The organism is Rothia sp. HMSC065D02, from assembly GCF_001815285.1.
GTDB classification, from domain to species: domain Bacteria; phylum Actinomycetota; class Actinomycetes; order Actinomycetales; family Micrococcaceae; genus Rothia; species Rothia dentocariosa.
Map to the genome: position 1 here is coordinate 111,681 of NZ_KV820091.1, position 45,002 is coordinate 156,682.

Consider the following 45,002-nt stretch of genomic DNA (forward strand, 5'->3'; position numbering starts at 1 on the left):
GGAATTTAGGGTATGCCGTCGTCACGGCTATGGAAGCCTCCGTTTGATTCGCAGCTCTCGGATGCGCATACTGACCCGGTACCGTCGAATCTTGAAAGCCGGAAGGATGCGACGCCGCCCAGGGTTTTACTGCATCCTGCGGATTCTGTTCGACAAAGTTCTCTCTCGATGATTGCTCACTCATAAATTCAAAACTATCACGCATATCGTTCACATCCCGCTATTTTTCTGCCTCTTCGTCACTGAGGCTGTTGTTTGAACTTTCCTTACTATCGAGGTTTGCGATATTTAGGGGTCGGGCGGCAGGTTTAGTTTTTGTCGTCTCTGAACCCATCATTTTCACGAAAACAATGCTCACCCCAAGGTCAAAAAGAACCATAAGACACCCAAAGGGGTTATCGTATGTGACGGTAATCATGGTCATTACGAAAGAGAATACAAGACCATAGTTATTCACCTTTTCAACCCAGGGGTAATCTTTGTGCCGTATAAATTTTGCGCAGGCGCGGGTCTGTACAGCCGTAATATATACTGCATAAGGAATCATCAGAAACCCAAGAATTGCTATATGGGATAATGGCCGTTCAACCGATAACAGATTTACAGAAGTTTCTTCGCGATATGAAGTTGAATACCGCGCCATAGAGTTTATCCACGAATAAGCTATAACTACTATCGGAATATACGCCAGAGCTATACGAAGAACATAGAATATCTTGAGATTCTCAAGCCCTAGGGGTTTTGCCGCAGAGACTTCCACTGAATCGTGCGCTTTCTCTGGCGATTTTGTAGGGCTTCCTGAACTTGTGGGTTTTTCCGACTTTTCGGCATCATTTTCCGGCTCTCCACTAGGGCGGATCACGAGTTCCTCATCCCCCAGCTGGCCGTAAAGTGCCGTATACGCAGGAAGTTCATGACCTGCCGAGGCGCTATCGACCATACCCGACCAAGGAACCTTGCGGCTGCTTTGAGCGGCAGGCGCATCGTGAGCAGAATTTTGGGGTGAAAAATCATGATCTGTACTCATATTTTTACCCTATGATTACACCCTGGATATTCTATGAAAACCCCCTGAACATTCTCAATGAATATACTCCTTACATATTTCCTCATACTAAAAAGGCTCTTTATTCCAATAAAGTATTAGAAAATCTGCCCGACATAAGTAAGTGCGGCTGCTAGAGCGCGCATTTCCACACGGGTAGCGTCCGTTCCCAAATGTTTATATGAGAGTGCCCCGGACTCCTTGAAAAAGTTCGGGGCACTCATGTATTTCACAACCTACGGAGTATAGAGACTAGATTAAGGGCGGCTCCGGCGGATTCTGAGTCTGTGCAGTCGGTGCCTGTGCTGGCGCTTCAGGGTTGTGCGGCATGACGGTCGGCGGTACAGAAGTATGTGGAGTCGCCGCGTAAACGGGCTGAGCTTGAGCCGTCTTCATTCTCTGGCGGCGAGAATATTCGCGAATTGTAATGACGATAAAGAATATGCACAGGGCTACGTCAATAATGTACAGTCCCCAATCTAAGTACGTTGAAGCTTTGGCATATTCAAAGAAAATATCTAAGCGCAGAAGATTCTCAATAAGTTTAGGTAGCGAGGGCAACTGGACGATTAAACCGAGGATATTCACGCCCAGAATATAGCCAAGCCCTTTGGACCGCAGGTATAGTACTACCGCGATAATCTGCATGATTTCGTAGACCGGATATCCAATAACCTGCGCCACTTCGATAAAATTTTTGAAAGCAAACCACATATAATCATCAAGCATTATGGTAATAAGGATGTAGAAACTCCGTACACTAAACCATAAACTCGCCGCCATGATTATGATGCGCACCCCATACAGCCAACGGAACGGGAATTTAGGGTATGCCGTCGTCACGGCTATGGACGCCTCCGTTTGGCTCGCAGCTCCCGGGTGCGCATACTGCCCCGGTACCGTCGAAGCCTGATCGTCGGAAGGCTGCGACGCCGCCCAGGGTTTTACCGCATCCCGCGGACTCTGTTCGACAAAGTTTTCTCTCGATGATTGCTCGCTCATAAATATAAAACTACCATGCACACCGTTCACGACGGCGACTATTTTCGCCGGATTCGCCCGGAGAGCCTCTCGAACACGTACTAAAAAGGCTCTTTATTCCAATAAAGCGGTGGAAAACCCGCTTTATTGGAATAAAGAGCCTTCTGATGCCGGGGCAAACCGGCTAAGCATTACCTACTTGTTCAGCGAGGTGCCTGCCGAGCCGAGCTGCTGGCAAGCCTCAACCACGCGAGCTGCCATGCCCTCTTCAGCCTTAGCGCCCCACACGCGGGGGTCGTATGCCTTCTTGTTGCCGACCTCGCCGTCAACCTTGAGCACGCCGTCATAGTTGGTGAACATGTGACCGGCGACCGGGCGGGTGAAAGCGTACTGGGTATCGGTATCAATGTTCATCTTGATCACACCGTAGGAAACCGCATCCGCAATCTCCTGAGCGGTCGAACCGGAACCACCGTGGAACACGAGCGAGAACGGCTTCTCCTTACCGTACTTAGCGCCGATCTCGTCCTGAATCTGCTTGAGCAGTTCGGGGCGCAGGTGCACGTTACCGGGCTTGTACACGCCGTGCACGTTACCGAAGGTCAGCGCCGCAATGTAGCGACCCTTCTCGCCCAGACCCAGAGCCTCAACGGTCTTCACCGCGTCATCAACAGTGGTGTACAGGGTGTCGTCAATAGCGCCTTCAACGCCGTCTTCCTCGCCGCCGACGGCACCAATCTCAACCTCAAGCACAATCTTTGCCTTGTTGGTGCGCTCCAGAAGCTCAGCCGCAATTTTGAGGTTCTCGTCAAGATCAATAGCGGAACCATCCCACATATGGGAGTTAAAGATGGGGTCTTCGCCGCGCGCCACAGCCTTTTCAGACTCGGCGAGCAGGGGAAGAACAAAACCATCCAGCTTGTCCTTGGGGCAGTGGTCAGTGTGCAGCGCGATGTTCACGTCGTACTGCTTGGCGATCTCACGAGCGTATGCCGCGAATGCCAGGGAACCAGCGACCATATCCTTCTTCGATGCTCCCGACCAGTACGCTGCGCCACCAGTGGATGCCTGAACAATACCGTCAGAACCAGCCTCAGCGAAACCGCGAAGAGCGGCGTTGAGGGTCTGCGAGGAGGTGACGTTTACTGCCGGGTAGGCGAAGCCTTTTGCTTTCGCATTCTCCAGCATCTCTGCGTAGACTTCGGGGGTTGCAATAGCCATGCTGACTCCTTGACTAGGGTGCGGGAAAACGTAAATTCCCGTGGTTTTGTTGGCGTGTCTGAACGCCATCTACAGAGACTATTTTACCAAGGGGGTTAGGGTTTTCTGTAGACTGAAAGCGCCGGTTTTTCGGCTTATTTCGGGCTTTGATGAGGCATTTTAGCCCGTACTTGAGAGTCATTGTCATCATAATGAGGGGAACGCCGAATGGGTGAAAATAACCCTAAGAACACACGGCTGGCACGCCTGCAAGAACGCCGCGCGGCGATTCAAGCCCGCATGGATGCACACGTCATTGGAGGTGGACCCGTCGCCAAATCCCTCGCCCTCATTGAACGGATGCGCGCCGAAGGTGCCACCGACCTTGAGATCGATACCGCTCTCGCCAAGAAGAAGCTCCCCTCCGTCATCGAGGTGGGGCGCAAATCTGCACTTCACGTGCCCGGCTGGTGGCTGCTGACCCGCCGCAAGAAGCGCCTCGACCGAAAGATTCACGCACTGGGCGGCAGCTAAACCCACGAAAAGCGAGCGCCGTCTCCTCGTATCCTGTACACCCTGCCTGTATAAATACACACATATTTTTCTGTGAGCCAGGGATAATTTTATGTTCCCTGCTACAGCAAGGAATAAACTGTATTTATTAAATTTCAATAACAATTTTCGGAATATTCCCGACATCACAGTAGTACGTGCATTATGCATTGACACGCATATTATCGGGGTGTGCTCCCCGTAACATTCTTATACTTGGTCTGCTATAGTCTTAAAAAACTCCATGCGGCTTCCGGAATTTACTATATATCCGCGTGGAACAACACCGTATTGTGGCGCTCTGAGAAGGTACACCATCGTTCCCGCTGGGCGCTGCAGGTCATAAGGAAAAATATGAGTCTCGATTCACCTAAAAAACCTATGACGCGACCAGACCACGAAGATGCCTTCGCTCATGAGCAGGAAGGTCTGCACAAGGGGCTAGGCGCTCGACAACTTCAGATGATTGCGATCGGTTCCGCTATCGGTACCGGTCTATTCTTGGGGACAGGCGGGCGCCTCGAAAAGGCCGGCCCTATGCTTGCGATCATTTTCGCCGTCTGCGGGTTCTTCGGCTACCTGATCCTGCGCGCACTGGGCGAGCTGATCCTGCACCGCCCCTCCTCTGGTTCGTTCGTTTCGTACACCCGTGAATTCTACGGCGAAAAGGCGGCGTTCGTCTCCGGCTGGCTGTACTGGCTCAACTGGGCTATGACGGCGGTAGCGGATGCGACCGCAATTGCTATCTACATCTCCTGGTTTGGGCGATATAACCAATTCTTTGCCGACCTACCGCAATGGCTCACCGCCTTCATCGTGGTGATTGTGACCGTGTCCCTGAACCTGGTCTCGGTTAAGCTCTTCGGCGAGCTGGAGTTCTGGTTTGCGCTCATCAAGATTCTGGCGCTGCTGACCTTCATGGCGGTTGGTATTTGGTACCTCATCTTCGGACAGCCCATCAACGGCGTGCAACCCGGTATTCCGCTGATTATGTCACATGAGGGGCTCTTCCCGCAGGGTGTTCTTCCGGCATTAATCGTCGTGCAGGGCGTTGTGTTCGCATACGCCGGTATCGAGTTGGTGGGCACCACCTCCGGCGAAACAAAGGACGTCAAGAAGATTATTCCGCGCGCTATCAACGCTGTGGTGTGGCGCATTGCTATCTTCTACGTGGGCGCCGTAGTGCTGCTGTGCCTGCTCATGCCGTACACCGTCTACAGCGATGACGAGTCGCCCTTCGTGACCTTTTTCGACAATATTGGCGTGACCGCGAGCGCCCCGATCATGCAGCTGGTCGTGATTACCGCCGCCGCATCGTCGCTGAACGCGGGCCTGTATTCGACCGGTCGTATTCTGCATTCGATGGGTGTTGCCGGGTCTGCGCCGAAGTTCGCAACTAAGGTTTCTAAGTCGGGCGTTCCGGTGGCGGGTATTCTGCTGACCGGCGTGGTGGGGCTTTTCGGTGTGGTTCTGAATTTCATTGTTCCCGAACAGGCGTTTGAGGTCGTCCTCAATATTGCGGCCTTCGGTACGATGGCATCCTGGGTTGCTATTTCGCTCTCGCACCAGAAGTTCCTCAAGCTGGCTAAGGAAGGAAAGTACACACGCCCCGAGTACCGTGCTCCCGGCGGGCGCTTTGCCGACTGGTCGGTTCTGACCTTCATGGCTATTGTTATTGTGCTGATGGCACTCGACTACCCCGTGGGCACATGGACTCTTATCTCGCTTCTTTTCGTGATTCCGCTGCTCATCATTGGTTGGTTTGTGGTGCGCGATCGCGTGAATGAGGTTGCGCGTGTTCGTGAGGGCTTCACAGGCGCTGTTCCGGTGATTGCGGCTCCTCCGATGGCGCGTAAGCTCTCGAATGAGGGCGTGTACAAGAATTACTTCACGGAACTTGCCGAACACGACGATGATTCGGATGAGGATCGGAAGTAGCTTTTTACACACATTATTTTCCGGATATTGCACACACTACGCTGACATAATGTCATGCATATTGTCAGCGTATTCCGGGGAATATTATATACATCACAGTAATAATCTATACATTTGACCGCTGGTATACTGATTCAGTATTTCATGTCAGCCTCTCACGACTAAGGAGATTTATCGTGACCGACCACAGGGTTGAATTTGTTGATGTTGCATCCATGGCACAGTGGATTCAGCGTGACGGTGTTGGGAATATTATTGCCGGTATGGTGAATTTCTTGGAAGAAGATTTCAAGAAATGGCAGAGCTTCGATAAGATTCCGCGCGTGGCATCCCACACCCCCTTCGGCGTGATTGAGTTAATGCCGACCTCAGATAACATCATCTATTCCTTCAAGTACGTGAACGGGCACCCCTCGAACCCTGCACGCGGATACCAGACCGTGACCGCGTTCGGTCTGCTGGCTGATGTGGATAACGGATACCCCGTCTTCCTCGCGGAGATGACCCTGCTGACCGCCCTTCGTACCGCCGCTGTTTCTGCCATGGTGGCTAAACATCTAGCACGCAAGGATTCGCGGAAGATGGCGATGATCGGCGCCGGTTCACAGTCCGAGTTCCAGGCTCTTGGGATGCGCGCCGTCCTCGGCATCGAAGACCTTGTGGTGTACGATGTTGATCCCGCCGCTATCGAGAAGTTCCGCCGTAATTTGGAGCCTCTGGGGTTCAGGATTCATGCCGCATCCAGCGTGGACGAGGCCGTTGCAGACGCCGATATTATTACCACCTGTACCGCCGATAAACAGCAGGCAAAGGTGCTTCTAAATTCGCAGGTAAAGCCCGGTGTGCATCTGAATGCTATTGGAGGCGACTGCCCCGGCAAAACCGAGCTGGAGAGCGAGATTTTGGATCGTTCGACCGTGTTCGTGGAGTTCCCGCCGCAGACCCGCATCGAGGGTGAAATTCAGCAGAAGGACCCGGATTTCCCCGTGGTGGAGTTCTGGAAGGTTCTGACCGGCGAGGAGCCCGGGCGTACCTCGGATGAGCAGATTACTCTCTTCGATTCGGTGGGCTTTGCGATCGCCGACTTCTCGGCACTGCGCTATGCACGCGAGGCAACCCGGGGCACCGATCTGCAGCAGTTCATTGACCTGGTGGCAAATCCGGACGATCCGAAGGATCTTTTCTCGCTCGTGAACGTGAACGTTCCGGTGGGCTAGGGGTTCACTCCCCTACACAACACCGCGAGCAGGTGGTTTTTGGTTCGAGCAGGTAGGATTTTCCTACCTTTTCGGCAAAATCCTACCTGCTCGCGGTGTATTTGTTTTAAGGTTTCTGTCCGAAAACGTGGCGGCGCACCCAGGCGTGCATCGCGATCCCAGCGGCGGTTGCCGCGTTCATCGAGCGGGTTGAACCGAATTGCTCGATCGAGAGCGTATCGCGCGCGGCGGCGTGAATTTCCTCCGATAACCCTGGGCCTTCCTGCCCAAAGACCAGCACACAGTTCTTCGGCAAATCATAGGTTTCAAGCGGCACCGAATCCGGAAAAATATCGATGCCGATAATGTCCAGCCCCTCGCCCTGCGCCCACGCCACAAAGTCCTCAATCGTGGGGTGATGCCGCACATGCTGATACCGGTCGGTCACCATCGCACCGCGTCGGTTCCAGCGTTTCTTACCAATAATATGCACTTCCTTCGCCAAAAAGGCGTTCGCAGTGCGCACCACGGTACCGATATTCAGATCGTGCTGCCAGTTCTCGATCGCGACGTGAAAATCATGGCGGCGCGTGTCAAGGTCGGCGATAATCGCCTCCATGCTCCAGTAACGGTACTTATCCACCACATTGCGGCGGTCGCCCTCGCGCAGAAGCTGTTCATCCCAATGCTCGCCTTCGGGCCGCTCGCCCTCCCAAGGACCGACGCCAACCTCAAACCGGGGCGTTCCGAAAGTCTCGCTTTCGGGGTACTCTTGCGGTGTACCCTGCGGCTCTGCAGATTCGTTCACACAGGAATCCTGCCCGGGATCTGAGGGGTCAAGGGGGGTCTGATGGCTTGGGGAACTCATGGTTTCTTTCTGATGGCGCGTACATATAGTGCCGGATGCGCGGCGAAGGAATCTGGGGTGGGCGGTGCGGCGATGCCCGCACGCCACTGGTTGCCAGCACGCGCGGGCATCTACAAAGTCCCTAGTCGAGCCCTAAATCATCCTTGGAGTAGGCGTAGAAGCAGGGAACCCCGGCAATCTCTTCGATATGTTCTTTCGCCCCGGTTGCACGGTCTACGATGACGGCGACGGCGACGACCTCGGCGCCCGCTGTGCGCAGCGCATCCACGGCGGTTAACGCGGACCCGCCGGTGGTGGAAGTATCTTCGACAGCAACCACGCGGCGACCCTCAACGCTGGGCCCCTCAACCTGGCGACCCATGCCGTAGGACTTTTGCGCCTTACGCACCACAAACGAATCGATAGCACGATCTTGATCGCCCGCCGCGCGCATAATTGCGGAACCAACGGGGTCGGCGCCCATCGTTAGACCACCGGCGGCCTCAAACTCGATACCGTTGCGGTCGAGCAGATCGAGCATCACCTGACCGACCAGGCGCGACGCTTCGTGATGCAGGGTAATACGGCGCAAGTCGACGTAGTAGTCGGCTTCTTTCCCGGAAGCAAGAGTCACTTTACCGCGCACCACGGCAAGCTCGGAGATGAGCTGGCGCAGACGTTCGCGGGCTTCTTCGATGGGCAGGGTTTCGGATAGTTTAGTCATATTTCAAGTTTAGCGGGTTACCCCGGGTACGGGCTGGCGGTGGGTGTCCAGGGCTATACCTTAGGTGCCTTAGGGGTGCGTCCCGGCTCTCTGCCGCGTAAAAAAGGCTCTTTATTCACATAAAGAGCCTTTTTAGCACCTACTGCCCTAAATATGCAGGTTAGTTCTGGTACGGCGCCTGGGGCTGAACGGGCTGCGCCTGTACGACTGTGGGCTGGGCCATCGGATTCTGTGCCAGACGGTACGCCTTGGAGTCACGCATAAACCTGTTGGTCCCGGGCAGCCACAAGAAAACAATCAGGGCAACGTTAGCAATAAACAACACCACGTAGATCACAATGAGCGTAGAAAGGGAAGACGTAAAACCGGGCGCGAGCGATGACCTCTCTTCATTCATGCCGCTCAAAGCCGCCGATGTGATAAACGTGTGCAAAACAATACCGGCAAGAGCCAAAACAGCAATAACGGTCATGACGATACGCGACCAGTTGTATCCTCGATAGATGAAAACACCGAACAGGACGTACAGAATAATACTGAGGAACAGCGGAAGAGAAATAAAGGACACAAACGATTCTAGAGTATTGTAGTTTCTGAGTGACTGCCCGCCATTCATCACAGCCACAGTCTGCAGAGAGCTCATGGCAGACCTCATGGTACCGAACTCAACGAGGCGTAAGAGCGCGCACGCCAGACTGACTATAAAAGCGGTCATAGCCAACGCCGTAATTTTGGGGCGAGTGGCTGGTATTGAAGCTGCAGCGGCGTAAGCTGTCGGTGCGGGCTGCATCATAGGCTGCTGAGAAGAAGTTTGCTGAACAGACGGGGAATTCTGCGGTTTTTCTTGACCGGACGTAATGTTCTCACTCATCGGTAATGCTCCTTCAAATATTGTGTGCGGAAAGATGGTTTTGTAAAACCACCTCTAGAGCATAGCCGAAATTATGTGAAATAGGGGTATTCTGCGATGATTCGTCGGATTTCAAACTGCACCGAACATGCCGCATAAAAAGAGCCTTGATAGTGAATAAAGCGTTAAAACCCGCTTTATATAAATAAAGAGCCTTTTTACAAGGCGGACGAGGAAGCGAGTACGCGGATGGCGGCGGCGACCGCATCCGGATGCGGGTCCACCGTCAGATCTGCGAGCGGCAGCAGGGCCTCATGCGAGCCCACCGCGACCGCATATTGAGCACCCTCAAGCAGCCCTGCATCGTTCATATCGTTGCCAAACGCGATATAAGGGTCGGGTTTTTCGCCCGGACGCGTGCCAAGCGCCTGCGGGAGAGCCGAAACTTTATGCACTCCCCCGGGCGCCAGGTCAATACTCGTGGTGGCATCCTGGTGCTTAGTCACATGCAGGTTTAGGCTCGCAATAGTCTCTTCAAGCTCGGCGTAAAGATGCGGATTATTGATGTCAAGCAGAATTATTTTGACCGGATTCTCCAGGTCTTTCAAGGAAACTAGGCGGTCCGTTCCCTCGGGGTTTAGCCGTTCCACGAGCACATGCGCATCAGGCAAATCAAAGGCGTAAGAATCCAGGGAGTCCACGATATAGTGCAGTCCGTGACGTTCGATAAGGTCCCGAATTTTCGCATAACTATGCGCATCTAGGTGTTCCCGCGCCCGCAGCTGCCCGTCCCGGTACAGCAGCGAACCGTTCGCGCCGATCAGCACCAACCCGCTATGCGCGCGCACATCATCAGAGAGCATGGGCAGAATATCTCGCACCGGTCGGGCAGAAGCAAAAACCACGTGGTGTCCTGCCTGCAGCAACGCATAAATTTCGCGCTCAATGGCGGGTTCGATCACCATGCCGTTAAAGCTGGTGGTGCCGTCGATATCGAAGACAAAATTCATGATACCCCTGAGTTTTCTCGGTCGGTCGCGGCGACGCTCTGCTTACTCACACCTTTTTCAACGATGCGCCCCACACTCGGCGGAAGCGCCGCACGCAGTTTCGTCAGCATCTCTTCGTACTCGGCGTTCGGGTCTGAATCGGCGACAATCGCGCCGCCGGCGGCGAGGGTTATAAGCCCGTTATCGTGTGCAACCAAGGTACGTATGACAATAGAGAGATTGGCACCGCCATCCGCCGAGAAGAATCCGAGAGCACCCGAGTATACGCCGCGGGGGCGCGCCTCCAGATCCTCAATAATATTCATTGTTGAGGGCTTAGGCGCGCCGGTCATAGATCCGCCAGGGAAGCAGGCCGCGCTGGCATGCACCGCCGAAATTTCGGGTTTAAGGCGCGCAGTGACGGTCGAAACAAGCTGATGCACCGTTGCATAACTTTCCACACCCATGAGTACAGGAACCTGCACACTCGCGGGGTCACTCACCGTCGAGAGGTCGTTGCGCAAAAGATCGACGATCATCAGGTTCTCGGCGCGGGTTTTCGCATCGTGCTGCAGCCAGTGAGCCGCGGCGGCGTCATCCTGAGGATTCGCACCGCGCGGGCACGTCCCTTTAATCGGCTTCGTTTCGGCGTTTCCGTGCGTATCAACCATCAGAAAACGCTCAGGAGACGAAGAAAGCACAGAGAAATCGCCGCACCGCAAATAGGCGGCATAGGGTGCGGGATTGTGCCTGCGCTGAGTGCGGTACAGCTCAAAAAGCTGATCTGGCGTGAGAGGATGTTCTACCCGCGCGGTACTTTCGGCGCTCAGGCACACCTCATAACTATTCCCCTCGTAAATATGCCATTGTGCGCGCTCAATATCTGCGCAATAGCTTTCACAATCCGGGGCTTCAAAAAGCAGATGCTCCACATGCTGGATCAATGGTTTATCGCCGTCATGTGCGTTATCACCCGGTATCTCACGCCAAGAATCCCGCGCCAATTCGCGCAAACGCGGCTCGATTTCCTCAATCCAGGGTTCGTCGCCAAGCAGCCACGCGCGGCGAGTTTCATGTTCATAGACCAGGTACCGCACGGCGGGCATCCAGAGAGAATCCGGGGTTTGTGCCGTGTGCCGGGGTGTGTATCCGATGCGCCCGGGGTGCAGGGCGGCGCGCGCCTCGTACCCGAAATAACCCACGTAACCACCGCGCAAACCTTCGGGCAGCTCGGCAATGTCATCGGGTTCAGGCATACTGGCAAGCGCAGTATCGAGAGCATCCCAGGGAGTCGGGTTTGTTGCCTCGCATGCGTTTTCGATGCGCAGCACAGCCGCCCAATGCGGGACGACGCCCACATACGAGACGCGAGACATAGGCGATTCTTCTCGTGCGGAATCAAGCCAATAGGCGTACCGAGCGTCCGCAGCGATCACGGGGTATGCAGCCTCGGGCATGATCTCAAAGTCGAGGGCGCGCACGTGCAGCGTTGGGTATTGATCGGGCTGAAGAATCACGTTTCCTATTGTAGAGTGCATTGCCGTCGGTCTTGAGCAGTGTGGCTTCGACCCGAATACAAAGGATGCGGCACCAGCAGCCATTTCGGGGGCTGGGGTGCCGCATCCTTATATGTTGTTTTGGCTATATACACTAGTCAAACCGGATATATTCCAAAGTTTTAGGGTATAGCGTCATTAGTGAACGACGGCAGGTTCCTGCCCGTTTTCGCTTTCCATGGGCAGCTTTGCGGTGAACCAAGCACTTGTTCCGCCAGCAATATTTTTCGCCTGGTATCCGTTCTGGCGCAGGTATTCAGCCGCACGGTTTGAACGCCCGCCGCCGTGGCAGATTACATAGAATTCTTCATCTTTGCCGGGCAGCTCTGCAAGTCGTTCGGTCAGCGTTCCTAGGGTGATGTGCTGGGCACCAGCAACGTGGCCGCCTTCCCATTCGTAGTCTTCGCGCACATCAATAATCTTGGCACCGGCAGGAACATCGGCAGGGGTTACCTGGGGTACGTTATTCATGGATTCTCCTCTATAGTCTCGTGAGATACATTATCAACTCTACAAAATTTTGAGGCCATAAGGCACGCGCGCGTGCACGCAATACACCCCAGCCCCACCATTCGATATGAGATTTCATGCAGAGTAAATACGGAATTTATGCCTAATTTCTGCACAAGCTTCTGTATACATATGCACTTCACAGGTATACACTGAGGAAATATAACCTAGAACACTTCCGGTCTGTGTATTCTTGGGAGGCTTTATGGTAGCCACACAACCAGCGGCGCAGAAGCCGCGAACATTCTTTGGGCATCCAAAGATGCTTGCCAATCTTTTCACCGTGGAAATGTGGGAACGGTTCTCATTCTATGGGATGCAAGCTCTTGCCCTCTATTACCTGTACTACGCTATCGAAGACGGCGGATTAGGGATCCCCAAAGAAGCAGCCACCGGCGCTATGGGAGCGTATGGTGCAACCGTTTATCTCATGGCGATCCTCGGCGGTATTTTGGGCGACCGCGTCCTAGGCCCCGAACGCACCCTCTTTTATTCCGCTATCGGTATTATGGCGGGGCACATTGTCCTTGCGGTCATGCCCGGCGCAGCTGGCGTGATCACCGGTCTGCTTCTGGTCGCGATCGGTTCAGGGTGTCTCAAAAGCAGCGCATCGGTTCTGGTCGGTTCGCTCTACAGCAAAGACGACTCCAAACGCGAAGCGGGGTTCACGCTTTTCTATATCGGCATCAACATCGGCGCGCTTTTAGGTCCGGCGCTAACCGGCTGGGGATGGGGTTGGCTAGGCTTCCATTTCGGCTTCGGAATCGCGGCTATCGGCATGGCGGCCGGGCTTATTCAGTATGTGCTCACTCGCAAGAACCTGCCCGAGTCGGTGCACGAGGTAACCGTTCCTTTCACCCCACGTCAGAACGGTATTCTAGCCGGTGTTCTGGCAGGTATAGCTCTCATAACATTCCTGCTGGTCATGATGGGCTGGATGACTACAGGCAACCTCGCCACGTGGGTGGTAAGCGCCGTCGGCATCGGGGCCATAGCTCTTTTCATACAGTTGCTCACCGCCAAGAACGTAACCAACACCGAACGCTCGCGGGTGTGGGCGTTTATTCCCCTCTGGATTGCCAACGCTATTTTCTGGGCGCTCTACCAGCAGCAGTTCACGGTCATTCCCATCTATTCTGATGAGCGACTCGACTGGCATATTCTGGGCATGGATCTTCCTCCGACCCTCGTCAATTCCCTTGCCCCTATTTTCGTGATTCTTCTGGGGGCGGGGTTCGCCGCCATGTGGACGAAATTGGGCGATCGGCAGCCGCGCACAACCACCAAGTTCTCACTCGCGCTCGTGATTATCGGCCCGGCATACTGGGTTTTCCTCACGCAGGTGGGTGTCTCTCGCGTGGCGGTCTACTGGATGGTTATCATCATGTTTATCTTCACTGTTGCCGAGCTTACGATTTCGCCCACGGGCATGGCGCTGACCACCAGGCTCGCGCCCGAAGCGTATAAGGTGAACATGATGGCGCTTTACTGGACCTCGCTGGCGATGGGTACCGCATTCGCGGGCTGGTGCGCGCAGTTCTACAGCCAAGACACTGAGGCTTCTTACTTTATGTGGGTGGGTGCCGTCTCGGTTATTGCTGGTATCGTCCTCTTCCTCTGCCGTGCGCCCATCCAGAAACTTATGCGCGATGTGAAGTAGTATTCCGTTTTAGGCATATATAGCGGTGGGTGTATCTTCAACGCTTGAAGATGCACCCACTAGTTTTAACGTCTTAGGTTTGACTTGGGTATATGCCGCCTACGTTATATTCCAGGAGGGGCATAGAGCCTTTCACAACATGATTATTAAGCCTGGATGCGCCGCCCGGCACGCGCCGCAAATGCGTCAAGCGCATCGTTAAGGTGAGGAACCGTCCATACGCGCTGACCCGCAACAAAGGTTTTCTCACGGCGTATCACCCCCGCTTTCTCAAGGGTTGCGATGATGCGGTATATCGTTGCCGGTGCCACAGACGTATTCTGCTCCACCATCTGTACCGTAAAAGCCGGTTCGGTGCAGCAAAAATCGGCGACCGCCTTCAAAGCGGATGTTGTTCGACGTGCTGTTCCCAGAATTTTATCGCGCAATCCGGAGATGTCCTCTGCCAAGATACGAGCGTTCTTGACGGCAGCGTTTGAAGCTTGAATAAAGCACCGGATCATAGGCTCTATATCTCCAGCGCGGTATGCGGTAAGCGCCGCAATATAGTCTGCGACGTCATGCAGAAGCCCCGAAGAAATTGGCAGCACAACATGTTCGGTGACTCCACGTGCCATGAGCAAAGCCGAAATAAGCGCCCGACCGGTACGCCCATTCCCATCAGTAAAAGGGTGAATAGTCTCAAATTGTGCATGAGCGATGGCAGCCTGCACCAGCGGGTCAAGATCACGACGCGCCATAAATTCAACGAGGTCATTCATGGCGGCGGGTACTAGCTTCCAGTGTGGTGCCACATAATCTGCTGTTACAGGCGACTGCCCGCCAACCCACACCCACTGTTGGCGGAACTTCCCGGCGTCATCTAGGGTGCCAGCCGTCAATTCATGGTGCATATGCACGATAGATTCAATGGTCAGGCTCTCTGCCGCCTCTAAAGCTGCCTGCATGGCGCGAACATTGCGTGCCACCAACTCGGCATTATGCCCCACAGTGGAACCGGAAGCGCCCACCACCGCCAACGATAACCTACGTGCTGAAACCGTCAGGTTTTCAATCTGCGAACTTGATGCCGATTCACCCCGCAAAAGCACCGCCGCAAATGGCACGCCACCTAACGCCGCATGCTGCTCGTCGAAGCGAGTAATCGTGCGCGTGCAGTCCTGCACCAGAGTATGTAACTGCGGGGAAAGCTGAGGTGTTTGCTCGGCGATGCGCGGTGTAACGGCACTTTTAAACTCGCCAGTGTTCCGCTGACGAGCACGACGGGATGCGAGTGGGTCACGATGCTGCCACAGAGGCTGCTGTTCCCAATCGAGAGAAGCCCATGAGATGGCTGGCATACCCCACACTCCTTTCTGCTACATGATAGGGAATGCCCTAAAAAATGAGGGAAGTACAGGCAGTTAATGAGAATTTGGAGCTCTATTTTCTCATTAAGAATACTATTGAGAAAATAGAGCTCTCATTTCTCGCTAGGGCAAGCTACTGCACGCTATTCAACCAGCAGGGGCATAGGGGCAGAATAAGCCCCTCGTCAGCAGATCTGACAAAACACGTATTTTCACTAGTCAGATAGTAAATAGAGGCATTCTGTGCTACCAAAAGTCAGGTTTTGCTCGCTGCGCATCCTAACCGTCAGCATCTTAAACCCACCCCAAACATTAGACGCCGTATAAATATTCCCGTCACCGCTGTAACATGACGTTTTGTGTCTCCGCATTACTTCATGTGACGGGTGAAGGGTTCTTAAATCTTCGTTTTAGGACTCATAGCGAAAAACATTATGCGCCGCGCCCGCGACCGGTTTAGGGTATATGCCAGACCCGCCGCACAGGCAGGTAAAAGACAACGTTCTATCTAAGGAGAAAACAGACATGGCACTGTACCTGATCGAGCTGACCCCAGCAACCGCATCCAAGGACGAGGCAACTGCGCTCATCGAAACCGTTTCCAACTCCCTGAGCGAAGGCGCGGAGCTCATCGAAACCCAGGTTTCCGCCGATCACAAGCTGATCTTCGCCATCATTGAGTCTGAAAACACCGCGTTCGCACCCGCCCTCACTGCGGCTATTGGCGAGCGCGCATCCGTGGTTGGCCCCGACGAGGTTCGCTTGGTGGGCGCAGAACTCGACGACATCAAGAAGCTCAAGAAAGATGCAGACTACCTGGTCGAGTGGGATATTCCCGCCGAAATCACAATGGAGCAGTACCTGACTCGCAAGAAGGCGAACGCACCCAAGTACGCCGAGGTGCCCGAGGTTTCCTTCCTGCGAACCTATGTGCGTGAGGATACCGCCAAGTGCCTGTGCTTCTATGACGCACCCGATGAGGATGCGGTACTTCGCGCCCGCAAAGCCGTGAGCACCCCCATCGACCGTCTCTTCAAGCTACACGCATAAGCACATCTGCACATTGCACCAAGGAGCTCTCTACCATGTCTGAATTCACTCTTGAACCTCTTGAGGATTACCCTCAGCGCGAGCGCGTGCTTGCGCTTGCCGCCGAACACGCAGATGCCGTCGATGCCGGTGAGCGTTCCCCGTTTGAGAATCTGCGCGAGATTGCGAAGGATGGTCTGCTGACTCTGGGGCGTACCGGGTCTTTGCTTCCGCAGGTTTCGGTTGCTTTTGACCTTGCTTCGCAGGATGCGACAACCGGGTTCTCGCTGTGGGCGCATCGTTCTACGATTGCGTTCTTTGATGCGGTGAACCGTGAGCTGCCCGAGGGTTTGGCTGAGGCTACGACGAGCGGTACGAGCGCGATGGCGGCGGCGTATAAGGAGGCTTCGGGGCTTGCGCCGATCAAGGTTTTGGGCACTTTGGTAGAGGGCGGTGTGAAGCTCAACGGCACGGTGTCGTGGGCTTCTAACCTGTACCCGGGCGGTGTGATTGTGCTGCCGGTAGCTGTGCAGAATGCGCAGGAGGGGCATCCGAACCGGTATATTGTGACGGTTCGCCAGGATGTTCCGGGGTTGAAGGTTGTATATCACCGTAACCTGCTGGCGCTCAACGGAACCGAGTCTGGCACGATCATTTTTGAGGATGTTTTTGTGCCGACCGAGGATATTCTGACCGATAATTTTGAGGGCTTCCTTAACGATGTAACCGCGCCGTTCTTGCTGGTGCAGTCCGCATTCTGCTTGGGTCTTGCTGCCGGTGCGCTGGTGGAGGCTTCGAAGCATCTTGAGGCTTCGCAGGGTATTTTCAGTTCTGAGTTCCCGCTGATTGTGGGCGAGTACGAGAGCTTGCGCGATGAGCTGGTGCGTTTGGCGCGTGAGCCGCAGCGTGCCGAGCGTCGCGATTTGTTGAGCTTGCGCCTAGGTGTTTCGCATCTGGCGACGATTGCTACGCATTTTGAATTGCAGGTTGTTGGAGGCGCCGGTTACGTTGCTTCCTCGCCGACTGCGCGGCGTTTGCGTGAGGCTTCGTTCCTGCCGGTGCAGTCGCCGACTGAGGGACATCTGCGTTTCGAGCTCTCGAAGTATGACCACTTAGAGGATTTGCAGGCGGCGCTGTAGCGACTCCCCCTGCTAAATAGGCTCTTGGTGTGAATAAAGCGGTGAAAATCCGTTTATTCACACCAAGAGCCTTTTTACAATGCGCGTGCAGGAGCCAACAGGTGTAGAATTACTGGGAATTTTGTCCTCACTTTCACCTGGAGATCGCATCCCATGAGCACACAGAAATCCGGTTTCGGTTGGCGTCTGCACGGCGACGGCAGAAGCATTAAACCCGGCTCGGTCGTGGCGCCGAGCGAACGCCTCGCCTGGCCTATTACGATCGGCATCGGCGCCCAGCATGTGGTGGCGATGTTCGGCGCAACCTTCCTCGTGCCGCTGCTGACCGGGTTCCCGCCCGCAACCACGCTGTTCTTCTCGGGTGTGGGCACTGTCTTATTCCTGCTGATCACGCGCGGGCGTGTGCCTTCGTATCTGGGCTCTTCCTTCGCATTTATCGCACCCCTGGCGGCGGCGACAAACCAGCACGGCCCGGCGGGTGCGCTCGGCGGCATCGTCATGGCGGGCCTGTCGCTCTTCCTGGTGGGTGTTATTGTGCAGTTTGCAGGTACCGGCTGGCTGACGAAGCTCATGCCGCCCGTGGTGACCGGCGCGATCGTGGCGCTCATCGGCTTCAACCTGGCACCGAGTGCGAAAGCGAACTTCATGAAGGCGCCCATCACCGCGCTCGTAACCCTTATCTCGATTATCCTGATTTCGGTGCTGTTCAAGGGTATTATTGGTCGCCTCTCGATTCTGTTGGGCGTGATTATCGGGTATGTGACTGCGGTTGTGCGCGGCGAGGTAGACTTCTCGACCATCGAAAAGACCGTGCAGCAGCAGGGCATTATCGGTCTACCGCATTTTCAGAGCCCCGAGTTCCACTGGGAGCTTGCCGGGCTGTTTATTCCCGTGATTCTGGTGCTGGTTGCCGAGAATATTGGGCACGTGAAGTCGGTGGCGCTCATGACGGGCGAGAACCTGGATGAGTACTCGGGTCGCGCGCTCATGGCAGACGGTTTAGCGACCACTGTCGCCGGTTTTGGCGGCGGTTCCGGTACGACCACCTACGCCGAGAATATCGGTGTCATGGCGGCAACCAAGGTGTATTCGACGGCGGCATACTGGGTAGCCGCGATTTTCGCGATCGCTCTCTCGCTTTTCCCGGCGTTTGGCGCGGCAATTGCGACCGTTCCGGCGGGTGTTCTTGGAGGTGCCGCAACCGTGCTCTACGGCATGATCGGGATGCTCGGCGTGCGCATCTGGAGCGAAAACCGTGTGGATTTCTCAAATCAGATTAACCTGACGACCGCCGCTGTTGCACTGATTGTGGGCATCGCAGATTACACCTGGGAGTTCTCGGGCTTGTCGTTCGCGGGTATTGCACTCGGCACGGCGGCGACCTTGATTGTGTGCCACCTGATGACGTTCATCGCCAAACGCACTAGGGCGGCGGGCGACCCGCTGGAACCCTTCACTGACAGGGACCACGACGAGCTGGGGCACTAACTGCTGGGCTTGCCCACAATCCCTTGAGTTCCGGGAGCGTTTTCTTCATTCGGGAGCGGTTAAAGTGCTCCCGAATGAAGAAAACGCTCCCGCTTTTGTCCCATCAAGAAATATCAGTAGTTTGCCCTCCGGTTAGCAGCGTCCTCATGAGCATGAGCCACAACGAGCTTGAAGTTCTCTTCGGAGTCCTTCATGTACTCGACTGCGGGGCGATTATCGTAGAATTTCGACGGACGAGCAAGCCAAAAAGCTACACCCCACTCGGTAAGGCCGCTATCTAACAATATTTTAATAACCTGCCGAACCTGCGGATCCACTGCCCCGTCTTTGAACTGAAAAACCGGATATCCGTTACGTCCCGCCTTGTTTTTGAGGCGCAGAATATTGTTCTTGCGCACCCTATCGTTGAGGGCCTGCAGACTGATGCCGCCAAGGTATTCGCGGGTGCTGCGGCTGTCTTTCACCTTGCCAATATATTTCCCAGACCCCCGCGCACCCTTGCGCACTTCAACCGTATGCGAGAGCGCGTTCGAGAGCTCCTGCATAGACTCGGCAGTGGGAGTGATTTCACCCCGATCGATCTGTTCACGGATGCGCCGCTCAGTATCGTGCAGAACACCTGTGATGAACTCTTCGGTCGCTAAACTCTTAGGCATGATGCACTCCTTCCCTTGTACACACCACCCTATCAGCTTTATATGGCTTTATAAAGCTGATAGGTGCAAGAATTCTTGCACTCGGTGATGTTAGAGTGGGAAAGATGAAGACGAAATCGAACTACCTCATGACCCTACTCATTATTATGTGCGGATTGGATCTTCTCGACTGGAACATAAATATCCCTGAATACGTAACAGTTCCGACAGTTCTCATCATCTTCATTCTTGTCTTTGCAAAAATTGTATACGACTTCTGTGTTACTAAAAAAAATAGCTCTTAACCGTGCGTACCCTATAGATTTTCAGACTTCAAGTTCTTATCAAGAATTTGGTAACTTGCGCTTAGAGCCACCCCTTGAATCATAATAAGCATAATGAAAAACAACTTAACTGTCTAGAAGTAAGCGTGATTGCCTAGTTAGAATAATTAAATTAATACAGAACTTTACCCTGCACTCATTAGCCACACTCCCATCAACCGTCTGAAAATATTTTGAGTACAATCATCTACTCTGATACCAAGCAGTAATGAGACTGCCACTTCAAATTTTTCGCTTTAGATTATATAATGTATCCTTTAATGATTAAATAGTTAAGAATGTATTGGCGGAGGTAAAATATTACCCCCGCCAATACTCGATTGCTTAAGCTTTAACATGGAACCGCAAAATTACGGTATACGATTAGCACGGATCCGTAGCATACGCGAAAGTTATAGCACCAATGGCAGGATCTGCAAATAGCCTGGTTTCTCCAGGAGTAACACATATATCCCGTTCAGCATATGTATGTTGAACCTTAACACCCATATTGCCATCACCACAGTGGTTATAAGTTCCGGCTTCAGCATATTCATCCGGAAACCACCACGTTTCATCGGCGGTCCATCCACACGGGGACGCCGCATGAGCCGGAGCAGCAGAAACAAAACCTGATATTGCAAAAAATGTAGAAGTGATCAGAGCCGCAGCAAATATTTTGGACTTACTCTTCATGAGAAATAAAGCCTCCTAACATGAGCCTATTGCGTATGCATTAGAAATTTTCTTATGCATACTCGTGAACCCAAGACGTGTGTCACCCGGCTGAAGACAAAGCTCTTCCCCTCCTTGTGCTGTATCCACGTGGACTTTAACATTGGAGCCGTCATTAGTACAGTGCCCATAGTGTGCAATTTCTCGCTTGCCTCCGAATGGATCTACATCGAAAAAGCCAAAAATTGACAAATGCGCCCACGAGTCATGCTCTTCCCACTCAGTAAAGTACCCACAAGGATGAGAATGTGCTGGTGGCGAAAGCACCACAAGTACACCGCCAGCTAGGGCAGGTGCAAGAACAGAAGCTATAAGCCTTTTACCCTTCAACTTTAACCCTCCAAAATGAATGTTATAATAAAAATATGAAGACAAAAACAGACTACCTAATGGCGTTCCTTATTGTTATCTTTGGATTGGATATATTGGATAGGCATACAGATATACCCCAATACATACTAGTTCCAATAATCCTTTTCATCATTGTAGTTGTGTTTGTGCAGATCGTTTATTATTCCTTTTTCAAAAGGAAAAACTCGGATGATGAGTATAAAAAATAACTCTGATTCTCGATATAGGCATATTTTTGACCCGTGTCAAATATCTGGCAAAAAATAAAAGTAAATTTTATCTACACAAATACTTAACTTTAATTTAAATATTAAGCATGTCAGCTTTATATAAATTTATTTCACGATCTATAGAGGCATTTCATAATGCTATGCTTATACTCCAAGGGTTCATGCATTATCTATACTTTAAAAATATATTTATATTTTATCGCTAAATAACTCTCTGAAATACACCGCTTATCATAAACTTCTAATCCCTCAGTTCCCGCACTGCTTGTGTTGCACGCTCAAAACGTGGGCGCATCACAGAGGCGCTGGGCGCATCCACCCCATAGCCGCGAGCGCGTTCCGGGGCACGTTCCAGCAGAGGAGCTACGGTTCGCAGCCAGCCGTGCGCATCCTGCTCAGATACTCCAAAAAGAGAAAGCGAATCTTTAGAGACAAGCGCAGAAGGTTCATATGAGGGATCGCCGAAGAGAGCCAGCTGATGGGTATCACCGTCAGGGGTTGGATTCATATCGAAACACGGGGCTATTCCCCATTCACGCCCAAACCGCAAAAACCCGTGGTTACGCAAATGGTCGTCGGTATTCCCCACAAGCACCCCAAGCATAGCGCGCTTCCACAGCTGCTCGGTATCTGCGCCTTCTTCTCGGGCATATTCCACCACATCGACCCAGTCCCCGCCATCGCCGTCGGACGCTTCCAGTGCCGTCATCGCAGAAATATAGGGGATGCGCTGCCGACTGTCCTGCAGGCGGTCAAAACGACGCGCCACATAGATATGCCGATCTTCACCATTAATATCGGTAATTTTCAGCAGGCGCGCTTGCGGCACGATAATACCCAGATCAGCGCCCAGGCGGTTGAGAGTGTACTCCCACCCCATGAGATCCCACTCATCACCCACAGGCTTAGGAAACTTTGCGAGCCACAACTCGCCATTGATCAGCACATTTGCCTTTGGGCAGGCGCCGCCTAGCGAGCCGGTAGCACGGAAAAGACGCCGCGCCTGAATATCATCTACGGCAGACGGATCAAGCTCTATAGCATCCGCTGTCGTCAGCAGTTCGGGCAAATCCAGCTCATGGGGTATACCCGTACCATCGGAGCTTAACGGGGTATCGTCTATCCAATATCGTAAAGACCCCTGCCGCCCGGCATCATCTACCCCCAAAAGATAGTCGAACTCACTGAGCGAGGTGCGTTTTCGTGCACGCTGCAAGAGTTTACGTCCCCACCTGTCAGGGGCAGAATCGCTCAGCCCGCCCAACCCATCAAGGGGCTGTGCGCCAGCAACAAGAGGGAGCGATGGGGCAAGAGCGTAGGCGGCAGGATTCGCTAGATATGCTGCATCGTAGTGAAATACTCCGGTTCCACGGTTGATGAAAAGACGACCAGCGATTACCTCACGGTCGCCTGCCACTGTCGTAACCTGCACTGTTTCACTCATAGTTACCAGCCCATTTCGCTTTTAGGGATGCGCACCGACTTGGGTAGTTTTTCGCTGGCACGCAGGCGGCCGACATCCGTGAGGTAAGGGTCGGTAGCGGTGACGACCGCATCCAGCATGCCGAGCACCCGCAACACACGGAAAAGTACGTCAGTACGCACCGATTCGCCCTGCTCAATGCGCCGCAGGGTCACGGTCGTAATGTCTGCACGTTCCGCAACCATCTGGGCGGTCAGACCCATCAGTTTACGTTGGATGCGCAGCTGCTCGCCTATCGTCCGCGCGGCCCGGCGCACCTTGGTGGGAATATACGCCATAATCTCCATACCCTCATATAGAAATAACTACTTCTAGTATAGGCGATAATAGAAAGAATTATTTCTATATAGATGACCGTTTCATGCCCAGTACGTACTTTCGACGGCTCCCTCATCCAAAAAAATACGCCTCTCATCCAAAACTTTTTAGATGAGAGGCAAAAATTTAGATGAGGATTTGAATGAGGCCGCATGGCATGCAGTCGCGAGGCTACATCGCTCGGTACTGTGCCTCACCGCGCCCCCGAAGCATCGACTCGATCACCTGCGCTACGCCGTCTTCCCCGAAGGGCGGGCAGGTGCGCCCCACCTTCTTAATCAGCGCAGGCTCGCCGGATGCCATCGCATACCCGCGGCCCGCCCAGCACAGCATTTCGGCATCGTTAGGCATATCGCCAAAAGCCATCACCTCATGCGCCTCAATACCGTGTCTTGCGGCAAATTGGGCGAGAGTGCTCCCCTTATTCACGGTCTTCGAGCCCATCTCGATCAGCGGCTCGCCCACAACCCCACGCGTGACCGACACCAGCTCACCCACGGTCTGCGCCACACGCACATGCAGAATATCGGGGTCCATACCGGGCACCCGAACCAGGTATTTAATGATCGGAGTATCGCCAAGCGCCACGAATGCCTCCGCCATAGAGGATTCAACCACGCGAGCGCCCTCAAGCACGTCTCCCCCGTCGTGCGGCCCCTGAATGTAGACGGTATCCACGGTTTCGAGGGTGTAGGTGACCTCGGGGAATATCGGCTCAAGCCGAGTGTGGGCACGCTCAATCACAGCGGGTTCGGCGCCGTTAACCGCCTCTACTTCGTTGGCGCCCAGATGATACACCACGGCACCGTTCGAGCAAATGGCGTAGGAGTCAAAATCGGTTTGTTCCCGCAGCGGGGTAAGCCAACGGCTCGGGCGCCCGGTCACGAACACGATGTCGATGCCCGCCGCACGCGCCGCCTCTAGGGCGTGCAGGGTGCGGGAGCGAAAACGAAAATCAGGCCCGATGAGCGTGCCGTCCAGATCGCTGGCGATGAGCTTAATCATGCGAGAATAAGCGCCTAAGCCGCCGGTTCTGCGTAGGTGACGGTTAAGAAGGCGCGCGCGATGCCGTGGAAGAAGAGGTTGAAGTTCACCACGGCAGGTGAGGTGTTCTCGTCTACTTCAAGTTCGGGTACGTCCACGGCAGTCACGCAGAATATGTAGCGGTGCGGCCCGTGCCCTGCTGGAGGCGCCGCACCCACGAATCCGGGGGTTCCGGCGTCGTTGCGATGCGCTATCGCCCCGGCGGGAAGCGCCGCGCCACCCTGACCGCCGACGATAGCGCCCGCGTTGGTCTCAAGCGCGGTAACCGATGCGGGGATGTTTGATACGGTCCAGTGCCAGAACCCGCTGGGGGTGGGCGCATCCGGGTCGTAGCAGGTGACAACGAAGGATTTGGTCTCTTCGGGGAATCCCGACCAGCTCAGCTGTGGAGACTGATCCTGCCCGCCGGGCACGCCGAAGAGCGCCGAGAGCATGGCGGTGGGCGCGGCGGCGCCGTTTTCAAGGTCGGTGGAGGTCAGGTTGAAGAGCGGCAGGTCGGGCAGCCCAGCGTAGGGTTCACGCGGCAGGGGTGCGGTGCCGAGGTTGTTAGTCACGGTAGTCCTCCTCGTTTAGGTTGGGTGGCTGACTTAGCCGTTGAGTACGGCGTTAAGTTCTTCGCGGGTGGGCGGGTTCGCTCCGGAACGCGAGACGGTAATTCCCGCCGCCGTTGCGGAGAATCGTAGCAGATTTTGAATATCTTCGCGGGTGAGTGCGGCAAGTTTGGCGCGTGCTTGAGCACCGCTGATGCCTCTGTCGAGAAGCGCGGCGATCAGCGCCGCCATGAGCGAATCGCCCGCTCCTACAGTATCTGCAACCTCCACGCGATAGGCCGGTTCTTCAATCCCGTTGGGGTATGCACGGGTGTAAGCGATCGGCCCGCCTTCACCGCGGGTTATCACCATCAGCTCTACACCGAGGTCGAGCCAGGCATGCGCGGTTTCTGCAAGGGAACGGTCAGGATATAGCCATGTCAGATCTTCGTCACTTGCCTTCACCACCGACGCGAGCGCAGCAAATTTTTCTGCCCAGCTCTGGGCGAGGGCACGGTCACTAATAATGGTGGGGCGGCAGTTTGGATCGTAGCTGATGAGAGCGCTTTCTCGTGCCGCCGTGAGCGCTTGAGCAACCACGTGGGCGCCCGGTTCGAGCATCGCCCCGATAGAGCCGGTGTGCAGCGCTTCGCAGCTGGGGGCTAGGGCTAGAATGTCGTCGGCGTAGCTGTCGAGGCTCCAGTCGATATCGAATTCGTAGCGTGCCGCGCCGTCTTCCCCAATATACGCCTGCGCGGTTGAGGTTCGTGCGGCGCGCGGCTCGAATGGTACCTGCACTTTGGATGCGCTCAGGTGCGCGGCGATGCTGGCGCCGTGTTCGTCGGTTCCGTAGTGGCCGATAAACCGGGTCTTGTGCCCTAGCCGCGCGGCGCCGACGGCGACGTTGAGGGGAGATCCGCCGGGGTATGCGTGCATGGGGGCGTCGTTGCTGTGGACGACGTCTACGAGTGCTTCACCGATGACAGTTAACATGTCTCAATTCTACTCAAGGTTGCCTCGCGGTGGAGTGTGTTTCTGTGTGTTATCCCCGTTGTTTTCGCTTCTTGCGTGAGGGCTTGTGTGGGCTTTATTGGCTTCGGGCGTAGCGCATTGTGCAAAGCGTGCTAGATTTCACAGATTCGACGGCGTGAGGGAATAAAACCGTTCGCCGCAGCGGTTAGACTTAAAGCAGAGTCGGTTGCGTGCGGCCCGATGAATTGGGCATGCGCATCGGCACGAACAACAAATTCCGACGAAGATGTCCATTGAGGAAGAAGGTCAAGAGTGACGACTCCCGAAAACACTCACGAGCAGTGGATTGCCCGCGAAACCCAGGCCGAAGAGATGATTCCCCTCATCGGTAAGCTAAACCGCGAGAACGGTGTAGTTCTTAATATTCACGGTCGCAGCCTGGTTAATAAGTCCGTTATTCAGCTGTTGCGCCTGCATGATGGTGCCGCGAAGGTTGATGGAACCCCGCTGAACCCCGAGCACACACTAGAGCTGGTTCAGGCGCTTTTTGACCTTAACCTTGGTCCCTGCTCGATCAACATTGCGGCTCTGCATCGCCAGCATGTTGATGCGGGTTCCCCCGACTTCTCCATGTGGCTGCCCGAGCAGGTTGGCGCATCGGTTGGCAAGAAGGGCGAGACCGTCAAGCAGCAGGATGTGGTGCTCTACGGTTTCGGGCGCATTGGCCGTCTGTTGGCACGTATTCTGCTGGAGCGTTCCTCATCGCTGGGTGCAAACCTGCGCCTGCGTGCTGTGGTAGTGCGCAAGAATACCGAAAACGACCTTGAGAAGCGTGCTTCTTTGCTGGCACGCGATTCGGTGCACGGTCCATTCAAGGGCACTATTAAGGTAGATGCTGAGAACAACACCATTATTGCTAACGGTCTGCCGGTGCGTTTCATCTACTCGTCAGATCCGACCACTGTGGATTACACCGAGTACGGTATTGAGGATGCGCTTCTGGTGGATAACACCGGTCGCTGGCGCGATGTTCCGGGTCTGACCCAGCACCTTGAGCGCCCCGGTATTTCCCGCGTTCTGCTGACCGCTCCCGGTAAGGGCGATATGAAGAATATTGTCTTCGGCGTGAACGATAGCATCATTACCGACGACGATAAGATTCTTTCGGCGGCATCCTGCACGACCAACGCGATTACCCCCGCGCTGAAGGTTCTTGATGATGTGTACGGTGTGGAACGCGGTCACGTGGAGACCGTGCACGCTTTCACGAATGATCAGAACCTGATTGATAACTTCCACAAGGGTGATCGTCGCGGCCGTTCGGCAGTGCTGAACATGGTGATTACCGAAACCGGCGCGGCTCGTGCTGTTTCTAAGGCACTCCCCCAGTTGGAGGGCAAGCTGACCGGTAACGCTATTCGCGTTCCCACCCCGGACGTTTCGATGGCTATTCTGAACGTGAAGCTGGCTAAGCCCGCCGGTTCTAAGGATGAACTGAACGAGGTTTTCCGCCAGGTTGCCCTCAATGGTGAACTTCGCCGCCAGATTGGTTACTCCGATTCGCATGAGGCTGTCTCCACCGACTTTGTGGGTTCCCGTAACGCGGGTGTGGTGGATGCGCTTGCCACCGTCGTCAGCGATGACTCGGCAATCCTGTATGTTTGGTACGATAACGAGTTCGGTTACTCCTGCCAGGTGGTGCGCGTGCTCGAACGTATGGCTGGCGAAGAAGCACCGTCATACCCCACAAAATAGGGTTGAGTAGTATATATAGCCATTCGGCTATATAACTTGATAAGAATATACGGGTGGTTCCCTGAAAATATATCAGGGAATCACCCGTATATTTTTATGTACTGCCCTGCGAACAGAACCACTTTTTAAAACCTTGGTTTCACCACTTCTCGCGCATCGTAATTATGCATTATTCTCTGCTAATACTTTCCGCAAACTGGCGATAGCATTTAGGGCGGCGGGGAATCCTGCACAGACCGCTATCTGGATCATCAGCTCCACAAGTTCGTCTTGAGTGCCGCCTACGTTCAAGAAGCCGTTGATATGAACATGCAGCTGAGGCACGCACGTTCCTAAAGCGCTGCACGCAGATACAGAGACCAGTTCACGCTCCCACAGGCTCAGCCCGGGCCGAGAATAAACATCGCCAAATGAGTACTCGACAATGTAGCGACCTAAATCTGGTGCAATGTCTTGAAGCGATTCAACCACAGCCTCGCCGCCAGCTCCATCTACACGCTCAAGAAATGAAGAACCTACCTCGAAACGCTTGGCGGGCTCGGTACTATGCGTATCTAAGTTCACGTCAATACCGCGTTCGGTGAAAACCTTACGAGCAACAGAGACAGCATTTAATGCAGCGGGAAAACCAGCGTATATGGTCACATGGATAAAAGTCTCGATAATCTGTTCAGGAGAACAGCCCACATTGAGGGCTCCATTAATGTGGAATTCCAGCTGCGGAGCTGCATTCCCAAGTGCGGCTAAAGCAGATATGGTGATGAGCTGGCGGGCCTGATCGGATAGCCCTTCCCGATCAAAAACATCTGCATACCCAAACTCCACGACGAACCGTTCTAGGTCAGGTGAAAAAGAAGCTAAGCTATCAAGAATAGATCCGTGAGGGTTCTGCTCTACCCGGGCAAGTACTTCTTTCCCCCGCAGATAACGTTCATTGTTTTCAGCAGCCATAATATTAACTACCTTTCTGGTGATGGCATGATGCGATGGAGGAATCTGCATCTGATTCTCTGCGGTCAGCTTTCACGTGAGGCCGTCTCCTCAGGCATGCATATGAGGGTATACAGGTTATAAACCCTTACGCCCGACCGAAGACCTCGTTGAGGTGGGCAGTATAGTCGGCGAGATACTGTTCGACCTGCGGATTTTTAATCACATCATTGCAAATAAAGGTGGGTAATTGGGTGGTTCCCAAGAATTCGTTAGCTTTATGAAAGTGCATGTAGAGGGCATCTACCCCGGCTCCCTCGAAGAAGTCGCCCTCCCGGATAAAAGCTTCGCGAGGCGCGTTCCATGTCAGCGACAGCATATGCCGCCGCCCTTGAAGAAGACCGCCCGTACCGTATCCTTCAGTGGGGTTGGCGCTGCTGCGACCATCATTAGCGTACAGGGTGCCCGCGCCAGCGGTAAACACCTCGTCCATATATTTTTTCACGGTCCACGGCTCATGCATCCACCAACCGGGCATCTGCCAGATGACCGCATCCATCCACTGGAATTTTTCTACTTCCTGGTGAATATCGTACCCGTCGTCAATCACAGTTTCTCGCACATGATGACCGAGCGCCGATAACGTATCACGGGCTGTTTGATGCAGGGTGTGGTTCAGGCGACCCGCCGAGTGGCCGAATGCTTTACCGCCGTCGATCAAAAGAATATTCACTGTAATTCACTCCTTAAACTCAGCACCACGAGAATGGTTGGCTGTCTCCAACCGCTTGTTCCACAGTACAGGGCTGCTGCGCTGTGAATCAGCCTGTTTCTTGACATGCAACGGACTTCATTCCGGTCTGTTGTCAGTACACGTAACAGATAGGCGGTATTCCCACCCCGGGCAGGGTACAGAATACCGCCGTATATACGCTATAGCAAGAGACCTTAAAATTACCGCTTACGGTAAATAACCCCGCGGTGGCCTTCTAGAGTGAGACGGCGCTGCGGCTGACGGTATCATGTGACACAGACTGACCCAGCGCAACGCTCAAGGTGTACACACGTTTAGGCGTCTTTAGGTTCTTTTCGTCACCAAAAACAAGGACCCGCTGAGCGTAACCAGTATTGAAATAAGGAGGATGAGAATATGTGAGATATTCCAGACGCCTCCGATACCGTAGAGCAGCATTCCGAGGGGAACCGCCACTGAAGAGACAATACTGTCTATATTGGCGAACGACTGCAGTTCATCCTGTTCTAAAGAGGTTTGCACCTTCACATCCCATGACACCGCAGCGGCGGATAAGATCAAAGATGCGGCAAAGGTGCACATGAAGATCACGATAATCTGCGTGCCGTACCCATACAGATAGATTTGCAGACCCAAGAGAACGGCGGTAGCTACGGCAAGGTAACGCCAGGAGACTTTCTTCCAAACACCTATCAGGATGCTTACCGAACCTGCTATAGAGCCCAAAGCAAGGGAGGTTGCAACAGCAGCCCAGGATTCCTCATTCAAACGTGAAATCATCTGATGCGGGCCTTCAGCACCCGAAAACCCTAGAGCCAAAGAGATTAACGACCACGCAGCTATTCCCGCTACGATCCATCGGGGAAAACTAACTTTTGCCAGGGAGGAAGCACCGGAAGAAGACCCATGATCGTTGGCAGATGTTGATCCGTTTTGCCCTACAGCCTTCATGAGGAATATGAGTAAAAATATTCCGACCATAAAGGTAGCAGAGTCAATGAATAAGATAACGGGAAACCCGTAGACAAGATATATGAAGGTGGATACTGCGGGAGCTAAAATTCCAAAAGCATCCGTGAAAAAATTACTAAAAGCATTGAAGCTCGTAAGAATATCTTCGGCAACAAGTGTAGGAGTTAGCGTATACCTGGAAGGGACAAAGAAAGAAGTTCCCAATCCGTAAATGCATGATGAAATACACAGAGACAGTATGGAATTGTAGCCTGCTATGACCCAAATTCCGAGAATGAACTGTGCTAAGAACCTGATAACATCTGCGTATATCATGGTCCTGATAAGGGGGAGTATATTACCGTACCTGCGGTACAGCACTGACCCAAAAAGACGTGCACCCCAGAGACTCAATAGAACTGCAGTAAAGCCGTATCCGCTATTCTCAAGCTCAACGGCAGAGAGCGCAAAAGCAATCGGTATCATCGAATCACCAAGAGTTGAAATAACTATTGATGATAAGAAAATTGCCTCATGCTTACTATATTTAGCTATTTTCAACACAAGCAATGTCTTTCTTGATATAAAATTTTAAAATAATGGGTTTTCGTCATAAGAAAACCCGCTGCATTATTCAAAAACATAAAATCCACGATATATTTCATGGCAACCTCCTCTAGAGTGATGCAGATCTATAATCTGCGTTGTAGATATATACTACATACACTGTCTCAGAACGTGCAAACGCTTACACAGAGTTGAAATGCCTCCACCCTGCGCGCAATATATCCCAGACATAAATACGCAACGAAGATAATATCCAGGAATACATACCCGAGTTTTATACAGATAAAGGGCGGTATTTCGTGCTATATATCAAGCACGGAATACCGCCGTATATACGCTATAGCAAGAGACCTTAAAATTACCGCTTACGGTAAATAACCCCGCGGTGGCCTTCTAAGGTGAGGGTGGCTGGTGCCGCGTTGTTTTGCGCATCTACGAGCCCCTGATCCTGCGGCACGCGCACCATCGTGGTGCGGTCGCTCGTATTCAGAGCCGCCCAGCCGTGCGTGAAAGCACGGGTCTGCACGCTGTCCTGAGCCTCAATCTCGCCGGATGCAGCCCCCAAGTCAAAGGACAGCTCGGGCGCGTTCGGAGTACCGTCATAGGCATCGTGCTGAGTTGCGTTGATGCCGGTGAAGCGACCGCCTCCAAAAACCCAGAACCCAGCCAGACCATACAGCAGATTCTCATCCGTGCCGCTAATCGGCGACGTCGAGTACCCGTGCGGGGTGCGCAAAATCGTGACCTTAGGAAGGGACTGCTGGGTATTCACAGCGCCGTAGGCATCGCCCGAGCGGTCCTGCACCGCATTCAGCGTTACCAGACCTTCAGCGCCGCGCCCAATATGGTTTCCCTGCATGGTGGCGTAGGCGCCGCTGAGGAATTCTTGTGCGCCCCAGCCGAGCCACACTTCCTCAAATCCGCCGCCGTAGGCGCTGTGGCTCTCCCATTTGCCCCAGCGCAGGCGCGATTCGGCAATATTAGGTACCAGGATTTTGCCGATCTTATTCAGCTCAATACCGGCGAAGGAGATCAAAAAGTCGAGATGCTGCCGAATCGTGGTGATGCTTTCAACGCCCTGAATCGGCAGGTTCAGTCCGTAATAATCATTCTCTACGTCGTTATCAGCCATCACGCCGTCAAAGGGCGAGTTACGCAGTTCTTCCACCACGGAGTGCACCCACTGCCAGCGGTAGTCGGCACTCCACACCGCCATCTGGTAGTGCTGCCAGTACCCCGACCACTCGATCAGAGAGCCGTCTAGGCGGCGGGCGAACAAATCCTTACCGGTTGTGTTCAGAAGATCTTGCGCATATTTATAAGAGACACCGGAAGAGTAGATGGGGCCGGGTTCATAGGCGCGACTGGAAGAAAGGCACTTATAGGCGAGTACCACCATATTAGGTGACTGCTCTTTGAGGTAGCGTGCTGCATCCAGCTCCCAGGGCTGCAGAATAGCTACCGCATAGTTCTGCGCCGCAAAGGCCAGCTGCTCTTCCGATATAGGGTCTCCGCCGTATCGAATCCAGGCACCAAATTTTCCCGGAGTGCCGGCTCGTAGAGAATTATCGCTCATTCTTCAATCTGCTCCGTAACTCGCTGAGGTATTTTACCTAGCTTACGGTATATCTGGTCATAACGGTCCATAACCAGGCGAAGTTGGAAGAACTTTACAACTCGGTTGTAAGCGTTAACACAGTACCGCTCATAGATGCTGGGTTCCTCCATCATGGTGCGAAGCGCCTGCGTGAAGCCTTCGACATCGCCCGGAATGGTTAGAATACCGCAGTTACCTATCTCACTGCCATCCGAGGTGACCAGCACATCATCGATCAGCTGCGACATACCGCCCACATCGGTGCTCACCAGCGGAATGGATGCCGCCATCGCTTCCAGCGCCACAATGGGCTGACCTTCGTTGTAGCTGGGCATAAGCAGAACGTCGAAGCGGTCCAGCATTTCGCGCACCTTCACGGTGCCGTGGAAGGTAATGAAGTCGCCCATATTGAGCTCTTCGATCGTGCGCACGCACAGCTCATAGTATTCGGGCATGTGGTTCTTCGGCCCGAGCACATCCAGGTGGAAGTTGTCGAGCCCGGCATCGCGCAGCAGCGCAAGCGACTTCACGAGGTCTGTGAGCCCCTTAATGGGCACCACACGCGCAATAAACACGAAACGCCACATGTGCCCGCGACCCTCCGCCAGGATGCGCGCCCGGGCAGTCTGACGCCCCACATACGCCGGGTACACGCTCTCGATGAGCATACCGTTCGGCAGCACGACCGCGCGGTCTTCTTCACCCTCGTTGTACTGATCGATGGGCGCGCCAATACCGCGTGCCTCTTCAATCGCTTTGGGGTACAGATAGGTCACCATATCGGCGCTGGGGTAGCAGAAACGTCCCATTTCCAGGAACCAGACGCACCACGCGGTCTCTTCGAGCGTGACGGGACCCAGCTCGGGTTTATCGCGCGGCTCCTTCAGGAAGGCGTAATCCGTGGTGACGGGCTTGGCCATATTGCGTTCCAGCTTGGTGTTGATAGTATCGCGCACATACAGGTTGTGTTCGGTCAGCAGGAAGCTGGTGCCGTAATCGCGCGCACCCGCAGCGCCCAAAAGTGAGGCGTAGCCGGTGGTGTGGGCATGGTACACGCGGGCATAGGGCAGGCGCTCATGCAGCAGGGCGTACACGATAGAGACGAAGTTACGGATCTCCCAGAAGAGTTCGCCGAACGGAACCTGTGCGAGGAAGCCCCAGTTACCGACTGCCTCCATAAACTCGCGGGTGCCGGTGAGGGCGAAGAGTGAGTAGGTGCGGGTGCGGGGGTTAATTCCTTCATCGTAGAACGACCAGAGCGGGTTTACATCGCCGTGAATAAGAGCATCGAAAGCGCTCATAAGTCTCGCCACCAGTTTCTTGCGTTGGCGACGATTCATCTTGAGGTTTTTCGGGTTACATTCTTGGGCGAATTCTTCCTTATGCTCCTCTAGGCTCAGGTAGATCACCTTCACCCATTTGACGTTTTCGGGCATACCGTACAGGTCTTTAAGTTCCTGTTTACTATCCCAAGAAATATGAATAATTCCGAAGCTGATGCTCGGGTTTTCCACGATAATATCGTGAACCACTGCGGAAACCCCGCCCTTAAGGTAGGGGTAGGTCGATTCCATCACCAGCGCAACATCGACCTCAGGATAATCAGGGTCGGGTGTTCGGGGTCCCGGCGCGGGCAATTGCAGCGGGGCATAGTGGTTACGCATTGCGGTGTTTATCAATGTATATGACCTCTCATCTACCAGGCTAGGGCACGACGCCAGAAGAGTGAGTATTCGGGATTAGCCCAGGCACGACGGTAGAGTATCCACGTGACGAGGGCGAGAATTGCTTCGCCGATAATGATGGGCAGATAACCGCCATCGTTCGGGATGATTGAAAAGGCGACAGTGACGATCAGCAGGTGTACCGCACAGATAATGTGCACAGTCTTAAACATGGTCATGTATTCCAGCTGATAGATGAAGAGCGCCATCGCCAGGAACAACCATGCCACCGTCAGTCCCGCATAGGCGAGCGGGAAGGTGTTCGGTACGAAGATATACATCAGAATGCCCGTAATGACCGAGCAGATAACTGAGACAATCAACGTGTTGCGCACGGAGGCGTGAGAAATACGCACTACAGCGTGCGCCTCCGGCTCAATTTCATTGAAGGGAAGTTTATTGAAGAGGGTCCACAGACGCTGAATCGAGCCGTTCACGCGGTTAGATTCAACCACGAAGAAGTAGTTGTAGGCGATCACGCAGGGAACCAGGCTCATGTAGATGGCGATAACGTCGATCTTGCCGTTCGTCACCAAGAAGAGCACGTATTTATCAGCCCAGAGGATAGAACCGGTCAGCAGGCCGCGAATGACGTCGCGGTAGGCGGCTCCTAGGGGAAGGCGGCTGAAGTGGAACAGCTGCTTAATTTCACGCCCAATACCGCTGAACAGAATGGCCGACCCTACCAGCGGAGGCAGGAACCACACGGTCGGCAAAGTCAGCAGAACAATCGTGTAGCCCAACCATGCGAAGAACCACAGCGGACGGTTTTTTGCCACGTTCGGCACAATAAGCAGCTGCGCATACGCAACGTTGAGCATACTCAAAAAGAGGAAGGATACCAGCGCCACCATATCCCAGTGCAGTACGAGCACCACGGGAATGGCGAAAAGGAACGCGATGGGCAGACCCACCAGATAGAGGTAGCCCCAGTGGCGGCTAAACGCCCTCAGCTCGCTAATATGCTGATATTTCGGGTCGGTATCGAGAGTAGCAAGAAGTTCTTGCGCCTCTTTGGATTTATGGTCCCGTTTGAGAATCGCCGCTTCTTCCTGAACCTCGCGGCGCGCATCCTCAACTTTCAGATGTTCGGATTCGAGGGCGCGGTAAATAGGCATGCATACCGCCTGGCTTAGCCAGGGAACCACGATGGACGCCGCCAGAATAATCTGGATAAGCGGTACCGACCCCACATAGTTCTTGCTGAGAATGGGGGTTACGAACGGGAATGCGACTGTTAGGAGTGCAACGGGAGATACATAGAGAAGAAAATTGTAGAGGAGTCTCCAGCTCCAGCGGTTTTTCGGGATGTCTGCATGGTGGGAAGACAAGACGGGAACTTCTTTCAGCGCTATTCTCACCTAATGCCTATATGTATATTGCCCCTGTACCTGTGGTTTAAGGGCAGGGATGGGCTACGCGCAGGAAAAACTGCGCTGAACGACTAGGTGATCGGTTTTCGGGATTTCAACCCCTTGTATTGTATACGTGTAAACTATTTTTGACACGCAGCCCGCAACTGGGATTTATGCCACATATCCCCCGCTTTTTAAGGCCGGGCAAGCCGCATACATGCATCACAAGGTTTCACTACTACTTGAGTATAGCGGTACCGAACCAAGTTTGCGGGGTTTACCGTCAGATGTGCACAAAAATATCTCACGCGCCATGCGCTGAAATACTTAAAAATCCCTGATAAATAGCGGAATATCGGCTAAAAAATATTCTTCATTTTAATCAGCATCACACCGCGACACGACGACAAAAAGCTGTTCCCTGCCCCACCCACACGCGGGCGGAGAGGGAACAGCTTTTGTTATATCTTAAGAAGAGCTTTAGGATGCGCTCGACAGGGTACGCAGCGCCACCGAGATCACGGCTAGGCGCGGGTGCGATGCGCTGTCGGGCTCGGCATTGCGAACCTCTTCAAAGATGCGGTCGATATTGCCCACACGGGTCGGGTGGTTCTTAATCCAGGAATCCAACGCCTGCAAAGCCCCCTCGGGGTTGCTTGGTGCGTGGCCTGCGTCTTCCTCCGCCACCGACGTTGCAAGCTCTGCGGCGGTCTCATAGAGGCTGCCGCGCAGGGCCTGGCGAGAGAGGGTCTCCCAGCGGTCGTTACGGGGCAGCTCGCTAATGAGGCCGAGCAGTTCATCAACCTTGAAGCGGTCGTAGGTTGCGAAGTAAATCGGTGCCAGCTCAACCGCCTTGAAGTCGTTATCGCGTGCAGAACGAATAACATCCAGGAGAGCGTACCCCTCGAAGCCGCGAATCCAGATAACAATAAGTTCTTCGGGAAGACCCCAAGCCTCGCCAGCATCGCGCTTGGAACGAACCCGTGCGCGGGAAACATCCGAGAGGTATGCGGGCAGGTTCTTGCGAAGCTCCACCACATCGCCAAAGCGTTCCAGCAGGGAGCTGAGCGGGTTGCCCGCGACCACGCCGCGCTCGGCGATAAACCAACGCACCACGCGGTCAAGAACACGCTGATCATCGTGCAGCACGGTGTTCCATGCATCCAGGGAGGTATGTGCGGGCAGTTCACGGTGCAGTTTCGCGGCCTTACCCAGCTCGAAGAGCTCGCGGGCGATGATAAAGGCGCGGGCGACCGCATCCACCCCAACGCTGGTTTCTTCGACCGCACGGTAAGCGAAGGTGATGCCGCCCAGGTTCACCATCTCGTTGGCAACACGGGTGCAGATAATCTCCTTGCGCAGCGGGTGCGAATTCAGGTACTCGCCGAAACGCTCCACCAGAGGTGCCGGGAAGTATTCGCGCAGCAAACCCTCCAGGTAAGGATCGTCTGCGAAGTCGGTCTCTTCCAGAGCGTGCGTGAGGTAAATCTTCACGTAGGCGGCCAGCACGGAAAGCTCGGGGCGGGTCAGCATCTCGCCGGTGGTGTCGAAACGTGCCTGCAGTTCCTTATCCGTGGGCAGGAACTCGACGGTACGGTTCAGACCGGCGTGCTTTTCGAGATCGCGCATCAGGCGCTTATAGACGTCAATGCCCAACGTTCCATAGTTGAATTCACCCTGCAGCAGAACATTCTGCTCAACATTGGTTTCAAGCACCTTGGCGCCGACTTCGTCCCGCAGGGATTCGATGAACGATGCCCGCTCATCCGGGGCAAGCTCGCCGCGTGCCACTAGGCGGTCCACCAGAATCTTGATGTTCACCTCGCGGTCACTGGTTTCCACACCTGCGGAGTTATCAATGGCGTCGGTATTGATGATGACCCCGTTGCGTGCAGCCTCCACGCGACCCAGCTGGGTGAAGCCGAGGTTGCCGCCCTCGCCCACGATCTTGGCGCGCAGCTCGTTGCCGTTCACGCGCAGGGCGTCGTTTGCCTTATCGCCCACCTGCGCGTTCGTTTCGGTAGATGCCTTCACGTAAGTACCAATACCGCCGTTGTAGAGCAGATCAACCGGAGCCCTCAGAATCGCGGAAAGCAGCTCGGAGGGTGCCAGCTCGGTAACATCGTCCTCAAGACCCAGCACCTCGCGCACCTGCGGGGTGATCTCAATGGACTTCAAACCGCGCGAGTACACGCCGCCGCCCTCAGAAATCAGCTCGCGGTTGTAGTCCTGCCACGAAGAACGCGGCAGCTTGTACAGGCGCACGCGCTCCTCAAAGGAGACGGCGGGGTCCGGGTTTGGATCCAGGAAAATATCGCGGTGATCGAAGGCGGCGACCAGGCGGGTTTTCTCGGAGCGCATCAGGCCGTTGCCGAAGACGTCGCCGGACATATCGCCAATACCCACGGCGGTGAATTCTTCGCTCTGGCAGTCGTGGCCGAGTTCGGCAAAGTGACGTTTGACGGACTCCCACGCGCCGCGGGCGGTAATACCCATCGCCTTGTGGTCGTAGCCAACCGAGCCGCCGGATGCGAACGCATCGCCCAGCCAGAACCCATACTCGGCGCTGATCGCGTTTGCAGTATCCGAGAATGCGGCAGTCCCCTTATCGGCGGCAACCACCAGGTAGTAGTCGTCACCGTCGCGGGCGATCACGCCCTCAGGGCGTACTACGGTTTCGGTGCCGTCGGTAGCAACGGAGAGGTTATCGGTCACATCCAGCAGGGAGCGGATAAAGACCTTGTAGGATTCGCGACCCTCGGTAATCCAGGCGTCGCGGTCCACGGCGGGATCGGGCAGCTGCTTGGGATAGAAACCACCCTTGGCACCGGTCGGAATAATAACGGCATTCTTGACCATCTGCGCCTTGACCAGGCCCAAAACCTCGGTGCGGAAGTCGTCGCGGCGGTCGGACCAGCGCAGACCGCCACGCGCCACATTGCCAAAGCGCAGGTGCACACCTTCCACACGCGGGGAGTATACGAAAATCTCGAACTTGGGGTGCGGAAGAGGCGCAAAATCGATCTGCTCGGGCGCAATCTTGAACGCAAGCGCTTCTCGACCCAAGTATGCGTTGGTGCGCAGAATAGCCTTGAGAATTTTCAGGAGCGAGCGCAGGTAGCGATCAGCGTCCAGGGTTGGAATCTTGTTGAGTTCTTCGCGAATCTGCTCCAGGATTTCTTCGCGTTGAGCTTCGCGCTGCTCATCGGTGAGCCCATTGTTCGGGTCGAAGCTAGTGTGGAAGAACTGGACGTAAAGCTTCGCGATCTGCGGGTACGCCATCAACGTATTTGACATGAACGAAGGCGTGTAGCCCAAACCCAGCTGAATCAGGTAGTGGTTGAAGGCGCGGAATAAGCGAACTTCTTTCCAGGTGAGCCCATCGGCTAAGATAAGCCGGTCCAGGGTGTCGGAGTCGCGTTCTCCCAACAGGTAGGCGTTGAGCGCATCCTCGTAGAGCGTTGCGACAGCGTGCGGGTCTACACCTTCGGGGAACTGCACACCAAAGTCGTACAGGTATCCGTAGTCCTGCCCATCTTCGGGTGCGAACTCGTAGGGCCTTTGGTCAACGACGACCAGTCCCATATTCTGCATCACCGGGAGCAGCTCGGTGAGGGTATGCGGTGCTGACAGGTAGGTCTTCAGACGGGTGGTAGCTAAGTCGCCGGTCTCGACTTTGATAGCGGCGGGCCTTTGGGTATCACCCGAGAGAGATTCAAAAATCACAATATCCTCGATCGCGTTTTCTACTTCATAGTCGGCGCGGTAGGTTGCTGGCGCGGCTTCCGCCCAGGCGGAGGCGAGCCGGCGTCCTTCTGCACCGGGTTTCCAGCCCTCAAGCGCGGCGGCGGTAGCCTCTCCCCAGGAGCGGGTAGCGGCTTGCAGGCGCTTCTCAAGGGCGCTTACATCAACATCCGGCACGACGTTCGGGTCGGCGAGCCGGATGCGGAAAAACACACGCGCCAGCGACGATGCCGAGAGGTAAATCTGGTAGTCGATGGCGGTTAAATCAAATTCTTCGCGGAATACCTGCTGGATGCGGGTGCGCACAGAGGTGTTGTACCGATCGCGCGGCAGATACACCACCGCAGAGATAAACCGTGCGAACTGGTCGGGGCGCAGGAAAAGGCGAGTCTTGCGCCGTTCCTCCAGACCCATAATGCCGCGGAAAGTTTCGGTGAGCGTATTCACCGTGGCGTGCATGAGCTCAAGGCGCGGGTAGTCTTCGATGAAGCCGATGAGCATCTTATCGGAGTAAGAGCCGGGGTGGAATCCCAGGCGACGGCGCACCATGGCGATGCGTTCGCGAATGAGCGGGGTTTCTATGGCTGGCAGAGAGTATGCCTGGCGGGTAAACAGCCCCAGAATCACGTATTCGCCGACCACGCGCCCGCTCGCGTTGAAGCGGCGCACCCCAATGTAGTCGAGGTAGTCGGTACTCTGAATGGTGGAGCGGGTGTTCGCCTTCGTAATGTAGAGTGGGCGCGGCCTGAGCGCGCGAGCGAGGGTGTCGTTTTCCAGCCGGATGCGGTGCTGCCCTTCGGTGGACCGCAGGATACCCAGTGCCGAGTGAGGGCGGTCTGCCAGTTCGAGTACCCCCGAGGAGCCGTCGAGCAGACGCTCTTTGATACCCATAAAGAGGAAGTTGCCGCGGGCGAGCCAGCGCAAAAAGTCCTGTGCGATTTCAATACGTGAGGAAGGTTCGTTACCGCCGGGATGCGCGGTGAAAGATTCTTCGCCTTCGCCGAGGGTTATGCCGCGCAGCGCATCCAGGGATTCGGCGATGGTATTCACGCGCTCGGCCATGGCTTCGGCATCGGTTTCGCAGGCTTTAATATCGTCGAGGATTTTCAGGGCGGTAGCGCGCAGGCGTTCGCTGTCTTCGTCGTTGAGCTTGCGGGTGAGGCGAATCGCGATCCAAGACTCGATCATGGGATGCGCCGTGAGCTTGCCGTCCTTCGCTGAGAGCACGGGCAGCCCGTAGGTTGCCGTATCGCCACTGGCAAGGTTACTGGCGCGACCGGCGCCGCGTGCCGAGAGAAGTTTTCCGTTGGGGTCGCGATCCACGATGAAGATGGGGTGGAAGAGCGAGTAGACGCCGCCGAAGTCTGAGGCGATTTCGGCGGTGAGGGAACTGACGAGGTACCCCATATCGTCGGTGACGACGAGCAGCGTGGTGGAGTATTCGTCGTTATGCACGGTAACCGCAGGGGTATTGGGTTCGCGCGTCTCAGCGAGCGCACGGTGCGCTCGCGCTAACTCTTCTAGTTCTTCCGTTGAGAAGACTTCTCGGTCTTCAACGGGGCTGTTCTGGTAATACTGTTCAATCCACGCATCATCGCCAGACCAGCGTTTCATAGCGTTGTCATTCACTGACAAGGTATGCCTCCGAAGTTTGTATCACTTCTCTGTGACGTTCTGTCTGTGTTTTATACGGCGTTGTGTGTAATCTCTTCCTAGCTTATACCCTGTACACCGGTGCAGGCTTCCATTTTAGGGAAATACGGCAGGAAAATATTTTTATTGCGGAGATAAATCACATATGCTTCCGCTCTGAGCAATATTTGAAGCTTTTCGCGTCGTTTTTGAGGCATTAAACCCGTATTCGTGGCATTTGCATACATTCCGGTGCCTGTCGTGTTTTTAGCCGGAAAGCTGCATGCGTTGAGGGGCTTTATTCCGAGCGCGTGGCATGAACACAGTTCCGGGAGCGATGGTTTGCCTTGGGAGCGCATCCTTCAAAGCCTTAACCATCGCCCCCCGGAATTTTTATCTATCTTCCCGTTTGGGCTTATTCCCCGTATGGTTCATGCCTGAAGACGAACTTTCCGATGGTTTTACCGGCACGAAGCCGTTCTAAAGCCTGGGCGCCGTCGCGAATATCGACTTCCTCCTGAATTGGCACCGTCACCTCGCCGGATGCAACCAACGCCAAAGCACGGCGCAGGTAGGCAGTAAAAATATCGGGGTAGGCATTGGAGAGCAGCCCGATATTGAAACCCATCATGCTGATGCCATCGAACCAGAAGGTATTGGTGCCCACCGGCTGATCTCCGTCTTGAGCGGCGTTGCCCACCACGATCAGTCGCCCCTCGAAACGCAGAAGTTTAAGGAGTTCGGGGCGGTTGCGTCCAGAAACCGGGTCGATAATCACGTCGAATTGCCGCCCGCTCTTATCCGCAAGTTCATCGCGCAGCCACACCTCGTCGTAGCCGAGGTCGAGGGCGAGTCGGCGTTTTTCTTCGGTGCTGACAATGCCGACCACCTTTCCGGCGCCCATAAGCTTGGCGACCTGCCCGAATTGCGTGCCCAGACCGCCCATAGCGGCCTGCACCAGCACGTGTTCGCCGGGCTGCAGACGCGCCGTGCGTTCGAGCGCCGCAAGGGCTGTAGGGGTATTAGCAGGAACGACCGCCGCCAATGCCGGGTTCATGCCCGCAGGCAGGGGTGCCACAAGGTTTGCCTGCGCCAGGCAGATTTGGCCGAAGCCGCCTCCTGAACCCAGCAGGGTCAGCGGAGCCGCGACCTTATCTCCCACGCGCAGGTCGGTTACTCCTTCACCGAGGGCATGGATGCGCCCCGCGGCTTCGATACCTGGTGCCCAGGGAAGCGGAAGCTCTGCCATGCCTTCGGCGAGAAGCGCATCAACATACCCGACTCCCGCGTATTCTGCGCGAATGGTAACCTGCCCGGGGCCTGGGGTGGGTTCGGGCACGTCCTGGTACTGCAGCCCGTCGATGCCGGTGTACTGCGTGATGTTGAGGGCTTTCATGAGATTATCCTTTCTATAGCAGATGCCTTAATAGTAACAGCTATCTGTTATAGAAGATATAGACGTGCACCTTTCACACAAAGAATGGGCGCTGGCAGCAATATACTCGCCCGTAAAGCGGGAGCATTTTCTTCATGCGGGAGCGGCTTAAGTGCTCCCGGATGAAGAAAATGCTCCCGAAATTTCTGCTCACCCAAATACCCGAAAAGCGCCGCTTCTAGCGGCAGCGAGCCCTCGCTAAAGCTACGCCTGCGCCACGGTAAGCGGATGCGCATCCAAGTAAATCACCAAAAGCTCTTCGGTTACGTCAAGCTCATAGGCAAGCGCGGGCAGGTTATCCGGATAGAAGGCGGCGGCGCGGCGCAGATCCTCCGGGTCGATCAGATTTTCTGCGGCCAGCAGGTCACAGCTGCGCTCACGGCGGGCACTGTAGGATGCGTCCCAGGCGTCGTGCTCATCTCCGCGCACGGCGTGCACGAGTTCATGGGCAAGTACGGAGCGTTCTTGCCGGGTGCGCATTCCTTCGCGCAGGGTAATGGTGCGGCTGGCGTGGTCGTAGCGACCGAGCATCCCGTGCCCGGGCGTTCCCCAGACTATATCGACCCCGAGCGTATGTGCATGAGTGTAGGGATCGTAGCTAGGCACCAAAGAATCCCTCCTCGCTGTCATAGATTTCGCCGCGCTTTGCGGCCAGGGCGTAGTCCTCTGCCGTGTATTTGCGCTCCCCTTCGCTGACTGCACCGCTCGCGGCACCCGCGACTGCTCGCCCAGCTTGAGCGGATGCGGCGGCAGGCACCTCCACGGGGGTGGCGGGGGGTACCGCGGCACGCACCGACTGTTCCCGAGTTTGCACCGCCGTCATGCGGCGCAGCACCTCGCCCATTAAGTCTTCGTTGGAAACATCGCGAATAGACCCGCCCACCCGCAGAGATTTAGCGCGTGCGGTGGTGATAAGCCCGCTTTCAACCATGAGGTCGAGCAGGTCAAGCCCGAAGCGGTCGGCTATTTTGACGAGGGTTTCTACATCCATCACTCCAGCACCCGAGAATCGCCGCTGAATAGCGTTGGGGTTCATACCGAGTTCGGCGGCGAGCGCCCGCTGGGAGAGTCCTGTCTTGTATTTGATGTAGTCACCGATAGCCATGCCACCAGTCTAGCAGACTGATTTATTTTTCAGGTCATAAATATTACAAAGTCATGCATTCTGCCCGAAATTCCAGGGCTTTCATCGTATTTTGCATTAATAATTCAATCAAAACGCATGACTTTCTCTTTCGTTTCGGGTATGCTGGCACAAGGTCCCACAGCATACCCCTCTAGATAGAACCTGCCGCCCGCCGCCGCATCTCAACCAGCAGAAAGGACGATATGACACGCACACAAAAACCGCGCCAGCAAAAATACCGAGCAGTTCAGCGGTTCAATTGGTTTAAGCATCTCAACGCGATCATTCCTGCGGTAGCCACTCTTCTGCAGGTGTACGGTCTGCTCAGCCATGAGCAGGCGAGCGCCTGGGCTGCGCTGGCGCTAACCATCATCAGGTTGTGGTTAAACTGGCGCACAGAACGAACCTCGCACGCAGCTGAGAGCACCTCACATTCCGTTTCACAACGCAGGTAATACGTGCTCCCTCCAAAACCGGCAAAAAGGCCCCGGCATTCTGCCGCTGTTAGAGAAGATCGCCCAAGAGGAAAGCGTCTAAAATCTATTCGAGGTTTTAGATCCTGAGCTTTCTCAGGCTAGAAGTTCCCGCAGATTCCCCGCGCCTACAGGGGAGCCTGCGGGAGCTTTATCCGTCTTAAACATGCTTCCGATAGGTAAACTCTTATACTCGCGGTAGCATGAGTAGCAGACTACCCTACGAAGACGGAGATCCTATGCGTACCCCTCGTACCAGCATCATCATGCCGGTCTACAACACCGCCAACACCGTCATCAACGCCATACAATCCGTCCGAAACCAAACAGACCCCAACTTTGAACTGCTCATCATGATCGACGGATCCCCCGATGACTCCGCCGACATCATCACCGACTACCACAAGAAAAACCCCGACACCCGCATCCACATCTTCAACAACTCCGAAAATAAAGGCGTCTCCGCCGTACGCAACCAAGGACTCGACACCGCCCGCGGCGAATGGATCACCTTCATCGACTCAGACGACGAATATCACCCCGAATTCCTCGAAAAACTTCACGAGGCGGCGCGCACTCACGATGCCGACATCGCCGTATGCGGGCATACCATCAGACACAGCGACGGTACCGAAGTGCACCGGGCAAAAGTTACCCCCGGAGTGCACGAAGGCGAAGATATTGCCATTGAGTTTTTGGAAGACCGCTACACCGGGTTTATGTGCGATAAAATCTTCCGTGCCCAGCTATTTGATGGGGTACGGTTCGCCGAAGACATTCATCGCGCCGAAGATGCCCTCGTCGTCTTCGCCTGCTGCATGAAGGCGAAGCGCCTGGTTGGCATCACCGATCACCTCTACACCTACAGGATGGAACAGGGCGGGCTGACCTGGGGGCGCATCACACCCGTTGAAGAGAGTATTCGCCACACTGACTATATGCGCCGCGTTGCCGGAGATTTACTGAAAACCCCGCGAGGCAAAAACGCTTTTGCCGCATCTACAAGCGTCACCTTTCTCAATAATGCGCAGCAGGCTCTTCTTGCAGGCGGTTCGGATGCACCCGGCGTTATCGCCGCATGCCGAAAACAGCTTTCGTGGGGTCAGGTTTTTGCGACTCTGCGTTCACGCCCGCTCATGGGTGCTGCGGGTGCTCTTTTGAAGCTCTCGCCAAAGCTATACCGCGTGCTCTACGGCGCTTATGTCAAACGTAACTACGGCCTTTAACCCTATATCGATCCAGGAAAAATTTTATGCGTACCCCTCGTACCAGCATCATCATGCCG

38 protein-coding genes and 1 pseudogene are annotated in these 45,002 nt (G+C 54.7%); 10 read left to right on the forward strand and 29 right to left on the reverse strand.

What is annotated here, in order from left to right:
- The 4 genes and pseudogenes from HMPREF3016_RS11150 to fbaA form a co-directional block, all read right to left on the reverse strand.
- A pseudogene (locus tag HMPREF3016_RS11150) lies at positions 1 to 184 on the reverse strand (hypothetical protein); the annotation flags it as partial.
- Between the two features lie 36 nt (positions 185 to 220).
- On the reverse strand, positions 221 to 940 hold the full coding sequence (locus tag HMPREF3016_RS06975; RefSeq protein ID WP_246828506.1) for a hypothetical protein: 720 nt from the start codon (positions 938 to 940) through the stop codon (positions 221 to 223).
- Positions 941 to 1,297: 357 nt separating this feature from the next.
- A complete protein-coding gene (locus HMPREF3016_RS06980) occupies positions 1,298 to 2,047 on the reverse strand; it encodes a hypothetical protein (protein WP_070741288.1) in 750 nt (249 codons plus the stop codon).
- Positions 2,048 to 2,221: 174 nt separating this feature from the next.
- Positions 2,222 to 3,247 (reverse strand): class II fructose-bisphosphate aldolase, encoded by a 1,026-nt coding sequence (fbaA, locus tag HMPREF3016_RS06985; protein WP_048755365.1) that lies wholly within the window; start codon positions 3,245 to 3,247, stop codon positions 2,222 to 2,224.
- Positions 3,248 to 3,454: 207 nt separating this feature from the next.
- On the opposite strand from fbaA, the gene HMPREF3016_RS06990 reads away from it, so the two are divergent.
- The 3 genes from HMPREF3016_RS06990 (at position 3,455) to HMPREF3016_RS07000 (ending at position 6,933) form a co-directional block, all read left to right on the forward strand.
- Positions 3,455 to 3,760, forward strand: coding sequence for a hypothetical protein (locus HMPREF3016_RS06990; RefSeq protein ID WP_070741291.1), 306 nt, complete (start codon positions 3,455 to 3,457; stop codon positions 3,758 to 3,760).
- A gap of 372 nt (positions 3,761 to 4,132) precedes the next feature.
- The gene (locus HMPREF3016_RS06995; protein ID WP_013398060.1) at positions 4,133 to 5,716 is read left to right on the forward strand and encodes an amino acid permease; all 1,584 of its coding nucleotides are present in this window, start codon (positions 4,133 to 4,135) and stop codon (positions 5,714 to 5,716) included.
- Positions 5,717 to 5,892: 176 nt separating this feature from the next.
- Positions 5,893 to 6,933, forward strand: a complete 1,041-nt coding sequence (locus HMPREF3016_RS07000; protein ID WP_070741294.1) for an ornithine cyclodeaminase — start codon at positions 5,893 to 5,895, stop codon at positions 6,931 to 6,933.
- A gap of 106 nt (positions 6,934 to 7,039) precedes the next feature.
- Here HMPREF3016_RS07000 and HMPREF3016_RS07005 read toward each other — a convergent pair whose 3' ends face one another.
- From HMPREF3016_RS07005 to HMPREF3016_RS07030, 6 genes are all read right to left on the reverse strand, one after another.
- A complete protein-coding gene (locus HMPREF3016_RS07005) occupies positions 7,040 to 7,780 on the reverse strand; it encodes a TrmH family RNA methyltransferase (protein WP_048755368.1) in 741 nt (246 codons plus the stop codon).
- 121 nt (positions 7,781 to 7,901) lie between these two features.
- The gene (gene pyrE, locus HMPREF3016_RS07010; protein ID WP_048753550.1) at positions 7,902 to 8,483 is read right to left on the reverse strand and encodes an orotate phosphoribosyltransferase; all 582 of its coding nucleotides are present in this window, start codon (positions 8,481 to 8,483) and stop codon (positions 7,902 to 7,904) included.
- A 160-nt stretch (positions 8,484 to 8,643) separates the two neighbouring features.
- Positions 8,644 to 9,354, reverse strand: coding sequence for a C4-dicarboxylate ABC transporter permease (locus HMPREF3016_RS07015; RefSeq protein WP_070741297.1), 711 nt, complete (start codon positions 9,352 to 9,354; stop codon positions 8,644 to 8,646).
- Positions 9,355 to 9,551: 197 nt separating this feature from the next.
- Complete coding sequence (locus tag HMPREF3016_RS07020; RefSeq protein ID WP_070741300.1) at positions 9,552 to 10,343, reverse strand: HAD-IIB family hydrolase; 792 nt, start codon at positions 10,341 to 10,343, stop codon at positions 9,552 to 9,554.
- Positions 10,340 to 11,860, reverse strand: a complete 1,521-nt coding sequence (locus HMPREF3016_RS07025; RefSeq protein ID WP_246828507.1) for an anthranilate synthase component I family protein — start codon at positions 11,858 to 11,860, stop codon at positions 10,340 to 10,342. Before HMPREF3016_RS07025 ends, HMPREF3016_RS07020 begins: the two co-directional genes overlap by 4 nt.
- Positions 11,861 to 12,016: 156 nt before the next feature.
- A complete protein-coding gene (locus HMPREF3016_RS07030; protein ID WP_070450675.1) occupies positions 12,017 to 12,349 on the reverse strand; it encodes a rhodanese-like domain-containing protein in 333 nt (110 codons plus the stop codon).
- Between the two features lie 244 nt (positions 12,350 to 12,593).
- Here HMPREF3016_RS07030 and HMPREF3016_RS07035 point away from each other — a divergent pair, with 244 nt between their 5' ends.
- A complete protein-coding gene (locus HMPREF3016_RS07035) occupies positions 12,594 to 14,048 on the forward strand; it encodes a peptide MFS transporter (protein ID WP_013398068.1) in 1,455 nt (484 codons plus the stop codon).
- A 146-nt stretch (positions 14,049 to 14,194) separates the two neighbouring features.
- On the opposite strand, the gene HMPREF3016_RS07040 is transcribed toward HMPREF3016_RS07035, so the two are convergent.
- Positions 14,195 to 15,388, reverse strand: a complete 1,194-nt coding sequence (locus HMPREF3016_RS07040; RefSeq protein ID WP_070741306.1) for a Fic family protein — start codon at positions 15,386 to 15,388, stop codon at positions 14,195 to 14,197.
- A 534-nt stretch (positions 15,389 to 15,922) separates the two neighbouring features.
- Here HMPREF3016_RS07040 and HMPREF3016_RS07050 point away from each other — a divergent pair.
- The 3 genes from HMPREF3016_RS07050 (at position 15,923) to HMPREF3016_RS07060 (ending at position 19,053) form a co-directional block, all read left to right on the forward strand.
- The gene (locus tag HMPREF3016_RS07050) at positions 15,923 to 16,447 is read left to right on the forward strand and encodes a DUF4242 domain-containing protein (protein ID WP_004005853.1); all 525 of its coding nucleotides are present in this window, start codon (positions 15,923 to 15,925) and stop codon (positions 16,445 to 16,447) included.
- A gap of 35 nt (positions 16,448 to 16,482) precedes the next feature.
- Positions 16,483 to 17,565, forward strand: coding sequence for an acyl-CoA dehydrogenase family protein (locus tag HMPREF3016_RS07055; RefSeq protein WP_070450683.1), 1,083 nt, complete (start codon positions 16,483 to 16,485; stop codon positions 17,563 to 17,565).
- Between the two features lie 153 nt (positions 17,566 to 17,718).
- Positions 17,719 to 19,053, forward strand: a complete 1,335-nt coding sequence (locus HMPREF3016_RS07060; protein ID WP_070741312.1) for a uracil-xanthine permease family protein — start codon at positions 17,719 to 17,721, stop codon at positions 19,051 to 19,053.
- A gap of 113 nt (positions 19,054 to 19,166) precedes the next feature.
- Here HMPREF3016_RS07060 and HMPREF3016_RS07065 read toward each other — a convergent pair whose 3' ends face one another.
- From HMPREF3016_RS07065 to HMPREF3016_RS07100, 8 genes are all read right to left on the reverse strand, one after another.
- Positions 19,167 to 19,709, reverse strand: a complete 543-nt coding sequence (locus HMPREF3016_RS07065) for a hypothetical protein (protein ID WP_006888496.1) — start codon at positions 19,707 to 19,709, stop codon at positions 19,167 to 19,169.
- A gap of 686 nt (positions 19,710 to 20,395) precedes the next feature.
- Positions 20,396 to 20,707: a DUF6355 family natural product biosynthesis protein gene (locus HMPREF3016_RS11000; RefSeq protein WP_141744127.1), complete on the reverse strand. Its 312-nt coding sequence runs from the start codon at positions 20,705 to 20,707 to the stop codon at positions 20,396 to 20,398.
- Between the two features lie 15 nt (positions 20,708 to 20,722).
- Positions 20,723 to 21,016 carry a DUF6355 family natural product biosynthesis protein gene (locus tag HMPREF3016_RS11460; RefSeq protein WP_371440324.1) on the reverse strand — a complete coding sequence of 98 codons (294 nt, stop codon included), beginning with the start codon at positions 21,014 to 21,016 and terminating at the stop codon, positions 20,723 to 20,725.
- 552 nt (positions 21,017 to 21,568) lie between these two features.
- Complete coding sequence (locus tag HMPREF3016_RS07080; RefSeq protein ID WP_048753525.1) at positions 21,569 to 22,771, reverse strand: type II toxin-antitoxin system HipA family toxin; 1,203 nt, start codon at positions 22,769 to 22,771, stop codon at positions 21,569 to 21,571.
- Between the two features lie 2 nt (positions 22,772 to 22,773).
- Positions 22,774 to 23,088, reverse strand: a complete 315-nt coding sequence (locus HMPREF3016_RS07085; protein ID WP_004005858.1) for a helix-turn-helix domain-containing protein — start codon at positions 23,086 to 23,088, stop codon at positions 22,774 to 22,776.
- 211 nt (positions 23,089 to 23,299) lie between these two features.
- Complete coding sequence (locus HMPREF3016_RS07090; RefSeq protein WP_070741315.1) at positions 23,300 to 24,133, reverse strand: HAD family hydrolase; 834 nt, start codon at positions 24,131 to 24,133, stop codon at positions 23,300 to 23,302.
- A gap of 14 nt (positions 24,134 to 24,147) precedes the next feature.
- A complete protein-coding gene (locus HMPREF3016_RS07095; RefSeq protein WP_080972601.1) occupies positions 24,148 to 24,726 on the reverse strand; it encodes a YbhB/YbcL family Raf kinase inhibitor-like protein in 579 nt (192 codons plus the stop codon).
- 33 nt (positions 24,727 to 24,759) lie between these two features.
- A complete protein-coding gene (locus HMPREF3016_RS07100) occupies positions 24,760 to 25,695 on the reverse strand; it encodes a carbohydrate kinase family protein (RefSeq protein WP_070521474.1) in 936 nt (311 codons plus the stop codon).
- 291 nt (positions 25,696 to 25,986) lie between these two features.
- On the opposite strand from HMPREF3016_RS07100, the gene HMPREF3016_RS07105 reads away from it, so the two are divergent.
- Positions 25,987 to 27,429, forward strand: a complete 1,443-nt coding sequence (locus HMPREF3016_RS07105; protein WP_070741318.1) for a glyceraldehyde-3-phosphate dehydrogenase — start codon at positions 25,987 to 25,989, stop codon at positions 27,427 to 27,429.
- A 162-nt stretch (positions 27,430 to 27,591) separates the two neighbouring features.
- On the opposite strand, the gene HMPREF3016_RS07110 is transcribed toward HMPREF3016_RS07105, so the two are convergent.
- From HMPREF3016_RS07110 to HMPREF3016_RS07155, 10 genes are all read right to left on the reverse strand, one after another.
- Positions 27,592 to 28,380, reverse strand: coding sequence for a carboxymuconolactone decarboxylase family protein (locus HMPREF3016_RS07110; protein ID WP_070741321.1), 789 nt, complete (start codon positions 28,378 to 28,380; stop codon positions 27,592 to 27,594).
- Positions 28,381 to 28,507: 127 nt separating this feature from the next.
- On the reverse strand, positions 28,508 to 29,092 hold the full coding sequence (locus HMPREF3016_RS07115) for an NAD(P)H-dependent oxidoreductase (RefSeq protein WP_070741324.1): 585 nt from the start codon (positions 29,090 to 29,092) through the stop codon (positions 28,508 to 28,510).
- Positions 29,093 to 29,437: 345 nt separating this feature from the next.
- Entirely contained in the window at positions 29,438 to 30,064 is a 627-nt protein-coding gene (locus HMPREF3016_RS11155) for a hypothetical protein (protein ID WP_210399795.1), read from the reverse strand.
- A gap of 925 nt (positions 30,065 to 30,989) precedes the next feature.
- Positions 30,990 to 32,207 (reverse strand): putative glycoside hydrolase, encoded by a 1,218-nt coding sequence (locus tag HMPREF3016_RS07125; RefSeq protein ID WP_013398084.1) that lies wholly within the window; start codon positions 32,205 to 32,207, stop codon positions 30,990 to 30,992.
- On the reverse strand, positions 32,204 to 33,892 hold the full coding sequence (gene pelF / locus HMPREF3016_RS07130; RefSeq protein WP_048755385.1) for a GT4 family glycosyltransferase PelF: 1,689 nt from the start codon (positions 33,890 to 33,892) through the stop codon (positions 32,204 to 32,206). The genes HMPREF3016_RS07125 and pelF overlap by 4 nt, the downstream gene beginning before the upstream one ends.
- Before the next feature lie 32 nt (positions 33,893 to 33,924).
- Entirely contained in the window at positions 33,925 to 35,283 is a 1,359-nt protein-coding gene (locus tag HMPREF3016_RS07135; protein WP_246828508.1) for a hypothetical protein, read from the reverse strand.
- 504 nt (positions 35,284 to 35,787) lie between these two features.
- Positions 35,788 to 40,665, reverse strand: a complete 4,878-nt coding sequence (locus HMPREF3016_RS07140) for an NAD-glutamate dehydrogenase (RefSeq protein ID WP_246828509.1) — start codon at positions 40,663 to 40,665, stop codon at positions 35,788 to 35,790.
- Positions 40,666 to 41,098: 433 nt separating this feature from the next.
- The gene (locus tag HMPREF3016_RS07145) at positions 41,099 to 42,079 is read right to left on the reverse strand and encodes a quinone oxidoreductase family protein (RefSeq protein WP_070741336.1); all 981 of its coding nucleotides are present in this window, start codon (positions 42,077 to 42,079) and stop codon (positions 41,099 to 41,101) included.
- 243 nt (positions 42,080 to 42,322) lie between these two features.
- Positions 42,323 to 42,724 (reverse strand): ImmA/IrrE family metallo-endopeptidase, encoded by a 402-nt coding sequence (locus tag HMPREF3016_RS07150; RefSeq protein ID WP_048755387.1) that lies wholly within the window; start codon positions 42,722 to 42,724, stop codon positions 42,323 to 42,325.
- A complete protein-coding gene (locus tag HMPREF3016_RS07155) occupies positions 42,717 to 43,223 on the reverse strand; it encodes a helix-turn-helix domain-containing protein (RefSeq protein ID WP_070741340.1) in 507 nt (168 codons plus the stop codon). Before HMPREF3016_RS07155 ends, HMPREF3016_RS07150 begins: the two co-directional genes overlap by 8 nt.
- Positions 43,224 to 43,447: 224 nt before the next feature.
- Between HMPREF3016_RS07155 and HMPREF3016_RS07160 the strand changes: the two genes are divergently transcribed.
- The gene (locus HMPREF3016_RS07160) at positions 43,448 to 43,699 is read left to right on the forward strand and encodes a hypothetical protein (protein ID WP_070741343.1); all 252 of its coding nucleotides are present in this window, start codon (positions 43,448 to 43,450) and stop codon (positions 43,697 to 43,699) included.
- Between the two features lie 257 nt (positions 43,700 to 43,956).
- Positions 43,957 to 44,943 (forward strand): glycosyltransferase family 2 protein, encoded by a 987-nt coding sequence (locus HMPREF3016_RS07165; protein WP_070741346.1) that lies wholly within the window; start codon positions 43,957 to 43,959, stop codon positions 44,941 to 44,943.
- Positions 44,944 to 45,002: the final 59 nt, after the last annotated feature.

What these genes read in the sequence shown, in the direction of transcription:
- HMPREF3016_RS06975 (WP_246828506.1), bottom strand. Translation starts at nt 940, where the DNA reads ATGGTCGATAGCGCCTCGGCAGGTCATGAACTTCCTGCGTATACGGCA.
- HMPREF3016_RS06980 (WP_070741288.1), bottom strand. Translation starts at nt 2,047, where the DNA reads ATGAGCGAGCAATCATCGAGAGAAAACTTTGTCGAACAGAGTCCGCGG.
- fbaA (WP_048755365.1), bottom strand. Translation starts at nt 3,247, where the DNA reads ATGGCTATTGCAACCCCCGAAGTCTACGCAGAGATGCTGGAGAATGCG.
- HMPREF3016_RS06990 (WP_070741291.1), top strand. Translation starts at nt 3,455, where the DNA reads ATGGGTGAAAATAACCCTAAGAACACACGGCTGGCACGCCTGCAAGAA.
- HMPREF3016_RS06995 (WP_013398060.1), top strand. Translation starts at nt 4,133, where the DNA reads ATGAGTCTCGATTCACCTAAAAAACCTATGACGCGACCAGACCACGAA.
- HMPREF3016_RS07005 (WP_048755368.1), bottom strand. Translation starts at nt 7,780, where the DNA reads ATGAGTTCCCCAAGCCATCAGACCCCCCTTGACCCCTCAGATCCCGGG.
- pyrE (WP_048753550.1), bottom strand. Translation starts at nt 8,483, where the DNA reads ATGACTAAACTATCCGAAACCCTGCCCATCGAAGAAGCCCGCGAACGT.
- HMPREF3016_RS07015 (WP_070741297.1), bottom strand. Translation starts at nt 9,354, where the DNA reads ATGAGTGAGAACATTACGTCCGGTCAAGAAAAACCGCAGAATTCCCCG.
- HMPREF3016_RS07020 (WP_070741300.1), bottom strand. Translation starts at nt 10,343, where the DNA reads ATGAATTTTGTCTTCGATATCGACGGCACCACCAGCTTTAACGGCATG.
- HMPREF3016_RS07025 (WP_246828507.1), bottom strand. Translation starts at nt 11,860, where the DNA reads ATGCACTCTACAATAGGAAACGTGATTCTTCAGCCCGATCAATACCCA.
- HMPREF3016_RS07030 (WP_070450675.1), bottom strand. Translation starts at nt 12,349, where the DNA reads ATGAATAACGTACCCCAGGTAACCCCTGCCGATGTTCCTGCCGGTGCC.
- HMPREF3016_RS07035 (WP_013398068.1), top strand. Translation starts at nt 12,594, where the DNA reads ATGGTAGCCACACAACCAGCGGCGCAGAAGCCGCGAACATTCTTTGGG.
- HMPREF3016_RS07040 (WP_070741306.1), bottom strand. Translation starts at nt 15,388, where the DNA reads ATGCCAGCCATCTCATGGGCTTCTCTCGATTGGGAACAGCAGCCTCTG.
- HMPREF3016_RS07050 (WP_004005853.1), top strand. Translation starts at nt 15,923, where the DNA reads ATGGCACTGTACCTGATCGAGCTGACCCCAGCAACCGCATCCAAGGAC.
- HMPREF3016_RS07055 (WP_070450683.1), top strand. Translation starts at nt 16,483, where the DNA reads ATGTCTGAATTCACTCTTGAACCTCTTGAGGATTACCCTCAGCGCGAG.
- HMPREF3016_RS07060 (WP_070741312.1), top strand. Translation starts at nt 17,719, where the DNA reads ATGAGCACACAGAAATCCGGTTTCGGTTGGCGTCTGCACGGCGACGGC.
- HMPREF3016_RS07065 (WP_006888496.1), bottom strand. Translation starts at nt 19,709, where the DNA reads ATGCCTAAGAGTTTAGCGACCGAAGAGTTCATCACAGGTGTTCTGCAC.
- HMPREF3016_RS11000 (WP_141744127.1), bottom strand. Translation starts at nt 20,707, where the DNA reads ATGAAGAGTAAGTCCAAAATATTTGCTGCGGCTCTGATCACTTCTACA.
- HMPREF3016_RS07080 (WP_048753525.1), bottom strand. Translation starts at nt 22,771, where the DNA reads ATGAGTGAAACAGTGCAGGTTACGACAGTGGCAGGCGACCGTGAGGTA.
- HMPREF3016_RS07085 (WP_004005858.1), bottom strand. Translation starts at nt 23,088, where the DNA reads ATGGCGTATATTCCCACCAAGGTGCGCCGGGCCGCGCGGACGATAGGC.
- HMPREF3016_RS07090 (WP_070741315.1), bottom strand. Translation starts at nt 24,133, where the DNA reads ATGATTAAGCTCATCGCCAGCGATCTGGACGGCACGCTCATCGGGCCT.
- HMPREF3016_RS07100 (WP_070521474.1), bottom strand. Translation starts at nt 25,695, where the DNA reads ATGTTAACTGTCATCGGTGAAGCACTCGTAGACGTCGTCCACAGCAAC.
- HMPREF3016_RS07110 (WP_070741321.1), bottom strand. Translation starts at nt 28,380, where the DNA reads ATGGCTGCTGAAAACAATGAACGTTATCTGCGGGGGAAAGAAGTACTT.
- HMPREF3016_RS11155 (WP_210399795.1), bottom strand. Translation starts at nt 30,064, where the DNA reads ATGAAGGCTGTAGGGCAAAACGGATCAACATCTGCCAACGATCATGGG.
- HMPREF3016_RS07125 (WP_013398084.1), bottom strand. Translation starts at nt 32,207, where the DNA reads ATGAGCGATAATTCTCTACGAGCCGGCACTCCGGGAAAATTTGGTGCC.
- pelF (WP_048755385.1), bottom strand. Translation starts at nt 33,892, where the DNA reads ATGCGTAACCACTATGCCCCGCTGCAATTGCCCGCGCCGGGACCCCGA.
- HMPREF3016_RS07140 (WP_246828509.1), bottom strand. Translation starts at nt 40,665, where the DNA reads ATGAAACGCTGGTCTGGCGATGATGCGTGGATTGAACAGTATTACCAG.
- HMPREF3016_RS07145 (WP_070741336.1), bottom strand. Translation starts at nt 42,079, where the DNA reads ATGAAAGCCCTCAACATCACGCAGTACACCGGCATCGACGGGCTGCAG.
- HMPREF3016_RS07155 (WP_070741340.1), bottom strand. Translation starts at nt 43,223, where the DNA reads ATGGCTATCGGTGACTACATCAAATACAAGACAGGACTCTCCCAGCGG.
- HMPREF3016_RS07160 (WP_070741343.1), top strand. Translation starts at nt 43,448, where the DNA reads ATGACACGCACACAAAAACCGCGCCAGCAAAAATACCGAGCAGTTCAG.
- HMPREF3016_RS07165 (WP_070741346.1), top strand. Translation starts at nt 43,957, where the DNA reads ATGCGTACCCCTCGTACCAGCATCATCATGCCGGTCTACAACACCGCC.